General features: G+C 71.2%; 50 protein-coding genes, 2 tRNA genes and 1 riboswitch (2 of these 53 only partly in view). Of the genes, 21 read left to right on the forward strand and 31 right to left on the reverse strand.

The window, feature by feature from the left end:
* Positions 1-1488, reverse strand: partial view of a Na+/H+ antiporter gene (locus ACTWP8_RS25490; RefSeq protein WP_443324459.1) — the 5' portion only. 102 nt of this gene lie to the left of the window's left edge; the window shows 1488 of its 1590 coding nt (coding positions 1-1488); the start codon lies at positions 1486-1488; its stop codon lies beyond the left edge, outside the window.
* 94 nt (positions 1489-1582) lie between these two features.
* Between ACTWP8_RS25490 and ACTWP8_RS25495 the strand changes: the two genes are divergently transcribed.
* The 3 genes from ACTWP8_RS25495 to ACTWP8_RS25505 all read left to right on the forward strand — a co-directional run bounded on the left by ACTWP8_RS25495 (position 1583) and on the right by ACTWP8_RS25505 (position 3457).
* On the forward strand, positions 1583-1843 hold the full coding sequence (locus ACTWP8_RS25495; RefSeq protein ID WP_443324460.1) for a UBP-type zinc finger domain-containing protein: 261 nt from the start codon (positions 1583-1585) through the stop codon (positions 1841-1843).
* Between the two features lie 241 nt (positions 1844-2084).
* Positions 2085-2498, forward strand: coding sequence for a hypothetical protein (locus ACTWP8_RS25500; protein ID WP_055471204.1), 414 nt, complete (start codon positions 2085-2087; stop codon positions 2496-2498).
* Positions 2499-2527: 29 nt separating this feature from the next.
* Positions 2528-3457 carry an RNA polymerase sigma factor SigF gene (locus ACTWP8_RS25505; RefSeq protein ID WP_443318361.1) on the forward strand — a complete coding sequence of 310 codons (930 nt, stop codon included), beginning with the start codon at positions 2528-2530 and terminating at the stop codon, positions 3455-3457.
* Positions 3458-3627: 170 nt separating this feature from the next.
* Here ACTWP8_RS25505 and ACTWP8_RS25510 read toward each other — a convergent pair whose 3' ends face one another.
* Complete coding sequence (locus tag ACTWP8_RS25510; protein WP_443324461.1) at positions 3628-4062, reverse strand: hypothetical protein; 435 nt, start codon at positions 4060-4062, stop codon at positions 3628-3630.
* Positions 4063-4178: 116 nt separating this feature from the next.
* Between ACTWP8_RS25510 and ACTWP8_RS25515 the strand changes: the two genes are divergently transcribed.
* Positions 4179-5147: a diacylglycerol/lipid kinase family protein gene (locus tag ACTWP8_RS25515; protein WP_443324462.1), complete on the forward strand. Its 969-nt coding sequence runs from the start codon at positions 4179-4181 to the stop codon at positions 5145-5147.
* Positions 5148-5466: 319 nt separating this feature from the next.
* Complete coding sequence (locus ACTWP8_RS25520; protein WP_003983230.1) at positions 5467-5724, forward strand: WhiB family transcriptional regulator; 258 nt, start codon at positions 5467-5469, stop codon at positions 5722-5724.
* 169 nt (positions 5725-5893) lie between these two features.
* On the opposite strand, the gene ACTWP8_RS25525 is transcribed toward ACTWP8_RS25520, so the two are convergent.
* The 6 genes from ACTWP8_RS25525 to ACTWP8_RS25550 all read right to left on the reverse strand — a co-directional run bounded on the left by ACTWP8_RS25525 (position 5894) and on the right by ACTWP8_RS25550 (position 13650).
* Positions 5894-7363, reverse strand: coding sequence for a sensor histidine kinase (locus tag ACTWP8_RS25525; protein WP_443324509.1), 1470 nt, complete (start codon positions 7361-7363; stop codon positions 5894-5896).
* A gap of 339 nt (positions 7364-7702) precedes the next feature.
* Positions 7703-8773: an SIS domain-containing protein gene (locus tag ACTWP8_RS25530; RefSeq protein ID WP_443324463.1), complete on the reverse strand. Its 1071-nt coding sequence runs from the start codon at positions 8771-8773 to the stop codon at positions 7703-7705.
* 44 nt (positions 8774-8817) lie between these two features.
* Positions 8818-10353 carry a glycoside hydrolase family 3 protein gene (locus ACTWP8_RS25535; protein WP_443324464.1) on the reverse strand — a complete coding sequence of 512 codons (1536 nt, stop codon included), beginning with the start codon at positions 10351-10353 and terminating at the stop codon, positions 8818-8820.
* Positions 10354-10362: 9 nt separating this feature from the next.
* A complete protein-coding gene (locus tag ACTWP8_RS25540) occupies positions 10363-11229 on the reverse strand; it encodes a carbohydrate ABC transporter permease (RefSeq protein WP_443324465.1) in 867 nt (288 codons plus the stop codon).
* Positions 11226-12242 carry a carbohydrate ABC transporter permease gene (locus ACTWP8_RS25545; protein WP_443324466.1) on the reverse strand — a complete coding sequence of 339 codons (1017 nt, stop codon included), beginning with the start codon at positions 12240-12242 and terminating at the stop codon, positions 11226-11228. The genes ACTWP8_RS25540 and ACTWP8_RS25545 overlap by 4 nt, the downstream gene beginning before the upstream one ends.
* Before the next feature lie 106 nt (positions 12243-12348).
* Entirely contained in the window at positions 12349-13650 is a 1302-nt protein-coding gene (locus ACTWP8_RS25550; RefSeq protein ID WP_443324467.1) for a sugar ABC transporter substrate-binding protein, read from the reverse strand.
* Between the two features lie 311 nt (positions 13651-13961).
* Between ACTWP8_RS25550 and ACTWP8_RS25555 the strand changes: the two genes are divergently transcribed.
* From ACTWP8_RS25555 to ACTWP8_RS25565, 3 genes are all read left to right on the forward strand, one after another.
* Positions 13962-14735: a GntR family transcriptional regulator gene (locus tag ACTWP8_RS25555; protein ID WP_443324510.1), complete on the forward strand. Its 774-nt coding sequence runs from the start codon at positions 13962-13964 to the stop codon at positions 14733-14735.
* Positions 14736-14885: 150 nt separating this feature from the next.
* Positions 14886-17102, forward strand: a complete 2217-nt coding sequence (locus ACTWP8_RS25560; RefSeq protein WP_443324468.1) for a carbon starvation CstA family protein — start codon at positions 14886-14888, stop codon at positions 17100-17102.
* Positions 17099-17305, forward strand: coding sequence for a YbdD/YjiX family protein (locus ACTWP8_RS25565; protein ID WP_443324469.1), 207 nt, complete (start codon positions 17099-17101; stop codon positions 17303-17305). The genes ACTWP8_RS25560 and ACTWP8_RS25565 overlap by 4 nt, the downstream gene beginning before the upstream one ends.
* Positions 17306-17368: 63 nt before the next feature.
* On the opposite strand, the gene ACTWP8_RS25570 is transcribed toward ACTWP8_RS25565, so the two are convergent.
* Positions 17369-17953, reverse strand: a complete 585-nt coding sequence (locus tag ACTWP8_RS25570) for a Uma2 family endonuclease (RefSeq protein ID WP_443324470.1) — start codon at positions 17951-17953, stop codon at positions 17369-17371.
* A gap of 128 nt (positions 17954-18081) precedes the next feature.
* Positions 18082-18212, forward strand: a riboswitch (cobalamin riboswitch).
* Between the two features lie 154 nt (positions 18213-18366).
* Here ACTWP8_RS25570 and ACTWP8_RS25575 point away from each other — a divergent pair.
* Together ACTWP8_RS25575 and ACTWP8_RS25580 are read left to right on the forward strand one after the other, a co-directional pair.
* Positions 18367-20868, forward strand: a complete 2502-nt coding sequence (locus ACTWP8_RS25575) for a ribonucleoside-diphosphate reductase subunit alpha (protein WP_443324471.1) — start codon at positions 18367-18369, stop codon at positions 20866-20868.
* Positions 20869-21936: a ribonucleotide-diphosphate reductase subunit beta gene (locus ACTWP8_RS25580; RefSeq protein ID WP_443324472.1), complete on the forward strand. Its 1068-nt coding sequence runs from the start codon at positions 20869-20871 to the stop codon at positions 21934-21936. It abuts the gene before it with no gap.
* A gap of 112 nt (positions 21937-22048) precedes the next feature.
* On the opposite strand, the gene def is transcribed toward ACTWP8_RS25580, so the two are convergent.
* The 8 genes from def to ACTWP8_RS25620 form a co-directional block, all read right to left on the reverse strand.
* The gene (gene def, locus ACTWP8_RS25585) at positions 22049-22696 is read right to left on the reverse strand and encodes a peptide deformylase (protein WP_443324473.1); all 648 of its coding nucleotides are present in this window, start codon (positions 22694-22696) and stop codon (positions 22049-22051) included.
* Positions 22697-22804: 108 nt separating this feature from the next.
* Complete coding sequence (locus tag ACTWP8_RS25590) at positions 22805-23788, reverse strand: tetratricopeptide repeat protein (RefSeq protein WP_443318375.1); 984 nt, start codon at positions 23786-23788, stop codon at positions 22805-22807.
* Between the two features lie 447 nt (positions 23789-24235).
* On the reverse strand, positions 24236-25465 hold the full coding sequence (locus ACTWP8_RS25595; RefSeq protein ID WP_443324474.1) for an HD domain-containing protein: 1230 nt from the start codon (positions 25463-25465) through the stop codon (positions 24236-24238).
* Between the two features lie 470 nt (positions 25466-25935).
* Positions 25936-27558: an HD domain-containing phosphohydrolase gene (locus ACTWP8_RS25600; protein WP_443324475.1), complete on the reverse strand. Its 1623-nt coding sequence runs from the start codon at positions 27556-27558 to the stop codon at positions 25936-25938.
* Between the two features lie 221 nt (positions 27559-27779).
* Positions 27780-28148: a mycothiol system anti-sigma-R factor gene (gene rsrA, locus ACTWP8_RS25605; RefSeq protein WP_443324476.1), complete on the reverse strand. Its 369-nt coding sequence runs from the start codon at positions 28146-28148 to the stop codon at positions 27780-27782.
* On the reverse strand, positions 28145-28813 hold the full coding sequence (locus ACTWP8_RS25610; protein ID WP_443318392.1) for a sigma-70 family RNA polymerase sigma factor: 669 nt from the start codon (positions 28811-28813) through the stop codon (positions 28145-28147). Before ACTWP8_RS25610 ends, rsrA begins: the two co-directional genes overlap by 4 nt.
* Positions 28814-29085: 272 nt before the next feature.
* Entirely contained in the window at positions 29086-29718 is a 633-nt protein-coding gene (locus tag ACTWP8_RS25615) for an alpha/beta hydrolase family protein (RefSeq protein ID WP_443324511.1), read from the reverse strand.
* Positions 29719-29846: 128 nt separating this feature from the next.
* Positions 29847-30671 (reverse strand): SOS response-associated peptidase, encoded by an 825-nt coding sequence (locus ACTWP8_RS25620; protein WP_443324477.1) that lies wholly within the window; start codon positions 30669-30671, stop codon positions 29847-29849.
* A 76-nt stretch (positions 30672-30747) separates the two neighbouring features.
* On the opposite strand from ACTWP8_RS25620, the gene ACTWP8_RS25625 reads away from it, so the two are divergent.
* The 4 genes from ACTWP8_RS25625 (at position 30748) to ACTWP8_RS25640 (ending at position 34362) form a co-directional block, all read left to right on the forward strand.
* Complete coding sequence (locus ACTWP8_RS25625) at positions 30748-31461, forward strand: M50 family metallopeptidase (RefSeq protein WP_443324478.1); 714 nt, start codon at positions 30748-30750, stop codon at positions 31459-31461.
* 85 nt (positions 31462-31546) lie between these two features.
* Positions 31547-32917 carry a 3-phosphoshikimate 1-carboxyvinyltransferase gene (gene aroA, locus ACTWP8_RS25630; RefSeq protein WP_443324479.1) on the forward strand — a complete coding sequence of 457 codons (1371 nt, stop codon included), beginning with the start codon at positions 31547-31549 and terminating at the stop codon, positions 32915-32917.
* A gap of 13 nt (positions 32918-32930) precedes the next feature.
* Complete coding sequence (rsgA, locus tag ACTWP8_RS25635; protein WP_443318381.1) at positions 32931-33938, forward strand: ribosome small subunit-dependent GTPase A; 1008 nt, start codon at positions 32931-32933, stop codon at positions 33936-33938.
* A 100-nt stretch (positions 33939-34038) separates the two neighbouring features.
* A complete protein-coding gene (locus ACTWP8_RS25640; protein ID WP_443324480.1) occupies positions 34039-34362 on the forward strand; it encodes a DMT family transporter in 324 nt (107 codons plus the stop codon).
* Here ACTWP8_RS25640 and ACTWP8_RS25645 read toward each other — a convergent pair.
* Positions 34356-35075: a TetR/AcrR family transcriptional regulator gene (locus ACTWP8_RS25645; RefSeq protein ID WP_443324481.1), complete on the reverse strand. Its 720-nt coding sequence runs from the start codon at positions 35073-35075 to the stop codon at positions 34356-34358. The two genes, ACTWP8_RS25640 and ACTWP8_RS25645, sit on opposite strands and share 7 nt — an antisense overlap.
* A 154-nt stretch (positions 35076-35229) precedes the next feature.
* On the opposite strand from ACTWP8_RS25645, the gene hisN reads away from it, so the two are divergent.
* Positions 35230-36030, forward strand: coding sequence for a histidinol-phosphatase (hisN, locus tag ACTWP8_RS25650; protein WP_443318384.1), 801 nt, complete (start codon positions 35230-35232; stop codon positions 36028-36030).
* A 180-nt stretch (positions 36031-36210) separates the two neighbouring features.
* A complete protein-coding gene (locus ACTWP8_RS25655; protein ID WP_443318385.1) occupies positions 36211-36612 on the forward strand; it encodes a CBS domain-containing protein in 402 nt (133 codons plus the stop codon).
* A gap of 68 nt (positions 36613-36680) precedes the next feature.
* Here the strand turns inward: ACTWP8_RS25655 and ACTWP8_RS25660 are convergent, their stop codons facing one another.
* Positions 36681-38147 carry a catalase gene (locus ACTWP8_RS25660; RefSeq protein WP_443324482.1) on the reverse strand — a complete coding sequence of 489 codons (1467 nt, stop codon included), beginning with the start codon at positions 38145-38147 and terminating at the stop codon, positions 36681-36683.
* A 134-nt stretch (positions 38148-38281) separates the two neighbouring features.
* On the opposite strand from ACTWP8_RS25660, the gene ACTWP8_RS25665 reads away from it, so the two are divergent.
* Positions 38282-38698, forward strand: a complete 417-nt coding sequence (locus ACTWP8_RS25665; RefSeq protein ID WP_443324483.1) for a Fur family transcriptional regulator — start codon at positions 38282-38284, stop codon at positions 38696-38698.
* Between the two features lie 264 nt (positions 38699-38962).
* Here the strand turns inward: ACTWP8_RS25665 and ACTWP8_RS25670 are convergent.
* The 4 genes from ACTWP8_RS25670 to ACTWP8_RS25685 all read right to left on the reverse strand — a co-directional run bounded on the left by ACTWP8_RS25670 (position 38963) and on the right by ACTWP8_RS25685 (position 44628).
* Positions 38963-39036 (reverse strand) — tRNA-Met (locus ACTWP8_RS25670).
* A gap of 352 nt (positions 39037-39388) precedes the next feature.
* Positions 39389-41425: a tetratricopeptide repeat protein gene (locus ACTWP8_RS25675; protein WP_443324484.1), complete on the reverse strand. Its 2037-nt coding sequence runs from the start codon at positions 41423-41425 to the stop codon at positions 39389-39391.
* 165 nt (positions 41426-41590) lie between these two features.
* A tRNA-Met gene (locus tag ACTWP8_RS25680) sits at positions 41591-41664 on the reverse strand.
* Between the two features lie 42 nt (positions 41665-41706).
* Complete coding sequence (locus tag ACTWP8_RS25685) at positions 41707-44628, reverse strand: UPF0182 family membrane protein (RefSeq protein WP_443324512.1); 2922 nt, start codon at positions 44626-44628, stop codon at positions 41707-41709.
* Positions 44629-44763: 135 nt separating this feature from the next.
* Between ACTWP8_RS25685 and ACTWP8_RS25690 the strand changes: the two genes are divergently transcribed.
* Complete coding sequence (locus ACTWP8_RS25690) at positions 44764-45321, forward strand: PPA1309 family protein (protein WP_443324485.1); 558 nt, start codon at positions 44764-44766, stop codon at positions 45319-45321.
* 56 nt (positions 45322-45377) lie between these two features.
* Here ACTWP8_RS25690 and ACTWP8_RS25695 read toward each other — a convergent pair whose 3' ends face one another.
* The 4 genes from ACTWP8_RS25695 to ACTWP8_RS25710 form a co-directional block, all read right to left on the reverse strand.
* On the reverse strand, positions 45378-46469 hold the full coding sequence (locus tag ACTWP8_RS25695) for a YlbL family protein (RefSeq protein ID WP_443324486.1): 1092 nt from the start codon (positions 46467-46469) through the stop codon (positions 45378-45380).
* Between the two features lie 92 nt (positions 46470-46561).
* Positions 46562-46738, reverse strand: coding sequence for a hypothetical protein (locus ACTWP8_RS25700; protein ID WP_443319605.1), 177 nt, complete (start codon positions 46736-46738; stop codon positions 46562-46564).
* Between the two features lie 159 nt (positions 46739-46897).
* On the reverse strand, positions 46898-47365 hold the full coding sequence (locus ACTWP8_RS25705; protein ID WP_443324513.1) for a molybdenum cofactor biosynthesis protein MoaE: 468 nt from the start codon (positions 47363-47365) through the stop codon (positions 46898-46900).
* Between the two features lie 96 nt (positions 47366-47461).
* Positions 47462-48571 (reverse strand): SDR family oxidoreductase, encoded by a 1110-nt coding sequence (locus ACTWP8_RS25710; RefSeq protein WP_443324487.1) that lies wholly within the window; start codon positions 48569-48571, stop codon positions 47462-47464.
* Between the two features lie 192 nt (positions 48572-48763).
* Here ACTWP8_RS25710 and ACTWP8_RS25715 point away from each other — a divergent pair, with 192 nt between their 5' ends.
* The gene (locus ACTWP8_RS25715; RefSeq protein WP_443324488.1) at positions 48764-50206 is read left to right on the forward strand and encodes a zinc-dependent metalloprotease; all 1443 of its coding nucleotides are present in this window, start codon (positions 48764-48766) and stop codon (positions 50204-50206) included.
* Entirely contained in the window at positions 50203-50736 is a 534-nt protein-coding gene (locus tag ACTWP8_RS25720; protein WP_443324489.1) for an NUDIX hydrolase, read from the forward strand. The genes ACTWP8_RS25715 and ACTWP8_RS25720 overlap by 4 nt, the downstream gene beginning before the upstream one ends.
* Positions 50737-50794: 58 nt before the next feature.
* On the opposite strand, the gene ACTWP8_RS25725 is transcribed toward ACTWP8_RS25720, so the two are convergent.
* From ACTWP8_RS25725 to ACTWP8_RS25740, 4 genes are all read right to left on the reverse strand, one after another.
* Positions 50795-51556 (reverse strand): AIM24 family protein, encoded by a 762-nt coding sequence (locus ACTWP8_RS25725; RefSeq protein ID WP_443324490.1) that lies wholly within the window; start codon positions 51554-51556, stop codon positions 50795-50797.
* Between the two features lie 17 nt (positions 51557-51573).
* A complete protein-coding gene (locus tag ACTWP8_RS25730; RefSeq protein ID WP_443324491.1) occupies positions 51574-52257 on the reverse strand; it encodes an AIM24 family protein in 684 nt (227 codons plus the stop codon).
* A gap of 11 nt (positions 52258-52268) precedes the next feature.
* Complete coding sequence (locus ACTWP8_RS25735; protein WP_443324492.1) at positions 52269-54074, reverse strand: TerD family protein; 1806 nt, start codon at positions 54072-54074, stop codon at positions 52269-52271.
* A gap of 250 nt (positions 54075-54324) precedes the next feature.
* The gene (locus tag ACTWP8_RS25740) at positions 54325-54921 is read right to left on the reverse strand and encodes a M48 metallopeptidase family protein (protein WP_443324493.1); all 597 of its coding nucleotides are present in this window, start codon (positions 54919-54921) and stop codon (positions 54325-54327) included.
* 191 nt (positions 54922-55112) lie between these two features.
* On the opposite strand from ACTWP8_RS25740, the gene ACTWP8_RS25745 reads away from it, so the two are divergent.
* Positions 55113-56245 carry the 5' portion of a ThiF family adenylyltransferase gene (locus tag ACTWP8_RS25745; protein WP_443324494.1) on the forward strand. The gene runs 244 nt beyond the window's last position, so 1133 of the gene's 1377 nt are visible here — the first part of the coding sequence; it begins with the start codon at positions 55113-55115; the stop codon falls past the right edge of the window.

Consider the following 56245-nt stretch of genomic DNA (forward strand, 5'->3'; position numbering starts at 1 on the left):
CAGCCTCACGAACACGTCCCGCTCGGTGGCGATCACCTCCCGCGCCATCCGCCGGTACGTCGCGTCCGCCGATTCCCCCGTCACCTCGCTGACCGTGCCCAGCCGCTCCCAGACCGCGTTCCTGCGCCGCTCCAGCACGGCCCGCAGCCGGTCGGCCAAGGGCTGCGGCAGCGCGTTCCCCGGGTCGGCGAGCAGTTCCTCGAGCCGCTGCTCCGCGGCGCGCGACGCCTCGCTCTGCGCCTGGGCCTCCGCCAGCGTCTCCCGGTACAGGTCGCGCCCCGGCAGGCCCAGCAGCCGGATCAGCGGCGGGAGTGTGAGCCCCTGCACCACCAGCGTTCCGATCACGGTGGTGAAGGTCAGGAACAGCAAGAGGTTCCGCGCCGGGAAGGGATCCCCGCCGTGCACGGTCATCGGGACGGCGAAGGCGATCGCGAGCGAGACCACCCCGCGCATCCCGGCCCAGGACACCACGAAGGTGTACCGCCACGGCGGACGGCTCCCCGGGCTGCGCAGCCCGGGGAGATATGTCGTCGTGTAGACCCAGACGAAGCGCCCGGCCACGACCGCCGCGAACACCACGGTCGCGTACGTCGCCGCCTCCCCCGCCTCGTACTCCCCCAGACCCTGCAGCACGACCCGCAGCTGCAGCCCGATGAGCGCGAAGACCGCCGACTCCAGGATGAAGGCGACCATCCGCCACACCGCCGCCTCCTGGAGCCTTGTCTCGAAGTCGACCTGCCAGGAGCGGTGCCCGAGGTAGAGGCCGACGACCACGACCGCGAGCACGCCGGAGGCGTGCACCGCCTCCGCGGCCGAGTACGCCACGAACGGGACGAGCAGCGACAGCGTGTTCAGCAGCAACGGCTCCCGCAGCCGGGTCCGCAGCCAGTTCAGCGGCCCCATCAGCACCAGGCCGACGCCCACCCCGCCCACGGCCGCGACCGCGAACTCTCCGAGCCCGCCCGCCCAGGTCGCCCCCTCCCCCACCGCCGCGGCCAGCGCGACCTTGTAGGCGGTGATCGCGGTCGCGTCGTTGAACAGCGACTCGCCCTTCAGAATCGTCGTGATCTTGGCGGGCAGCCCGATCCGGCGTGCGACGGCGGTGGCGGCCACCGCGTCCGGCGGGGCGACGACCGCGCCCAGCACCAGCGCGGCGGTCAGCGGGAGGTCCGGCACCACCGCGTACGCGACCCAGCCGACGACGCCCATCGCGAACAGCACGTAGCCGACCGAGAGCAGCAGCACGGGGCGCGCATGGGCCCGCAGCCCGAGATACGAGCTGTCCAGCGCCGCCAGGTGCAGCAGCGGGGGCAGCACCAGAGGCAGCACGACGTCCGGATCGAGGGTGTACTCCGGCACGCCCGGCACGAAGCTCGCGGCGAGACCGGCGGCCACCACCAGCAGCGGGGCGGGCACCAGCGTGCGGCGGGCCGCGCCCGCGACAGCCGCGCTGACCGCGACCATCAGCAGCAGAGGAATCGCGTCCATCTATGCCGTTCCGTCCCCGTCCGTCACTGCCCGCCACCGTCCGCTCTCGCCGGGCCACCGCGTTCCACTCCCGGGCGATCTAACCTTGGCAATCATGAGCGAGTGCACTCATGTTCCCGGACTGCCGCGCCCCGAACCCCCGGCGGTGGGCGACACATGCCTGGGCTGCCAGGCCGCCGGCAGCGCCTACGTTCACCTGCGTCTGTGCCTGCAGTGCGGTCACGTGGGATGCTGTGACTCATCGCCGGAGCGGCACGCTTCGCGGCACTTCGAGGACACTGGACACCCGGTGATGCGTTCGTTCGAGCCGGGCGAGAGCTGGCGCTGGTGCTTCGCGGACCAGACGATTGTCTGATCTCGTCCGCCGCCCCAACCGGGCGCGCATCTCTTCGAATTGGGTCCGCCGACCCCTAGCCACTGTCCGTACCCGCAGACTTACAATGAGTGACGCTCCCCGGTCCGCGGGACCTCTGCCCGCGGATCGCGATAGCGTCGCAGCCGAACCATGTGCCGCGTCGGCCCGCCCCCGCCTCCGAGCGGGGCGCGAGACGGCGTTCATACCAGCTCAACGAGCTTGTGCCACCTTGGAGGTGAGGGTGTCCCAGATCGCAGGCGAGCCCGGGACCCAGGACTTCGTGGAAGTCCGGCTGCCCGCTGCGGGTGCCTACCTTTCGGTGCTGCGTACGGCCACGGCCGGTCTAGCAGCGCGCTTGGACTTCACCCTCGACGAGATCGAGGATCTGCGCATCGCGGTCGACGAGGCGTGCGCGATCCTGCTTCAGCAAGCGGTGCCAGGGTCCGTGCTGAGCTGCGTGTTCCGCCTGGTGGGCGACGCGCTGCGGGTGACCGTTTCGGCGCCGACCACCGACGGCAGGGCGCCCGAGCGTGACACCTTCGCCTGGACGGTGCTCTCGGCACTCGCCGGGGAGGTCGACTCGACGGTCGGGGAGGACCGGACGGTCAGCATCAGCCTGCACAAGAAGCGCGGCGCGGGCCCCGGCCAGCCGTGACGGACGGGACGGACGGGACGGGCAGGCCGATGCAGGACGAGAGGCGCATCTCGCGAGTGGTGCCCAAGACGGCCATTCCCGAGCAGCCGCAGGCAGAGCGGGCGGACCACATGGACCAGCACCAGCGCGAGCAGCGCGAGCACGAGCACCGCCGGCAGGAGCCGGAGCACGCTTACGAGCACGAGCACGGCCAGCTGCCGGATCCGCACGACCGCAGTGGCGCCCGGGCCATGTTCATCGAGCTGCGCAAGCTCCCCGACGGCTCGCCCGAGCGTGCCGAGCTGCGCAACCACCTGGTGCGGATGCACCTGCCGCTGGTGGAGCACCTGGCCCGCCGGTTCCGCAACCGCGGGGAGCCTCTGGACGACTTGACCCAGGTCGCCACGATCGGCCTGATCAAGTCGGTGGACCGGTTCGACCCGGAGCGCGGCGTGGAGTTCTCCACGTACGCGACCCCGACGGTCGTCGGCGAGATCAAGCGGCACTTCCGCGACAAGGGCTGGGCGGTGCGGGTGCCGCGCAGGCTGCAGGAACTGCGGCTCTCGCTGACCACCGCGACCGCCGAACTGTCCCAGCGGCACGGCCGCTCGCCGACGGTCCACGAGCTGGCCGAGCACCTGAGCATCTCCGAAGAGGAGGTGCTCGAGGGCCTGGAGTCCGCCAACGCGTACAGCACGCTCTCGCTCGACGTGCCGGACACGGACGACGAGTCCCCGGCCGTCGCCGACACCCTGGGCGCGGAGGACGACGCGCTGGAGGGCGTGGAGTACCGGGAGTCGCTCAAGCCGCTGCTGGAGGAGCTGCCGCCGCGGGAGAAAAAGATCCTGCTGCTCCGCTTCTTCGGGAACATGACGCAGTCGCAGATCGCGCAGGAGGTCGGCATCTCCCAGATGCACGTCTCCCGCCTCCTGGCCAGGACTCTCGCCCAGCTCCGCGACAGGCTGCTGGTGGAGGAGTAGCCACCGGCCCCGGCCAGAGCGGTAGCCCGCCGTGGCAGCGGCCAAGACTTTCCCGCCGCAACGGCGAGAACCCGTACGGTGCGGACCGGATGGGGGCACCTCCCAGTCCCAGCGGTAGCTGGGGGAGCCGAACCAACCGCAACCCAGCCCCGGAACCTGCCTGGACAGGCTTACGCGCGCGGGGCGATGCCGAGGGCCTCGGTCGCGGTGGGGTTGACGAGCAGGACCAGTACGGCGAGGGCGGCGGCGCCCAGCGCGATCCCGGCGGCGATCATCGCCCCGCCCGTACTGATCAGAGTCCAGGCGACCGGCACGGCCATGATCTGGACGATCAGCGCCGGCCCGCGGCTCCAGCGGCGCCGCAGCAGCAGCCCGCGCGCCGCGGCCAGCGGCAGTACGGCCAGCGCCAGCAGCGTGAGCCCGCCCATCTCGGCCTGCCGCGGGCTGTCCGGGTCGCCGATCAGCCCCATGACGAGCAGGTACGCGCCGAACGCGGCGATCGCCGCACCCTCCACGGCGGCCAGCGCGGCCGCGGCCGTGAGCCGTACCGGGCGGGGTCCGGCCGGCTCGGGGTCTTCGGTGGTCCTGGTCTGCTCGCTGCTCACCCCAGCAGCGTAGCCCGCGGCGGCCGCGATCTTTCCGGGGCCCGACAGGGCTCCGTACCAGCGGTGATCTTTCCCGGGGCTGGGCCGCGTACCGGGGGGTAGGTAGTCTGCTTCGCATGCGCGCGCTCCTTGTGGTCAATCCGGCAGCAACCACCACCAGTGCTCGCACTCGGGATGTCCTCATCCATGCGCTGGCGAGCGATCTGAAGCTGGAGGTCGTGACCACCGAGTACCGCGGTCACGCCCGGAACCTGGCGCGCCAGGCGGCCGAGGGCGGCGAGACCGAACTGGTCGTCGCGCTCGGCGGCGACGGAACCGTCAACGAGGTCGTCAACGGGCTGCTGCACAGCGGCCCCGCCCCCGACGCGCTGCCAGGACTCGGCGTCGTCCCGGGCGGCTCGACCAATGTCTTCGCCCGCGCCCTCGGGCTCCCGAACGACGCGGTCGAGGCGACCGGCGCCCTGCTGGACGCGCTGCACGAGCGCAGCGAGCGAACGATCGGTCTGGGCCTCGCGGCCGGTACGCCGGGCACCGAAGACGAAGGGGTGCCCGCCCGCTGGTTCACCTTCTGCGCCGGCTTCGGCTTCGACGCGGGCGTGGTGGGCCGGGTGGAACAGCAGCGCGAGCGCGGCAAGCGCTCGACCCACGCGCTCTACGTACGGCAGGTGATGCGGCAGTTCCTGGTCGAGCCGCACCGGCGGCAGGGCACGATCACCCTGGAGCGCCCGGGCGAGGACCCGGTCGAGGACTTGGTCCTGTCGATAGTCTGTAACACCGCCCCGTGGACCTACCTGGGCAATCGCCCGGTCTACGCGGCCCCGGCCGCCTCCTTCGACACGGCCCTCGACGTGCTCGGCCTCAGCAAGCTCTCCTCCGCCGCCGTGGCCCGCTATGCCACCCAGCTGCTCACCTCCTCGCCCGAGCGCGGGCCGCGCGGCAAGCACGCCCTGTCGCTGCACGACCTGACGGACTTCACCTTGCATTCCCAGGCGCCGCTCCCGTTTCAGATGGACGGTGACCACCTGGGACTGCGTAGGAGCGTGACGTTCACAGGCGTACGACGTGCACTGCGTGTGATTGTGTGAGCGGAAGAGGCAAAAGTCCTTCTACTCGAACGTTTAGGCCAGCCTCCACCCCCCGGAAGTACGGCTGTGACCGAGGCGACACCAAGGAATCAAAAAAAACTTTCCAGAAGGGGTTGTATCCGCCGCCGAGGTTTGCGAGTCTCTTCATGGCGATCGGGACGGCCCCAGCAACACGGCCCCCTTGAGAGCCTGAATCCCCCTCACTCCCCCTGGGACCGCACCAGGTAACTGGAAGACGGCCCCTTCCCTTGCGAGGGGATTCGTGAAAGCGTTCACATTCACAAGCAATCAGCTGGTAACACAAGGAGATGGAGCAGCCATGGACTGGCGTCACCGCGCCGTTTGCCGCGAGGAAGACCCCGAGCTCTTCTTCCCCATCGGCAACACCGGTCCTGCGCTGCTGCAGATCGAGGAAGCCAAGGCCGTCTGCCGTCGCTGCCCCGTGATGGAGCAGTGCCTGCAGTGGGCGCTGGAGTCCGGTCAGGACTCCGGCGTGTGGGGTGGCCTCAGCGAGGACGAGCGCCGCGCTATGAAGCGCCGCGCCGCTCGCAACCGGGCGCGCAACGCCAGCGCCTGACCCAGCCCCTGTGCCAGGGCGGCGCGTACGGTGTGTGCGCACCTCCCGCCCCCGAGCCGCAGCGCGCAGTACACCAAGAGCGCTCAGCAACAGCAGCCTTGAGCCCCGGACCGACTGGCCCGGGGCTCAAGGCTGTTCAGCGCTGTTGAGTCCTGTTCAGTGCCGCTGTTCAGCTCTTCTCCGCGCGAACCGGCATGTCCAGGACCACGCGGGTGCCGCGCCCGGGTGCGGGCAGCATGTCGAACGTTCCGCCCAACTCGCCCTCCACCAGCGTCCGTACGATCTGCAGGCCCAGGTTGCCCGCCTTCTGCGGGTCGAAGCCCTCCGGCAGCCCCCGTCCGTCGTCCTGCACGGTCACCAGCAGGCGGCCCTCGGTGCGCGTACCGCCGCGTACCGCCGACACCTCCACCGTGCCCGTCTCCCCCGGCCCGAAGCCGTGCTCCAGGGCGTTCTGCAGGATTTCCGTGAGCACCATCGACAGCGGGGTCGCGACCTCGGCGTCGAGGATGCCGAAGCGGCCCGTACGGCGCCCGGTGACCCGGCCGGGCGAGATCTCCGCGACCATGGCGAGCACCCGGTCGGCGATGTCGTCGAACTCCACGCGCTCGTCCAGGTTCTGCGACAGCGTCTCGTGCACGATCGCGATCGAGCCGACCCGGCGCACGGCCTCCTCCAGCGCCTCCCGCCCCTGGTCCGAGTCCATCCGGCGCGCCTGGAGGCGCAGCAGGGCGGCGACGGTCTGGAGGTTGTTCTTCACCCGGTGGTGGATCTCCCGGATGGTGGCGTCCTTGGTTATCAGCTCGCGCTCGCGGCGGCGCAGTTCGGTCACGTCGCGGAGCAGGACGAGCGAACCGATGCGGGTGCCCTTGGGCTTGAGCGGGATGGCGCGCAGCTGGATGACGCCGCCGTTGCCCTCGACCTCGGTCTCGCGGGGTGCCCAGCCGCTGGCGAGCTTGACCAGTGCCTCGTCGACCGGGCCGCGGGACGGGGCGAGTTCGGCGGTGGTCTGGCCGAGGTGACAGCCGACGAGGTCGGCCGCCAGGCCGAGACGGTGGTAGGCGGAGAGGGCGTTGGGGCTGGCGTACTGGACGATGCCGTCGGCGTCGAGCCGGATGAGACCGTCCCCGACACGCGGCGAGGCGTCCATGTCGACCTGCTGGCCGGGGAAGGGGAAGGAGCCCGCGGCGATCATCTGGGCGAGGTCGGAGGCGCTCTGGAGATAGGTGAGTTCGAGCCGGCTGGGGGTCCGTACGGTCAGGAGGTTGGTGTTGCGCGCGATGACGCCGAGGACCCGGCTCTCCCGGCGCACCGGGATGGACTCGACCCGGACCGGCACCTCCTCGCGCCACTCGGGGTCGCCTTCGCGGACGATCCGGCCCTCGTCGAGTGCGGTGTCGAGCATCGGGCGGCGGCCGCGGGGAACGAGATGGCCCACCATGTCGTCCTGATGCGAGGTGGGGCCGGTGTTGGGCCGCATCTGCGCGACGGAGACATACCGGGTGCCGTCGAGGGTAGGGACCCACAGCACGAGGTCGGCGAAGGAGAGGTCGGAGAGCAGCTGCCACTCCGAAACCAGCAGGTGCAGCCACTCGAGGTCGGACTCGGTGAGGGCGGTGTGCTGGCGTACGAGGTCGTTCATGGAGGGCACGTGTGCGAGCCTACCGGGGTGGAGGAGAATGGATTCGGCGCCGATTCCTCGGCGAACGCGTAGACAGACAAGAATGGTCTAGTCCACAATGAAATAGTAAAACGTCCATCCTCCCCGCACAGGAGGATGGAACGGAGATCGCGCCGCTCTCTGCCCTGACTGCGACGTGGCCTCCAGGCCGGCAGAGCCGTCCGCGGGGAACCGCACACCTCGCGGCCGCGTCCCGTCGGCATAAGCTCCGGGCTGCGGTGCCGGACAGGTTGAGGGTCCTGTCCCGGCGCCGCGGCCCGCGGGTGTTTCCGGGCCCTGCAGCCCTTACGGGGCCCTGCCTCAGTGAGTCTCGGTGACCTTGGCGAGGGCGCGCGGGGCGTCCGGGTCCTGGCCGCGGGCGATGGTGACCTCGTACGCCAGCATCTGCAGCGGCAGGATCTCCAGGATCGGCTGGACCTCCTCCGTGACGCCCTCGGTGGGCAGCGCGAAGCCCGCCGAGGCCTTCTCGACCTCCGCGCGGCTGCCGATGACGACCAGGTCGGCGCCCCGGCCGCGGAGCCGGTCGAGGACCGGCTGGAGGGCCTCGCCGCCCTTGCCCTCGGTGACGATGGCGATGACCGGCGAGATGTTGTCGACCATGGCCAGCGGGCCGTGCAGCAGGTCCGCGCCGGAGTACGAGAGCGCCGGGATGTAGCTGGTCTCCATCAGCTTCAGCGCGGCCTCCTTGGCGGTCGGGTAGCCGTAGCCGCGGGAGGTCAGGACCATGCGCTCGGCGAAGCGGTAGCGGCCGGCCAGCGCCTTGACCTCGTCCCTGCGGTCCAGGACCTGCTGGGCCAGCTCCGGGAGCACCTTGGCCGCCGCACCGTCGCCGCCGCGCAGGCCCTCGACGAACAGATAGAGGGCGAGCAGCTCGGCGGTGTAGGTCTTCGTGGCCGGGAGGGCCCTCTCCGGGCCGGCGAGGACGTCGATGTGGAACTCGGACACCGCGGCGAGCGGCGAGTCCGCGTTGTTGGTGACCGCGAGGGTGATCGCACCGGCCTCGCGGGCCGCCTCGGTGGAGGCCACCAGGTCCGGGGAGCCGCCGGACTGGCTGACGGTGATGACCAGCACGTCGGTGAGGTCCGGCTTGGCGCCGTACGCGGTCGTGGTGGACATGGAGGTCAGACCGCACGGCTTGCCCAGCAGCACCTCGAGCAGGTACTTGGCGTACAGCGCCGCGTTGTCGGAAGTGCCGCGCGCGGTGAGCAGGACGAAGCGCGGGTTGCGGGCCGCGATCCGCTCCGCGATCTCCCGGATCCTCGGCGCACCTTCGTCGAGGATCCGCCGCAGCACGGCCGGCTGCTCGGCCATCTCGCCGGACATGATCCGGCCCGGCTGCGAACTCGGCTGGGTCGGCGTCGTGGCGGACATGCTGGGTGCCTCCAGTTGGCTTAAGTGTTCATGCCCCGCGGCCTTCAGCCCCCGGCGCCCTTGCCGGTGATGACCTCCGCGGCGGCCCGTCCGCAGACGCGGGCGGCGCCATGCGTCGCGATGTGCAGTGCTCCGGCCGGCGGCGCCTGCGGGACTCCCATCTCGACCACGGCCGTGTCGGGCCGGGTGGCGATCAGGACCGCCAGTGCATCGGCCATCCAGGGGTGCCGGTGAACGTCGCGGACCACAGCGACGATCCTACGGTCAGCGGCCGCCTCGAGCATATTTGCGATCATTGCAGACAGCCCTCCGGCGGCCCCGTCCGGATTGCCGTACGAGCCGGTGCCGGTGCCCGGCAGCAGCCGCGCGAGCTCGGCGCCGACGCCCCAGGGGGTCTCGTCGCCGACGGCGATGTTGGCGACCGGTGTGAGGGCGGCGACGTAAACGGGCTCGGTGGCGGGCCGGTACGTGCCGGTCACCCGCAGGGCGCGGCGCGCGGCGGTCAGGCCCACCTCGGGCGCGGCCCCTTCGTCCGCGCCCGCCTCAGCGCCCACCCCGAGCGTCCAGCCGGCCAGGGCCCGTACGCGGGCGGCCGCGTCCGCGAGCCGCTCCTCGGCGAGTTCGCCCTCCCGTACGGCCCGTACGAGCGCGTCGCGCAGCCGCAGCACGGTCTCCTCGTCCGCGAGCCCGCCGCCGACGCAGATGGCGTCCGCGCCCGCCGCGATGGCCAGCACGCTGCCGCGCTCGATGCCGTACGCCGCCGAGATCGCCCGCATCTCCATGCCGTCGGTGACGATCAGCCCGTCGAAGCCGAGGCCGCCTTGGTCCGCGGGGGCGCGGAGCAGGCCGTTCAGGGCGGAGGGGCTGAGGGTGGCGGGGCGGTCCGGGTCGAGCGCGGGCAGCAGGATGTGCGCGCTCATCACGGCCCTGGTGCCTGCTTTCACGGCGGCGCGGAAGGGCACGAGTTCGCGGTCGTAGAGGGTGCGGAGGTCGGCGGCGATGCGCGGCAGGTCGTGGTGCGAGTCGACGTCCGTGTCGCCGTGGCCGGGGAAGTGCTTGGCGCAGGCGGCGACGCCCGAGGACTGGAGGCCGTCGATGTACGCGGCGGTGTGGCGGGCCACGAGATCCGGGTCCGCGCCGAAGGAGCGGACGCCGATGACGGGGTTGTCCGGGTTGGAGTTGACGTCCGCGGACGGGGCCCAGTTGAGGTTGACCCCGCACTCGGCGAGCCGGCGGCCCAGCTCGCGGGCGACGGACCGGGTCAGCGCCGTGTCGTCGACGGCGCCGAGCGCGAGGTTGCCGGGGAAGGAGGAGCCGGTGCGGACCTCGAGCCGGGTGACGTCCCCGCCCTCCTCGTCGATCGCGACGAGGACATCGCCGCGCTCGGCGCGCAGCTGGGCGGTGAGCTCGGCGAGTTGCCCGGGTGAGGTGATGTTGCGGCCGAACAGGCCGACGGCGGCGAGGCCTTCGCCGAGCCGGCGCAGCAGCCAGTCGGGGGCGGTGGTTCCGGTGAACCCGGGCTGGAGGACGGCGAGGGCGTCGCGGGTGAGGGTGTCAGTGCCTCGTGCGAGGGTCGTCATGGAGGTGCGTCATCCCTTCACTGCGCCGGAGGTGAGTCCTGCGGCCATCTTCTTCTGGATGATCATGAAGAAGATCACGACGGGGAGGGCGATGAGGACGGAGGCGGCCATGAGCGCGCCGTAGTCGGTGCCGCGCTCGGTGGTGAAGGTCATCAGCCACACGTTGAGGGTGTACTTGTCGTTGTCGTTCATCAGGACGTACGCGAACAGGTACTCATTCCACGCGTTGACCAGGGCGAAGATGGAGGCCGCCGCGAGCCCGGGGGCGAGCAGCGGGAAGACCACCCGCCGGAAGGCCCCCATCCGCGTACAGCCGTCGACCATCGCGGATTCCTCGAGTTCCACCGGGATGTTGACCACGAAGCCGCGGATCATGATGACCGCGAACGGCAGCGTGGAGACCAGATAGACGATGATCACGCCCCAGTACTCGTTGAGCGCGCCCATCGCGTTGAGCTGGATGTAGATGGGGATCAGCATCGCGGTCGGGGGCAGCATCTGGACCATGATCAGCACGATCAGGAACGCCTTGCGGCCGTAGAACCGGAACCGGCCGACGGCGAAGGCCGCGATGGTGGCGATGACCATCGCTCCGATGACCGCGGTGAGGCAGATGATGAGGCTGGACTGGATCGCGGTGGTGAAGTTGGGCTGCCCGGTGGCGCGTACGAAGTTGTCGAAGGTGATCGACGACGGCCACAGCGTCTGCTCGTAGCTGCGGATCTCGTGGTTGGGCCGGAGGGCGCTGATCACCAGCCAGTAGACCGGGAAGGCCACCGCCAGGAACGTGATCAGGCCGAGGACGTCGTAGACCAGCCGGTGCTTCTTGCGATCGGGGCGCAGGGTCTGCGGAGCGGCGGACGCGGAGGCACTCATTCGACCTCTCCTGTCTTCATCAGCTGGCGCAGGTAGTAGACGGCCACGCCGGCCAGCAGCAGCACGGTGACGAGGGCGATCGCGGTGCCCTGGCTGAAGGAGGTGGACTCGAAGGCCTTGCTGAACGAGTAGAGGCCCAGGGTTTCGTACTCGGGCTCGGGCTTGTTGCCGCGCAGCAGGAAGATCTGGCCGAAGACGTTGAAGTCCCAGATCACCGACAGGGTGGCGACCATCTGGAAGACCGGCCTGATGACCGGCCAGGTCACGAAGCGGAACACGCCCAAGGAGCTCGCCCCGTCCAGCTGGGCCGCCTCCTCGAGCTCGCCGGGGACCTGGGTGAGGGCCGCGTAGAGCGTGATCACCACGAACGGGATGGCGCCCCAGACGACCAGGACGACGATGATCGTGAAGCCCTGCCAGGGGTCGAGGAACCAGTTGTGGCCGAGGAATTCGACCCCCGGGAGCTTGTCGATCAGGGTGTTGATCAGGCCGTAGTCGGAGTCGGACAGCCAGCGGAAGATGGAGGTCGCGACCAGCAGCGGCATCGACCAGGCGGCGACCAGCGCGCCGGTCAGCAGCAGCCGCACCCAGGTGGACAGACGCTGCATCAGCAGCGCGATGAGCAGCCCGAGCCCCATGGTCAGCAGCACGCAGACCGCCATGAAGAGCACCGTGCGACCGGTGACCGACCAGAACTCCGCGTCGCCGAGGATGTCGGTGAACTGCTCGAAGCCCACCCACGGCGGGGAGTCCCCGGTCCACAGCTCCCGCCGCCCCATGTCCTGGAAGGACATGACCACGGTCTTGACCAGGGGGAACGCGAACACGGCAGCAATGGCCACGATCGCGGGGGCGATGAGCAGATACGGCAGTGCCGCCCCCGCTCTCCTGCCGCGGCGCGGCGACCCGGCCTTGGAGGCCGGCCGGGGGGCCGGTCCCCCGGGCGCGCGCGGGGCGCGCACCTCGGCCACTCCGGGGGGAGGAGCGGCTGCTCGTGTGTCGGCGGCAGTCACAGTGCTGACCTTCCGTTCGTTCTCGGCACCGGAGGGGGCGGCGGCAGGCAGGGGCCCCGGGTGCGGGCCCCCGCCTGCCGCGCATGGCGCGGTCGGACCGATCGGGTCAAGAGGCCTTGTTGATCAGCTCGTTGATCTTCTCGTCGGCCTTCTTCGTGGCGTCGGTCACCGAGGTGCCCTTGAGGATGTCGAGCAGCATGACCTCGAGGACCTCCTCCTTCTCGATCGCGGTCCAGCCGGGGGCGATCGGGGTGAACCAGGCGTCCGGCACCGCGTTGGCGATCGGAGCGGTGGACTCCTTCTGCTTCAGCGGCTCGAGCTGCTTGGTGTTGTTGGGGAGGATGTCCTTGGAGGCCAGGACCTCCTGGGACTTCTCGCTGGTGAAGAGGGAGATCCACTCCTGGCCCAGGTCCTGGACCTCGGACTTGCTGACCACGGCGAGGTCCGAGCCGCCGATGAAGGAGGGCAGGGCCTTGCCGTTCGGACCCGGCATACCGGCCGTCTTGATCTTGCCCTCGAGCTTCGGGTTGCCGTTGTTCTTGCCGTCGATGACGCTGCCGGCCTCCCAGCCGTTGCCGTAGAGAAGGGCGGCCTTCTCGTTGGCCATCACGTTGGCGTGGTCCTGCTCGTCCTTGGTCTGGTCACCCTTGTTGTACTTCCTGACCAGGTTGACGAAGTGCTCGATGCCCTGCTGCGCCTCGGGGGTGCTGAGGGCGGCCTTCCACTCCCTGGACCCCTCGTCGTACTCGGCGATCCGCCCGCCGTACGCGGCGACGTAGGACATCGCGGCGTACCAGTAGCGGCCGGGCAGGTAGAGCGAGGAGAAGCGCTTGTCCTTCTCGCCGTACTCGGCCTGGACCTTGTCGGCGGCCTTCAGGAGGTCGTCCTCGGTCTCCGGGAGCGTGTCCGAGCCGGTCGCCTTCTTGAACTGCTCCGCGTTGTAGATGGCGACGCGCGCACCGGCGTAGTACGGCACGCAGAACTGCTTGCCCTCGAAGGTGCAGGTGTCCTTGAGGCCCTGGATCCAGGTGTCGGAGTTGTCGTACTTCTTGGGGTCGATCTCGGCGAGCGCCCCGTTGAGGATGTACGTCATGGTCTCGGTGTTGCCGAGCTCGACCACGTCGGGGAACTTGCTGCCGCCGAGTGCGGTGTCCAGCTTCTTGGCCTTGTCCGCCCACTGCTGGTACTGCACCTTGACGGTGACCTTCGGGTACTTCTTCTTGAACTGCGCGTTGACGTCCTTGACCAGCTCGGGCCAGGTGCTCTGCGCATCGACCATCAGCCAGACCGTGAGCGTCTCGTTCCGGTCCTTGGGATCCTTCGACGCCCCCGAGTCTTCCGACCCGCACGCCGCCACTCCAGTGATCATTGCCGCGACGCCGACCGCCGCGATGAGCTTGCGCCTCACGCCACCCTCCTTCAACGGATGCCAGAGAACTCCCCCACCCCCGTCAGGTCGCTTGAGCCCTTGAACCGATTCGTTACGGGCGCGCACTGTGTGTGGCTCGGGGACGTGGTCTTTAATGGTTTAGACCAGTGCTCGGCAGCTTGGCCTAGACCTTTTGGGGTGTCAAGGGTGTATAAGAGTCGCGTCGGCTCCGTTACCGGACCGACACCTGAGCTGGATGGCCGCCAGAGGCCGGGACCGTGCCACGATGTGAGCCGCTGAGGACGGAGGAGCCGGTGACGGCAGCAGGACAGCAGTCGGGAAGGCTGGCCATGGAAACCGAAGGGGACAACGCCGAGGGCAACGGCAACAACGGCACCCTCGCCGCGCGGAGCGCGCGCGTGCCCAAGTACTACCGGCTCAAGCGTCATTTGCTGGAGATGACCGAGACGCTGCCGCCCGGCACGCCCGTACCCCCGGAGCGCACGCTCGCCGCCGAGTTCGACACCTCGCGTACGACCGTGCGCCAGGCCCTGCAGGAGCTGGTGGTCGAGGGGCGGCTCGAGCGGATCCAGGGCAAGGGCACCTTCGTCGCCAAGCCCAAGGTCTCGCAGGCCCTGCAACTGACCTCCTACACCGAGGACATGCGGGCCCAGGGCCTCGAACCGGCCTCCCAGCTCCTGGACATCGGCTATGTCACCGCCGACGACCGGCTCGCGGGGCTGCTCGACATCGCGACCGGGGGGCGGGTGCTGCGCATTGAACGGCTGCGGCTCGCGAGCGGCGAGCCGATGGCGATCGAGACGACACATTTGTCGGCAAAGCGATTCCCCGCGCTGCGCCGGAGCCTGGTCAAGTACACCTCGCTCTACACGGCGCTCGCGGAGGTCTACGACGTCCGGCCGGCAGAGGCCGAGGAGACGATCGAGACCTCGCTGGCCACGCCCCGCGAGGCCGGGCTGCTGGGTACGGACGTGGGGCTGCCGATGCTGATGCTGTCGCGGCACTCGCTGGACGCGGACGGCCGTCCGGTGGAGTGGGTGCGGTCGGTCTACCGCGGCGACCGCTACAAGTTCGTCGCGCGTCTGCAGCGCCCTCAGGGCTGATCAGCGGGAGCTCGGGACACCTCCGTGACCTGGGGGTTTGGCAACCGTTTCCGTACCGGTATGCGGCCGGGTGGTGACGGTTCCCACACCGCTGGCTTAGATTTCCTGCGCGTTACACAGGAGTCGGCCGCAGGGACGGAGTTCGTTGCCATGTCAGAGCCAGCAACACCACCACAGACCCCCACGCGCAACCTGAATCCCAAATCCGTGGCGGTCTGGACGCTCGTCGCCCTGATAGGCGCGGCCGGCTGGGCCGTGCTGGCGCTCTCCCGGGGCGAGGAAGTCTCAGCGGCCTGGATGGTGGCGGCGGCCCTCGGCTCGTACGCCATCGCGTACCGCTTCTACGCGCGCTTCATCACCAACCGGGTCCTGAAGGTCGACAAGTCCCGGGCCACGCCCGCCGAACGGCTCAACAACGGAGTGGACTTCCACCCGACCGACCGGCGGGTGCTGTTCGGCCACCACTTCGCGGCGGTCGCGGGCGCGGGCCCGCTGGTCGGCCCGGTCCTCGCGGCGCAGATGGGCTACCTGCCCGGCACCATCTGGATCATCGTCGGCGTGATCTTCGCCGGCGCAGTGCAGGACATGGTCACGCTGTTCTTCTCGATGCGCCGCAACGGCCGGTCGCTCGGCCAGATGGCGCGGGACGAGATCGGGCCCTTCGGCGGTGCCGCCGCCCTGGTCGCGGTCTTCGCGATCATGATCATTCTGCTTGCGGTGCTGGCGCTGGTCATCGTGAACGCCCTGGCGAACTCGCCGTGGGGCGTCTTCTCCATCGGCATGACCATCCCGATCGCCCTGTTCATGGGCTTCTACCTGCGCGTACTGCGGCCGGGCCGGGTCACCGAGGTCTCCGCCATCGGCGTCGCGCTGCTGCTGCTCGCCATCGTCGCGGGCGGCTGGGTCGCCGAGTCCTCGCTCGCCGACTTCTTCACGCTGTCGCCGGGCGCCCTGGTCATCTGGATGGTCGTCTACGGCTTTGTGGCCTCCGTACTCCCGGTGTGGATGCTGCTGGCGCCGCGCGACTACCTCTCGACCTTCATGAAGGTCGGAACGATCGCACTGCTGGCGCTCGGCGTCGTCATCGCGCTGCCGACGATGAAGATGGACCCGGTGACCAGCTTCGCCTCGAGCGGCAACGGGCCCGTCTTCGCCGGGTCGCTCTTCCCGTTCGTCTTCATCACCATCGCGTGCGGCGCGCTCTCCGGCTTCCACTCCCTGGTCTCCTCGGGCACCACCCCGAAGATGATCCAGAAGGAGACGCAGATCCGGATGGTCGGCTACGGCGCCATGCTGACCGAGTCGTTCGTCGCCGTCATGGCGATGATCACCGCCTGCATCATCGACCCCGGGCTGTACTTCGCGGTCAACTCCCCGGCGGGCGTGATCGGTTCGACGGTCGACTCGGCATCGCAGGCCGTGGCCGGCCTCGGCTTCTCCATCTCGCCCGACCAGCTCGCCGCGGCGGCCAAGTCGGTCGAGGAGCAGAGCCTCCTCTCCCGTACGGGCGGCGCGCCCACCTTCGCCCTCGGCATGTCGGAGATCTTCTCCTCGGTGATCGGCGGCGCCGGGCTGAAGGCGTTCTGGTACCACTTCGCGATCATGTTCGAGGCGCTGTTCATCCTCACCACGGTGGACGCGGGCACCCGGGTCGGGCGCTTCATGCTCCAGGACATGCTCGGCAACGTCTACAAGCCGTTCCGGCAGGTCAGTTGGAAGCCGGGCGTGTGGTTCGCCAGCGCGGTCGTCGTGGGCGGCTGGGGCTACTTCCTGTGGGTCGGCGTACACGACCCACTGGGCGGCATCAACCAGCTCTTCCCGCTCTTCGGCATCGCCAACCAGCTGCTCGCGGCGGTCGCCCTGGCCGTCTGCACCACGCTGCTGGTGAAGTCCGGGCGGCTGAAGTGGGCCTGGGTCACGGCGGTTCCGCTGGCCTGGGACGCGGCGGTCACGCTGACCGCGAGCTGGCAGAAGGTCTTCTCCGACGACCCGCGGGTGGGCTTCTTCAAGCAGCGGGCCCTCAACCAGGAGGCCATCGACGCCGGGAAGGTCCTGCCGCCCGCCAAGAACATGGACGACATGCACACCATCGTCACCAACGCGACGGTGGACGGCGTGCTCGCGGCGCTCTTCGCGCTCCTCATCGTCGTGGTGATCGCCGACGCGGGCCGGGTCTGCTACAAGGCGATCCGCGACCCGCAGAGCGTCACGCTGCACGAGGTGCCGTTCGAGGAGTCGAAGATCGTCGCCCCGGCGGGGCTCTTCCCGACCAAGGAGGAGAAGGCGGAGCTCGTGGCGGCCGGGGTCGGCGCGGACGCCGGTTCCGGGGAGCGGGGCGGAGCCCGCGACCGGGAGCCCCAGCCGTGAAAGGGGCGGCGGGCATCCGCAGGACGGCCTCGAAGATCCGCTGGTTCTGGCGCGAGGCGTCGGGCGAGGCGACGTACGACCGTTACGTCGCCCACGCCCGGGCCCACGACCCGCGGGCGGAGGTGCTGAGCCGACGCGAGTTCGAGCGGCAGCGCATCGATGCGCGGGAAGCCGACCCGCGGGAGGGCTTCCGCTGCTGTTGAACTCGTGGTCGTAGGACGGCCGCCGTATTCCCCGCCACCGGGGATTGCGGCGGCCGTTCGTCGTCAGCGCACCCAGTCCTTGAGAGGCGCGGTCTCCACGGTGATTCCCACGGGATCGGGCAGCTCGACCGCCTTGCCGAACGGAACGGTGTGGGCGTTCTCGTACCGGACGCCGTCCGGCTCGCTGAAGACCGTTACCTCGCAGCTGTCGCGGTCGATCAGGAGATAGACCGGGATGCCGGTCTCGGCATAGGCGCGTGGCTTCTCCGTCCGGTCGCGCCCATCAGTGTCGGAGTCGTACGAGGTGACCTCGACGGCCATCAGCACCGGAGCGGGGTCGGCCCATTCGCCCTGGCCGACGAAGGCGCCGCTGGACGCCAGCGAGCCGTCCGGCCGTGCCCGCCCCTTCCGGTACTCCTGCACCTTCAGGCCCTGGTCGGGGTAGAGCCACAGCTCCGGGCGCGACTGCATGCAGATGCGCGTCAGCCACTCGATAATCCGCCCGTGATCCCCGTCCGGCATGGGCTTGCTCCTGATTTTCCCATCGATGAACTCCAGCCGTGCGCCTTCCTCCATGCGAGCGGCTATCCGAGCGGCCTCTTCAAAGCTCTCGATCGTCATGTGCGGCCGGTCGGCGAGCACGGTCATCGAGCCTCCTCCTGCTGCTTGTCGGACGGAGCAGTCCTACCCGCACGACGATAGCGGAGGGCACCGACAGTCGGCGCCTCATCGCTCGCGACTCACTAGATGTGGGGGTTGGCCCCCGAGGCCACCCCTACATGTATGCTCGTGCTCGCTGCCACCGCAGGGGAATCCGGTGCGAATCCGGAACTGTCCCGCAACGGTGTGGATGTGCGTGTTCGCGCATGTCCCGAGTCCGAGGACCTGCCGGCAGCACCGCCCGGCTCGACCGGACCGGGCGGCGAATCGTCCCGGGTCTCGTGGGTTGGGCCGACGGACGCTGCGCGGTGTGCTGCCGCCCCTTCCCCGGGGTGACGTACGCCCGCACGCGCCCGTGGCGCACCACCCCTCGCGGCCCCAGCCGAGCGAGGGAGAGCCACGTGACCATCGCGCCCGCGGATCCTGCGTCACGCGAGTCCGTATCGGAGCCCGCCACAGCCGCGGTGACCGCCCCAGCAGCCGTGGAGGCGGGCATCGCCGACGGCCCCGGCTCCGCCCTGCTGCGCACCCTGACCGACCTCACCGCCGACCTGCCCGCGACCGACCCGGGCCGGGTCGCCGCGGCCGCGCTCCGCGGCCGCCACGCGGGCTCCGACGAGGCCGAGTTGCGGGAGCTGGCCACAGAGGCGGCGGCCGGGCTCATCTCCGAGGACCCCGAGTACTCGCGGCTCGCCGCGCGCCTGCTCACCCGCGCCATCGCCGAAGAGGCCGCAGGCCAGGGCGCCGTCTCCTTCTCCGCCTCGGTCGCGACCGGCCACCGGGAGGGCTTGATCGCCGACGGCACGGCCGAGTTCGTCCGCGCCCACGCCGCCCGCCTCGACGCGCTCGTCGAGTCCGCCCTCGCCGACGGCGCCGACGACCGGTTCGGCTACTTCGGTCTGCGCACCCTCCACAGCCGCTATCTGCTGCGCCACCCCATCACCCGTCAGGTCATCGAGACCCCGCAGCACTTCATGCTCCGAGTGGCCTGCGGACTCGCGGAGGACGGCTCGGAGCGGGCTGTCGGCGAAGTGGCCGCGCTCTACGGGCTGATGAGCCGCCTCGACTACCTCCCCAGCTCCCCCACCCTCTTCAACTCCGGTACCCGCCACCCGCAGATGTCCTCCTGCTATCTGCTGGACTCCCCGCTGGACGAGCTCGACTCGATCTACGAGCGCTACCACCAGATCGCACGGCTCTCGAAGCACGCGGGCGGCATCGGCCTGCCGTACAGCCGCGTCCGCTCGCGCGGCTCGCTGATCCGCGGCACGAACGGGCACTCCAACGGCATCGTGCCGTTCCTGCGCACCCTCGACGCCTCCGTCGCCGCGGTCAACCAGGGCGGGCGGCGCAAGGGCGCGGCCTGCGTCTACCTCGAGACCTGGCACGCGGACATCGAGGAGTTCCTGGAGCTGCGCGACAACACCGGCGAGGACGCGCGCCGCACCCACAACCTCAACCTCGCGCACTGGATCCCGGACGAGTTCATGCGCAGGGTCGAGGCGGACGGGCCGTGGTCGCTGTTCTCGCCCGCGGACGTACCGGAGCTGGTCGACCTGTGGGGCGCCGAGTTCGACGCCGCGTACCGGAAGGCGGAGGCGGAGGGCCGCTACGTCAAGCAGATCCCGGCCCGCCAGGTCTACTCCCGGATGATGCGCACCCTCGCGCAGACCGGCAACGGCTGGATGACCTTCAAGGACGCCGCGAACCGGACTGCCAACCAGACCGCCGAGCCCGGCAGGGTCGTCCACTCCTCCAACCTCTGCACCGAGATCCTCGAGGTCACGGAGGACGGCGAGACCGCCGTCTGCAACCTCGGCTCGGTCAACCTCGCCGCCCACCTGGGCGAGGACGGCGAGATGGACTGGGAGCGGCTCGACGCCACGGTCCGTACCGCCGTGACCTTCCTCGACCGGGTCGTCGACATCAACTTCTACCCCACGCCGCAGGCCGCGGCCTCCAACGATCGCTGGCGGCCGGTGGGCCTCGGCGTGATGGGCCTCCAGGACGTCTTCTTCCGGCTGAAGCTGGCCTTCGACTCCCCCGAGGCCGCCCGGCTCTCCACGCAGATCGCCGAGCGCATCATGCTGGCGGCGTACGAGGCGTCATGCGCTATCGCCGAGCGGCACGGCCCTCCCCCCGCCTGGTCCGCCACCCGCGCCGCGCGCGGCGTCCTGCACCCCGACCACTACGCCGCGGAGCCGCGCTGGCCCGAGCGGTGGGACGCGCTGCGCGCCCGTATCGCCCGGACCGGCATGCGCAATGCGCTGCTGCTGGCGATTGCGCCGACGGCGACGATCGCCTCCATCGCGGGCGTGTACGAGTGCATCGAGCCGCAGGTGTCCAACCTCTTCAAGCGCGAGACGCTGTCGGGCGAGTTCCTCCAAGTCAACTCCTACCTGGTGGCGGAGCTCAAGCGGCTCGGCGTGTGGGACGCGCAGACCCGGGAGGCGCTGCGCGAGTCCAACGGCTCGGTGCAGGACCTCACCTGGATTCCGGAGGACGTACGGGCGCTGTACCGGACGGCGTGGGAGATCCCGCAGCGGGCGCTGATCGACATGGCCGCGGCCCGTACGCCGTACCTCGACCAGAGCCAGTCGCTGAACCTCTTCATGGCTTCACCGACCATCGGCAAGCTCAGCTCGATGTACGCGTACGCGTGGAAGAAGGGCCTGAAGACCACGTACTACCTGCGGTCGCGCCCGGCGACGCGGATCGCCCAGTCCGCGCGCGCCGCCACCGCGGCGACGGCCGACACCGCCGCCACCCCCGCCACCGCGGCGACCCCGGCGACCCCGGCGACCCCGGCGACCCCGGCGACCATTCCAGTCCAGCAGGCCGCCCCCGACGAGGCGGTCGCCTGCTCCCTTGAGAACCCCGAGTCCTGCGAGGCCTGCCAGTAAATGAGTGCCCACCCGTCACCCGACCACCACCCCTCGAAGACGGCGCTTCGCGCCGGCACCTCTACCTCCAAAAACCTTCTCGACCCGGGCTTCGAGCTGACCCTGCGTCCGATGCGCTACCCGGACTTCTACGAGCGGTACCGCGACGCGATCAAGAACACCTGGACCGTGGAGGAGGTCGACCTCCACTCCGACGTGGCCGACCTCGCCAAACTGTCCGCGGGCGAACAGCACATGATCGGCCGCCTGGTCGCCTTTTTCGCGACCGGCGACTCGATCGTCGCCAACAACCTCGTCCTCACCCTCTACAAGCACATCAACTCCCCCGAGGCGCGGCTCTATCTCTCCCGCCAGCTCTTCGAGGAGGCCGTCCACGTCCAGTTCTACTTGACGCTGCTGGACACCTACCTCCCCGACCCCGACGACCGCACGGCCGCCTTCGCCGCGGTCGAGAACATCCCGTCCATCCGCGAGAAGGCGCAGTTCTGCTTCCGGTGGATGGACTCGGTGGAGGAGATCGACCGGCTGCGCACGGAGGAGGACCGGCGCCGCTTCCTGCTCAATCTGATCTGCTTCGCGGCGTGCATCGAGGGCCTGTTCTTCTACGGTGCCTTCGCCTACGTCTACTGGTTCCGCTCGCGCGGTCTGCTGCACGGCCTGGCGACCGGTACGAACTGGGTGTTCCGTGACGAGTCGATGCACATGGAGTTCGCCTTTTCGGTCGTGGACACTGTCCGCCAGGAAGAGCCGGACCTCTTCGACGAGGAGCTGGGCAAGCAGGTCACGGCGATGCTGGAGGAGGCCGTGGAGGCCGAGCTGCAGTTCGCCCGCGACCTGTGCGGGGACGGCCTGCCCGGGATGAACACCGACTCGATGCGCGAGTATCTGCAGTGCGTCGCGGACCAGCGGCTGCGCCGCCTGGGACTGCCGGCGCGCTACGGCTCGGAGAATCCGTTCTCCTTCATGGAGCTGCAGAACGTCCAGGAGTTGACCAACTTCTTCGAGCGACGGCCGTCCGCGTACCAGGTGGCGGTCGAGGGCTCGGTCGCCTTCGACGACGACTTCTGAACGACCGACTGCCCCAGGCCCGGTGTCGCGGGTCTGCGGCAGTCGCCGAGCATGGCGCACAGGTAAGGGGCGGCCTCAAGAGGGGCCGCCCCTTACGCGAGCACGGAGAAGGTCAGTCGTTCGGGACCGTCTCGTAGCGCGGCGTGCCCTCGGCCATCTGCCGGAGCGCGTCCTTCCGGTCCCGCTTCGACAGCCGGTCGATGTAGAGGTAGCCGTTCAGGTGGTCGGTCTCGTGCTGCAGGCAGCGCGCGAAGTAGCCGGTGCCCTCGACCGCGATCGGATTGCCATGGAGGTCCTGGCCGCGGCAGACCGCGTAGTCGGGGCGGGCCAGCGGGGCATAGGCCGTCGGCACCGACAGGCAGCCCTCGTTGGAGTCGTCCAGGACACGGAGCTCGGCGGGCAGGTCGTCGATCACCGGGTTGCAGATCGCGCCCACGTGTCGCTCACCGTTGTCGTCCGGGCAGTCGTAGACGAAGACCCGCAGGTCGACGCCGATCTGGTTGGCGGCGAGGCCCACGCCCTCGGCGGCCCGCTGGCTGGCAAACATGTCGTCGACGAGCTGCGCGAGCTTGTCGTCGAACTCGGTCACGTCCTTGCAGCGCCGGTGCAGCACCGGGTTGCCGACGACGGTGATCGGGCGGGCGGTGCCGCGCTCGCGGTGCGCCTTCTCCCGCGCCTCGGCGTCCACCGTGTCGTCGATGAACTCCGAGGATTCCGCCTCGGCATCCGCCACCTGCTGCCCGCTCTCCTGCTGCGCCATCTCCGCCGTACGCCTTCCTCATGCCTGATGCGATGCCCGTGACAGGGCTCCGTACAGGGTACGGCCAGTGGCGACGGCGGCGGGCCGGGTCCTCAAGACACTCCGGACTCAGCAGACCTCTTCCAGATCGCGCCACGCGCGCGTGTCCGGGCTGTCGGCGACCCACCCGTCGAGCAGGCCGCGGACGAGCCCCGAGGGCGCCGCGATCCCGCACTCCCGCTCCGGCACCCACAGGTCGCCCGCCGTCCTGTGCCCCAGCGGCCCCGGGTGGCCGGGCTCACTGTGGTCGTGGGGGTCCAGGTGCTGCTCGCCGTCGCCCTCGTCGCTGGGCATCCGGCTCTCCGAGCACGAGCGGCACAGCAGCCGCACCGAGGACGACCAGTCCTCGGCCGCGAAGCCCGCGTCGGCCGCGAGCTGCTCCAGCGCGTCCCGGTCGGACTCCGCTGCGGCCTCGAGCAGCACCACCCAGGTCGGCACCGGCGAGGGCGCCCACAGCTCGATCTCGTCGAAGACGGGGTACGACGGGCCCGCCGAGGTGATCCGCTCGCCGTGCGGGACGCCGTCGTGCAGCACGACCTCGCCCCAGCGCCGCCCGGACGACGGCAGCGGAATCGACAACACCTCGATCCGCGCGGGATCGAGCCTGCGCCCCCAGACGACCTCGGCCTCGCCCTCGGGCGAAAGGCGCACCGCCGCGCTGCCCAGCTCCATACCGACCGGCTCGGTGGCCGGGGCGCCCTCTCCGGGCACCTTCAGCCCGTACGCCTGCCAGGCGCGGCGGGCCAGCGGCCAGTCCTGGAGGGCGGTCGCGGCGATCCCCACGTTCCACCAGTCAGGGGCGCCCGCCTCGCGGTCGAGGAGCGCGACAGCGCGCAGCCCCGCGGCGCGCGCCTGCTCCCAGTCGTGCCGGAACTTGTGCAGCAGGGCGAGGTTGAACCAGGACTCGGAGAGCCAGGGCTCGAGATCGGCGGCCTGCGTGAGCAGGGCCCCGGCGTCCTCGTACCGGCCGTCGCCGATCAGGGTGAAAGCCCGGTCGGTCGCCTGCCGCCACGAGGCGGAGGGCCGATGCCGTACCTTGCCGAAGATCCTCACGATTCCCGCCTGCCGGTTCGCTCCGTGTCCTTTTGCCGTGTTTGGTGTGCGCCCTGTGTGGGTCAGCCGATGACGGCCAGGACGTGCCCCTCCAGTACGACGTACCCCGCGTCGCCCTCCTTGAGGACAACCTGCCACAGATTGCCCGTCATCTCAGCCTGGATCCCCACGCTCACCACTGCTCCTTGCCGCCCGGGCGAACCCCGAATCCCCTTTCCTCGCATCCAACCATGCCCGTCTCGGCGTCCGCTCATTACCCACGGGTTCTGCGGCTTCAGGGACGGCTGTTAAGGCTGGGTGACGCTGGTCGCGGCGCTGCTGCGGCACGTACGGCGCTGCTTGCGGGCGGGCTCGCGGCTCGGTTCACGACCCGCTGCGGGCTCGGTTCACGGCCGGCGCTGCGGGCTGGGTTCACGGCCGGGCTTCGCCGGTGGATTCCCGCCGGATTCACGACGGCGGGCCGCCACCGCGCGCGAGCACACGCGCCAGCGCCTCCACGACCCGCGGCTCGTAGTCCCTGGCGGTGCCGAGCCGGAGCCGCTCGAGCGCACGGAGCGGACCGCCGAGGCCCCCGCCGCAGCCCGCGAGGTCGTCGAAGGCGTTGACGGTGCGGACGATCCGGGCCGAGAGCGGCTGCTCCCGGTACGGGTCGGCCTGCCGCTCGACGACCACGGCGACCTCGGCGGGCACCCCGGTCTGTCGTACGACCGCGCCGCCGAGCAGGGCGATCCGGCGCTGCTCCTCGGCGGGCAGCGGCTCGGTGGCGCCCGCCGGGACCGGGTCGACGAGGGAGAGCTGGCCGATGTCGTGCATCAGCGCCGCGTACTCCAGCACGGTCAGGTCGGGCTCCGACAGGCCCAGCTCGCGGCCGACGGCCCGGCTGAGCGCGGCGACCCGGCGGGCGTGACCCGTGGGCGTGTAGCCGGCGATCTCGGTGGCGCGGGCGAGCGAGGCGATGGTCTGGCGGTAGGTGGCCCGTACGGCGGCGTAGCGGCGAAAGGAGAACTGCGTGAGCAGCAGGGGCACACAGAACACCGGCAGCGCCCAGAGCCCGGCGACGGCCATGGCGAGGGCGATGACCACGCCGGTCGCGCAGATCGCGGACCCGACGCCGAGCAGGGCGCGCAGCTCGTCGCGGAGCAGCGGGCCGTACGGCCAGCCGGTGCGGGCGCGGGCGAGCGCGGCGCCGAGGACGGCGTCGCAGAGGCAGGTGAGGGTGAGGAGCAGGAGCAGCAGGACGGCGTAGTACGGGCCTTGGCCGAGCCACTCGTCCAACGCGCCGGATCCATAGAGGGGTTGGAAGCAGGTGGCCGCGAAGCCGGCCGTCAGCACGCGGCGGGCGAGGTGGTCGAGAATGGGGGCGCGGCCGAAAGCGACGTGCGGGGCTGTGCCGGCCAGGGCGGCGGCGCCGACGACGGTGACGACCTGGGGAACGCCGTGCGTCGCGGGGTGCCCCGCGATCTCCGCGAGCAGCGCGTACGCGAGGGCTCCAGCGGCGGCGAGCGGCGCGGCCTCACGGCCGTCGGGCCCCCCGCGGACGAGCTCGCCGACGGCGATGAGCACCCCGAAGGCGAGCGCGGTCCCCGGCTCGTCGACGCCGTGCCACAGCGTCCACCCGAGACCGGCGCCCCCCACCCCGGCGGCAACGACCCGCACTCCCACCACGACCCAGGGCACGCGCGCGTGTCCCCGCCGCCCGTGCGGAGCCCGATGCCGCCCATGCGCGTGCGTCGCGTGCCCACCGCTGCTGCCGGGCTCCCACCGGGACACCGCCCCGCCACCGGCCGCGCCCTCCGCTGCGGCCTCATGCCCCTCTGCCGGCCCAGACGCGGCCGCCGCCGCGCCAGGGCTTGGCGCGGCTGCCCCGGCCAGGGCGTCCATCGCGGCCATTGCGTCCATGGGTCCGCTGACACCCGCGTCGGCCGGCCCATGGCCCTTTCCCAGCGGGACCCCGACCCCCGCCGGTCCAGGGACACGCCCCTCTGCTCCCGCATCGTCCGCTGCCGACGGGGACCCGCCGGCCGCCGGTCCGGCGGCACGCGCGCGGGCGCCGGGGATGCCGTCAGTGCCGTCCGTAAGTGGGGCAACCCGCGCGTCCTGTGCACCGGGTGGCCTGCGCGGTGGGCGCCCGGAGGTGGAGCCGCTCGTCATGCGGGGCCTCCCCGGTCGGACCGCCCGGCGGCCGAACCGCCGGGAAGCCCCGCGCGCTGCCCCGCCGGGGCATCCGGCTCCGAGCCAGAAGCGGGTATGCCTCCAGGCCCTGCCGAAAGCCGCGCGGGGGACGGGAATCCCGGCCCGCGCCCGCCCGGGTGGCCGGACGCGTGCCCGGCCGGGGGCGTGCCGAGCGCCGGGTCCGGCACGCGCGCGTGGCCGGTGGCTGGTTCCCGCACGGCGGGAGGTGCGTACCCGGCCGGCCCCGGGCGTGGGGCCGCCCCGCGCTCCGGTGGCGGGACGTTTCCGCTGAGGTCGACAGCCTCCGGAGCGTCCGCGGTGACGCCCGGGCGCCAGCCGTGCCGGTCGATCGCGCGGGCCAGCGCCAGCACCATGCGCGGGTCGAACTGCGCCCCCATGCACCGCCGTAGCTCCTCGACGGCCACGGGCACCGGCCGCGCCCGCCGGTACGACCGGGTCGACGTCATCGCGTCGAAGGCGTCGGCGACCGCCACCACGCGCGCGCACTCCGGGATCCGCCCGCCCGACAGCCCGTACGGATAGCCGCGCCCGTCCAGCCGCTCGTGGTGGTGCAGGATCGCCGCCCGCGCCTCCCCCAGGAAGCCGATGCCGCGCACCATCTCGTGCCCGTACTCCGGGTGGAGCTCGATGATCCGCCGCTCCTCCGGGGTGAGCGGCCCGTCCTTGCGCAGCAGCCGCGTCGGGACGCCCAGCTTGCCGACGTCGTGCAGGATGCCCGCGAAGCGCAGCACCTCGATCCGGTCGTCGTCCATGCCGAGTTCGCGGGCGATCATGACCGAGGCGCGCCCTACGCGCTCGCTGTGGCCGCGCGTGTAGCGGTCCTTGATGTCGACGGCCTGGACGAGGGCGCGGATGGTGGCCTGGTGCGCTGCACGCTCGCGGTGGTACAGCGCGAAGATCCAGCAGGAGACGTACATCGGCAGCAGCACCAGCAGCGCGGCGACAGGACCGTACGGACTGCGCCACAGCACCGCCATCATCAGCCCGGCCAGGCCGTGCACGAGGTGCGGCGCGAGCGAGCGCAGCGCCAGTCCGCGCCAGGCGGTACGGGGCGAGCAGCGCTCGGCGGTCACGAGGATCCCGCCGTCGAGGGCGGCGAGGACCAGGCAGAAGGTGACGGCCCCGGCGGCCGCGGGCAGCAGGGCGTACGGGAAGTCGGCGGCGGAGACGGCGTTCCGGCCGCCCTCGGTGAAGCTCCCGCCGCTGAACGCGTGCGCCGCGGCGTACGAGGCGAGCGCGAACCGGGCAGCGTGCCACACCCGCCGCGGCCACGCCGGCTGCTGCTCGACGCGGCCGACGAGGGCGCCGGGCACGGCCACGAGCGCCGCCGCGGCCGGCGGCAGCAGGTAGGCCCCGGCGAGCAGGACGGGGACGAAGGAGCCCATGCCGGTGGGCGCCCGGTGCCCCATGAAGGGGATCCGGGTCAGCTGCTCGCACCCGGCGTACAGCAGGGCGAGCAGAAGGACGGCCCCCCAGGGGGTCCCGGCGCCGGGTCGCAAAGCGGGTCCGGCGCACGCAACGGTGGCGAGCACGGCGCACAGGATGTACGCGCGAGCCCCCGGCGGCACACCTCGCATGGCATGTCCTCCCCCTGCTCGCTGCGCGCTGATCTCTTTATCGACGCACGCGTCAGGAAGGGGAGAATAGGGCCGCGTCCGCGCCGGGGTAGGCCCATCGGCGTATTAAGGGGTCCGACGAGTCCCGATTCGCACCTACGGGTGACATGACAGGAAGAGGGGCCCGGCAGGACTATTGCGCGCCAGGGCCCCTGCGTGCCCTCGGTGAGGGCTGCCCGCGGTCAGGCCGACTCGGCCGTGCGCGTGGCTCGCGCGGACGCGTCGGCGTCCTGCGCCTGCCGGGCCTGCTGGTCGGCCACCGCCTGCTCCATCACGGTCTGTTCGGGCACGGCCTCACCCGACCTGATGAGCTCGATCCTGCCCATCACCTTGGACCGGAGGTCGGTGGGCACGTCATCATGGCCGCAGCAGCGCTTCACGAGCTTCTTCACGGCCTGCTCGAGGCCGTACTTCTCGAGGCACGGCGAGCACTCGTCGAAGTGCTCCTTGAACTTGTCGGCCTCGCCTGCGGGCATCTCACGGTCGAGAAACTCGTAGAGGTGGTCGAGGACCTCCGAGCAGTCCGTCTCGTGCGGATCTCCGCAGCTCATGATCCCGCGCCTTTCCGATCGTGCGACTCGGTCGACGCAGCGCCCGCGCCCGCAGGGACCAGCCCGCGTTCCAGGGCGTAGTCCTCGAGCAGACCGCGCAGTTGGCGGCGACCGCGGTGCAGCCGCGACATCACCGTACCGATGGGTGTACCCATGATGTCCGCGATCTCCTTGTACGCAAAGCCCTCAACGTCCGCGAGGTAGACCGCTATCCGGAACTCCTCGGGGATCGCCTGCAGCGCCGCCTTCACGTCCGAGTCGGGCAGGTGGTCGAGCGCCTGCGACTCGGCGGAGCGCAGCCCGGTCGACATGTGCGACTCGGCGCGCGCGAGCTGCCAGTCCTCGATCTCCTCCGTGGCGCTGCGCTGCGGCTCGCGCTGCTTCTTGCGGTAGGAGTTGATGAAGGTGTTCGTCAGGATCCGGTACAGCCACGCCTTCAGGTTGGTGCCCTCGCGGAACTGGTGGAACGAGCCGTACGCCTTGGCGTACGTCTCCTGCACGAGGTCCTCGGCGTCCGCAGGGTTGCGCGTCATGCGCAGCGCGGCGGAGTACATCTGGTCGAGGAAGCCCAGGGCATCCCGCTCGAAGCGCGCGTTGCGCTCGGCGGCCGTCTCATGCGGCTGGCCGTCGTCGGTCCCTGCCTCGGTACCAGTGACCGGACCCACCTCCTCCAACGCGTCCACGGACCCGAAAGCGGATCCGCTCGAATCGGAGGATAGACGACGATCCACTCCGCCCGCCGCTCCTTCGAGGGCAGGCTGCGCCACCGCCATCTGCGACCACACGACCTGGGCGGTCTGCGGACGGGGCGGGCATTGGATCGAACCCATGCGGGAGACTCCCTCTGCTGTGCCTTGCGGTGCCTACGTACGGACACCCCCCACAACGCCATCGGTCCCCGGCGCATTCCCGACGGTCGGAGCGATCTCGGCGGGCGTCAGACGGAGATCGAGTCCAGCCACTCGGCGACGGCATCGGTGATCACTGCGAGGGCCTCCTCCTGCGTGGGGCCCAAGGCCTTGGGGACGGCGAAACCGTGATCCCCGTACGGCACCTCGACGATCCGGGTGCCTGACGGGAACTCCTCGGGGCGGCCGAAGGGGTCGCGCCCGCCCTGGACGACGAGGGTGGGCACGCCTGTGCCGGTCAGCTCGTCGGCGCGGGACTTCTCGGGCCTGCCCGGGGGGTGCAGCGGGAAGGAGAGCGCGAGCACGGCCTGTGCGCCGAGGTCGCGCGCCGTACGGCAGGCGACGCGCGCGCCCGCGCTGCGGCCGCCCGCGACGACCGGGAGCCCCGGTTTCTCCAGGGCGGGCCAGAGCGCGGTCCAGGCCGCGTCGAGGGCCTTGGGCGCGGGGGCGACCTTCTTGCCCGCGACCCGCCAGGGCTGCTCGACGAGCGCGACGGTCACGCCGTGTGCGGGGAGGGTGGCGGCCAGCGCCTGGAGGTCACGCGCCTCGATGCCGCCGCCGGCGCCGTGGCTCATGGCCAGCACGAGCCGCGCCGTTCTGGCGCCCCGGCACCAGGTGATCCGCGCTTCGCCCGCCGGAGTGGAAACAACCTGGGTCTCGATCACGCCACCATCCTGCCGCGCCGAGGCCCGGCCCGCCGCGCGGGCACGCCCGCGTGGGGGGGCAGGGTCCCGCCCGTCAGGCCTCGGAAGCAGGCGTCGGAAGCGCGCCGAAAGCAGACCCGCGGGCATCAGAAGAGCGTGCCCTCCTCCGGGGCCTCGAGTTCCTTCAGCAGCTCAGGGCCGTTGTTACGGACGTTGCTGACGTCCGTCGAGACGGGATACGCCCGCATCATCCCGGCCGGCGGCGGCGCCAGCAGCGAGCGCAGATCGTCCGGATCCGTCCGCGCCGGGTCGAGCCATGCCGCCCACCGGTCCTCCGGCAGGACCAGCGGCATCCGCGGGTGGATGTCCGCGAGCGCCCGCGGCCCGTCCCCGCCCGCCGCCGGCGCCCCGGCCAGCGGCGTCGTCTCCGCCTCCGTCGTGACGACCGTGCAGGTCACCCACCAGGCCCGGGGGTGCTCCCCCGGGAGCGTCCGGTCCCGCCAGAACTCGTACAGGCCCGCCATGGCCATCACCGAACCGTCGGCCGGCGTCACGAAGTACGGCTGCTTCCGCGCCCGCTTCCGCTTCCCCTGCTCCTCGAGGTCGCGCTCGGACTTCCCGGTGACCCACTCGTAGTAGCCGTCGGCGGGCAGCAGGCAGCGCCGCGCGGCGAACGCCTTCCGGAAGGACGACTTCTCGTGCAGCGACTCGGCCCTGGCATTGATCATCTTCACCCCGACCTCGGGTGACTTGGCCCAGGACGGTACGAGCCCCCACCGCAGCATGCGCAGCTGCCGCACCGGATCCGGGCTGTCCGACTCCCGGTCCGGGCGCTCCAGGACCGCGTACACGTCCTTCGTCGGGGCGACGTTCCAGTCCGGGGCGAGGGTCTCCTCGGGCTCCCATTTCGCCACGTCGAACAGCCCGACCAGATCCTCGGGCCGCCGACTGGCTGAGTATCGACCGCACATGAGTGCAACACTGCCACGACGCCCGTACCGAGCGACACGTCCGCACCCGTACACGTCATGAGGGAGCCGCCCGTCCATGGACAGCACGAGCATCGGCGATCTGTGGGACCGCGTCATAGGCACCCAGCCGGACCCCTCCGTCTGGCTGGTGGCCGTCACAGCGGTCTTCGCGCTCGCGGCCGTCGTGCCGCAGACCGCCTGGCGGCTGAGCCGCAACGCCGTGACGATCGCGCACGAGGGCGGCCACGGCCTCGTCGCCCTGCTCAGCGGCCGCCGCCTGGATGGCATACGGCTGCACTCGGACACCTCGGGACTGACCGTCTCGCGCGGCAAGCCCACCGGCATCGGCATGATCCTCACGGCGGCCGCCGGCTACACCGCGCCCCCGCTGCTCGGGCTCGGCGGCGCCTGGCTGCTGGTCGCCGGGCACATCACCCTGCTCCTCTGGGGCGCGATCCTGCTGCTCATCGCGATGCTGGTGATGATCAGGAACGCGTACGGCGTGCTGACCGTCGTCGTCACCGGCGCCGCCTTCTTCCTCGTCTCCTGGCTGACGGAGCCCGTCATCCAGGCGGCCTTCGCCTACGGCGCGGTGTGGTTCCTGCTCCTCGGCGGAGTGCGGCCGGTCTTCGAGCTGCAGGCCAAGCGCCGCCGCGGAGGGGCGCCGGACTCCGACGCCGACCAGCTCTCGCGGCTCACGAATGTCCCGGCGGCCCTGTGGCTGTTCCTCTTCCACGCCGTCTCGCTGAGCTCTCTCATCGGCGGAGGGCGCTGGCTTCTCGGACTGTGACTCCTCTACCACTGCAGTATTTCGGCGGGGTTTCTCCGCTTTTGATCAAGATCTGTGCCGGGCGTGAACCACTAAAGTGAGGGCCATGACCGGTAACCCCGTGCACTCCGCCCTCTGGCCCGCCCCGCTCGCGTCGGGCCCCATCGACGCGACCGTCACCGTGCCCGGATCGAAGTCGGTCACCAACCGCGGCCTCGTCCTGGCCGCGCTCTCCTCGGAGCCGGGCTGGCTGCGCCGCCCGCTGCGCTCCCGCGACACCCTCCTCATGGCGGAGGGGCTGCGCGCGCTGGGCGTCGGCATCGAGGAGACGGTGTCCAGTACGACCTCGGGCGCGGGCAGCAGCACCGACGGCGGCGAGGCCTGGCGGGTCATCCCCGCCGGACTGCACGGGCCCGCCACCGTCGGCGTCGGCAACGCCGGCACCGTCATGCGCTTCCTGCCGCCCGTCGCCTCCCTGGCCGACGGGCCGGTCCGGTTCGACGGCGACCCCCGCTCGTACGAGCGCCCGCTGCACGGCGTCATCGACGCCCTGCGCGCGCTGGGCGCCCGGATCGACGACGACGGCCGCGGCGCTCTGCCGATGACCGTGTTCGGCGGCGGGGCGCTGGACGGCGGCCCCGTCGAGATCGACGCCTCCTCGTCCTCGCAGTTCGTCAGCGCGCTGCTGCTGTCGGCCCCGCGCTTCAACCAGGGCGTCGAGGTGCGGCACATCGGCAACTCCCTGCCCTCCCTCCCCCACATCCGGATGACCGTGGACATGCTGCGGGTCGCGGGGGCCCAGGTGGACACCCCCGAGGCCGGCGGCGAGCCGAACGTCTGGCGGGTCAAGCCCAGCGCGCTGCTCGGCCGGGACCTGGTTGTCGAACCCGACCTGTCGAACGCCCAGCCCTTCCTGGCCGCGGCCCTGGTCACCGGCGGCCGGGTCACCATCCCCGACTGGCCGGAGCGCACGACTCAGCCCGGTGACGCGCTGCGCGCGATCTTCACCGAAATGGGCGGTTCGTGCGAACTCACCGACGCGGGCCTGACGTTCACCGGCAGCGGCCGCATCCGCGGCATCGACGTCGACCTCGGCGACGCCGGCGAGCTGACCCCGGGCATCGCGGCGGTCGCGGCGCTGGCCGAGTCCGAGTCCGTGCTGCGCGGCGTGGCGCACCTGCGGCTGCACGAGACCGACCGGCTGGCCGCGCTGACCAAGGAGATCAACGAGCTGGGCGGGGACGTCACCGAGACCGCGGACGGGCTGCGCATCCGGCCGCGCCCGCTGCACGGCGGGATCTTCCACACGTACGACGACCACCGGCTGGCCACGGCGGCCGCGGTGATCGGTCTCGCGGTCGAGGGCGTCGAGGTGGAGAACGTCGCCACGACCGCGAAGACCCTGCCGGACTTCCCCGACCTGTGGGCCGCGATGCTCGGTGAGCCGTCCGGGCAGATTCCCGTGCGGAGAGCCTGAGAGCGGCCCCGCAATGCGCCGCTATGGCAAGCACACCGACGAGGACGACGTCAGGGTCCGGCCAGGACGCAGGGGCAGCAGGCCGCGTACGAGCATCCGGCCCAAGCACGAGGACGCGGCCGAGGGCTTCGTCCTGACCGTCGACCGCGGCCGGCTGACCTGCCTCGTCGAAGGCCGCACGATCACCGCGATGAAAGCCCGCGAGCTGGGCCGCAAGGCGGTGGTGGTCGGTGACCGGGTCGGCATTGTCGGTGATCTCTCCGGCGGCAAGGACACCCTCGCCCGGGTCGTCCGGGTCGAGGAGCGGTCGTCGGTGCTGCGGCGGACGGCGGACGACGACGACCCGTACGAACGGGTGGTCGTCGCCAATGCCGACCAGCTCGCCATCGTCACCGCCCTCGCCGACCCGCCGCCCCGGCCCCGCATGATCGACCGCTGTCTGGTCGCCGCCTATGACGCGGGCCTCGAGCCGCTGCTCGTGCTCACCAAGTCGGACCTCGCCCCGGCCCGGCCGCTGTTGGAGACCTACGAGCCGCTGGGCGTGCCGTTTGTGGTGACCAGCCGGGAGGAGCTGGCGGACGGCGCCGCCGCGGAGCTGGTACGGGACCGGCTGACCGACCGGGTCACCGCCTTCGTCGGGCACTCGGGCGTCGGCAAGACGACACTGGTCAACGCCCTGGTCCCGGACCGCCAGCGGGTCACAGCCGTGGTCAATCCGGTCACCGGGCGCGGCCGCCACACCACGACCTCGGCCCTCGCGCTCCCGCTGCCCGACGGGGACGGCTGGGTCATCGACACCCCGGGCGTGCGGTCGTTCGGGCTGAACCACATCGACCCCTCGCGGGTCATCCACGCCTTCCCGGACCTCGAGCCGGGCACCGAGGGCTGCCCGCGCGCGTGCAGCCACGACGAGAAGGACTGCGCGCTGGACCAGTGGGTCGCCGACGGGCACGCGGAGCCGGCCCGGCTCTACTCGCTGCGGCGGCTTCTCGCGACGCGTGAGCGGCGCGAGGGAGACTGATCTCCTGACGTTTGCCCGCCGTTCCGGATGGTAAGGGCATAATCGCGCCAAGGCAGACAAGGGCACCCAGGCAGTCACTGCAGACGGGGAGGCACATCGGATGGCGTGGCTGCTGGTGATCGTCGCCGGGCTGCTGGAGGTCGGTTTCGCGGTCGGGCTCAAGCTCTCGCACGGCTTCACGCGCCTGTGGCCCACGGTCGCGTTCTGCGCCTTCGCGCTCGGCAGCTTCGGACTGCTGACCCTCGCCCTGAAGAGGCTGGACGTGGGTCCTGCGTACGCGGTGTGGACGGGCATCGGCGCCGCCGGAACGGCCCTCTACGGCATGATCTTCCTCGGCGACGTCGTCTCCACGCTGAAGATCATCTCGATCACGCTGGTGATCATGGGCGTCATCGGCCTGCAGCTGTCAGGCGGCATTCACTGACCTCCCGCCAGCACGGCCTGCCGGATCTCCGCGGCCACTGACGCGCCGCCGGGGGTACACGGGGCACCGGGAGCACCGGGAGCACCGGGGACAACACCCCGTACGAGCACGGCGGGATCATCCGCCCCCGCGGGCACGACGACGTACGACAGCGCCAGCCGCACGGCGACCTCGCACGCGCGGGCCAGCCGTTCAGCCTCCTCCTGCGGACGCTCCCGCTCCAGCACCGCCAGGGCGCGGTCACGGACCTGGCGGAGCAGTTCGCCGGGCGAGGGCAGCGCGGCGTCGGCCCGCCGCTGCGCCGGCACGTACGAAGGCGACGGCCCCGCAACCCGTACGGGCACGGGCAGCCGCTCACTCCAGAAACCGGTCAGCACGGCTCTCAGCAGCGGACTCCGCCGGGCGCTGCGCACGGTCCAGTCCGCCACGGCGGCCAGCCGCCCGCTGGGGTCCGCACCGCCGCCCGCGTCCGCGCCGTGGCTCGCCGCGCCCGCGCCGGTGGACAAGGCGCCGTCGACGCCCGCGAGATACGCGTCGGCCTCGCGCCGGACCAGGGCTCTGGCCAGCCCGTCCTTGCTGCCGAACTCGTTGTAGAGCGTCTGTCTGGACACCCCGGCGGCCGCCGCGACGTCGACCATCCGCACTCCGGACCACGGTCGGCCCGCGAGTGCCGCGAACGCGGCGTCCAGCAGGGATTCACGCGCAGTAGGCACCATCGCCTCCCCGGCCATGCGGCTCACATGGCCTGCACTGCGCAAAAAGGATTGACGCGCCACATGGGGGTGTCAATAGCTCTGACGGAGCACGACCACACCCGTACGGACATCCCATGTGTTAGGTCCGAACCTAGCTGGATACTGTTCGCTCATGCCCGACTATCACGATGATCTGCGTCTGGCCCATGTGCTGGCCGACGCCGCGGACGCCGCGACCATGGACCGGTTCAAGGCGCTCGACCTCAAGGTCGAGACCAAACCGGACCTGACGCCGGTGAGTGAGGCCGACAAGGCCGCTGAGGAGTTGATCCGCTCCTCGCTCTCTCGCGCGCGGCCGCGCGACGCGGTACTGGGCGAGGAGTACGGCAGCGAGGGCGCGGGCCCCCGCCGCTGGATCATCGATCCGATCGACGGCACCAAGAACTACGTCCGCGGGGTCCCCGTGTGGGCCACGCTGATCTCGCTGATGGTGCCGGGTGGTGGCGGGTACCAGCCGGTCGTCGGCGTGGTGTCGGCGCCGGCCCTGGGGCGGCGATGGTGGGCCGCGCAGGGGGCGGGCGCGTACACCGGCCGCAGCCTCTCCTCCGCGACCCGGCTGCGGGTCTCCAAGGTCAGCAAGATCGAGGACGCGTCGTTCGCGTACTCGTCGCTGACCGGCTGGGAGGAGCAGGGCCGGCTGGACGGGTTCCTGGATCTGACCCGCGCCTGCTGGCGGACCCGCGGCTACGGCGACTTCTGGCCCTACATGATGGTCGCCGAGGGTTCGGTGGACATCTGCGCGGAACCGGAGTTGTCCCTGTGGGACATGGCGGCGAACGCCGTCATCGTGCAGGAGGCGGGCGGCGAGTTCACCGACCTGGACGGCGTACGCGGTCCTGGCGGCGCGAACGCTGCGGCGTCCAACGGCCTGCTGCACAACGAGCTGCTGGGGTATCTCAACCAGCGGTACTGAGCCTTACGAGCCTCCGCACGCCCTCTTGTTGGCCTCCCGTGCGCATGTGAACATGAGAGTCCCCCAGCTTGTGAACTTGTGAATCTCTTCACGTGGAGATGTGCCACGTGGCTGCGGCACGCATGGTGCGGCACGCGGATTCACGGCTCACCTGGATCACGAGAGAGGTGGCTCCATTCCATGCTCGTCCGTGACGCCATGAGCACGGTGGTCCTCACCATCGGGCCGACGCACACGCTCCGCCAGGCGGCCCGGCTGATGTCCGCGCGGCGGGTCGGCGCGGCGGTCGTCCTCGACACCGACACCAGCGGCCTCGGCATCCTCACCGAGCGCGACATCCTCAACTCCGTGGGCGCGGGCCAGGACCCCGACCGGGAGACCGCCCATGCCCACACCACGACCGACGTCGTCTTCGCCGCCCCGGAGTGGACCCTGGAGGAGGCGGCGGCAGCCATGACGCGCGGCGCATTCCGCCATCTGATCGTCCTCGACGACCGCGAACCGGTCGGGGTCGTCTCGGTCCGCGACATCATCCGCTGCTGGGTCCCGGCCCGGCCGCAGCCGTCCGTACTGGCGGGCTGAGCGCAGCACGAGGGGCCGGACCCCCGACCGGGATCCGGCCCCTCGTCACTCGCTACGACAAGCGTCCGTCAGCCGCGCAGGGCCTGGACCGCGGCCTCGAGCCGCTTGCCGTAGTCCTCGTCCGCCTTGCGGAAGTTGGCGATGGCCCGCTCGGCGATGTCGTCGCGCGAGACCTTGGCGATGAAGCCTGCGAGGTTGTCGATCAGACGCTGCTTCTCGTCCTCGGACATCAGGCGGTAGAGGTTCCCCGCCTGGACGAAGTCGTCGTCCTCGGCGTGCGAGGGCGCCTCGTGGTCACCGGTCCGGCCGGAGACGTCGATCGGCTGCCACAGCGGCCTGCCGGTCTGGGCCGGGCCGCCGAAGCTGTTCGGCTCGTAGTTCTTGGCGCCCGCGTGGCGGCCGTCGTACAGGAGGCCGTCACGGCCGTACGTACGAGCCTCGGTGGCGTGGGGCCGGTTGACCGGGAGGTGGTCGGCGTTGATCCCGACGCGGTAGCGGTGCGCGTCGCCGTACGCGAACAGGCGGCCCTGCAGCATCTTGTCCGGGGACGGGCCGATGCCCGGCACGAAGTGGACCGGCGAGAAGATCGACTGCTCGACCTCGGCGAAGATGTTCTGCGGGTTGCGGTTGAGCTCCAGCTTGCCGATCTCGATCGGCGGGTAGTCCTCGTGCGGCCAGACCTTGGTCAGGTCGAACGGGTTGAAGCGGTAGTCGGCCGCCTCGGCCGCGGGCATGATCTGCACCTGCACGGTCCAGCTCGGGAACTCGCCCCGCTCGATGGCCTCGCGCAGGTCGCGCTGGTGGCTGTCCGGGTCCTCGCCCGCGAGCTTCGCCGCCTCCTCGGAGGTCAGGTTCTTGATGCCCTGGTCGGTCTTGAAGTGGTACTTGACCCAGAAGACCTCGCCCGCCTCGTTGTTCCACTGGAAGGTGTGCGAGCCGTAGCCGTTCAGGTGGCGGTACGAGGCCGGGATGCCGCGGTCACCGAACAACCAGGTCACCTGGTGGGTCGACTCGGGCGAGAGGCCCCAGAAGTCCCAGACGTTGTCCGCTTCCTGGGAGCCGGTGTACGGGTCGCGCTTCTGGGTGTGGATGAAGTCCGGGAACTTGATGGCGTCCTTGATGAAGAACACCGGGGTGTTGTTGCCAACGAGGTCGTAGTTGCCGTCCTCGGTGTAGAACTTCAGCGCGAAGCCGCGCGGGTCGCGCACCGCGTCCGCCGAGCCCAGGTTGCCCGCGACCGTGGAGAAGCGCAGGAAGACCTCGGTCTGCTTGCCGACCCCGGAGAGGAACTTCGCGCGGGTGTACTTGGTCACATCGGCGGTGACCGTGAACGTGCCGTACGCACCGGCACCGCGCGCGTGCACGATCCGCTCCGGAATGCGCTCGCGGTTGAAGTGCGCGAGCTTCTCCAGCAGGTGCTGGTCCTGGACCAGGACCGGGCCGCCGACGCCTGCGGTCTCGCTGTTCTGGTTGTCCGCGACCGGAGCACCGGACTCCGTCGTCAGCGGGCCTGTCGTCTCAGCCTGCACCGTCACGTGCGCCTCCTGCGTATCGTCTGCCCCTTGGCTAATACCGAAACCGATCCTACATTGGACTTAGTCCAAGTCAAGAAACGGACGAAGACCGTACCCGTTCGTGGCATGGGTTCCCCACTGTTAGGCTGAATGTCATGAGTGACCTGCTGGAACGCCTTCGTGAACGCGGCTGGCGGCTCACCGCGCAGCGGCGGGTCGTGGCCGAGGTTCTCGATGGGAACCACGTCCACCTGACCGCCGACGAGGTCCATGCGCGCGCCGCCGAGCGCCTGCCCGAGATCTCGCGCGCGACTGTGTACAACACGCTGGGTGAGCTGGTCTCACTCGGCGAAGTGATCGAGGTCAGCACGGACCGCCGCGCAATGCGGTACGACCCGAACGCGCACCAGCCGCACCACCACCTGGTGTGCGCGAAGTGCGGCACGGTCCGCGACGTCCACCCCGGCGGCAACCCGCTCTCAGACCTGCCCGACGAGGAGCGCTTCGGCTTCACCGTCTCGGACGTCGAGGTCACCTACCGCGGACTCTGCCCGAACTGCGCCTCCGGCTGAGCGGCAGCACGACCCGCACAGCCCGCACGTCACCTTCAGCGCAACCCCTCAGCGTACCTGATGGGTCGTCAGATCGCGTGCGGATGGCAGATCCGCACCAGAAACCGTACCCGGCGGAGATGCGCTCCCGGGCGCTCGACCGGTCCTTCGGGCGCGGGGCGCCGTGCGGTGGGGCGCCATGGCCCGGTTGGTGCCGCCGCTGGTGCCGCCCCCACCACACATGCCGAAGGCCCGGATCCTTGAGGATCCGGGCCTTCGCTCTCGTAGCGGGGACAGGATTTGAACCTGCGACCTCTGGGTTATGAGCCCAGCGAGCTACCGAGCTGCTCCACCCCGCGTCGGTAGTGACAACTGTAGCCGCACGCGATCGACCAGCGCAAATCGTTCAGGAGGCGCCCTCCGCCTGCGAACGGGACAAGCCCTCGGCGGCGCCGCTACGCCGGAATACGGCTTCACACCGACTGCGGCCGTGGCGGTGCGCGCCCACCGCACCCGCCCACCCGCCCTTTAAGGGGCGGGCGGGTGGGAAACCGACGGCGATGCGCCGCGGGAGCCGCGAAAGGCGCCACAGTTCCGCACAGCCGCCCGCCTGAAAGGGCCTGGCCGCCGGCGGCTGGCCGCGGCGGGGGCGCGAGGAGCGGCGGCGAATGGGCCAGGGCGACGGCGCCTCACGGCATAACGCCGGAGACGTTATGCCGTGAGTTCCTGCTGCAGGGCGTCGCGCAGGCGGGCCGCGCGTTCTGCGACCTCCGGCGGGCCATGCTCCACCGCACGGGAGCACCAGTGCTGGGCGTCCGCGAGCTCGCCCCGCCGCGCGGCGAGCAGCGCGAGGCGCAGCGCCGCCCTCCCGTGCCCCGCCGAGGCCGCGCGGGTCCACCACAGCGCGGCCTCCGGCTCGCTGCCCTCCCGCGCGAGGAGTAGCCCGAGGTTGAAGGCCCCGTTGCGGCTGCCCGCCTCCGCGGCCGTGCGGTACCAGCCCGCGGCCCCGACCGCGTCGCCGCGGAACGCCGCGATCATTCCGCAGCGCACCTGCGCCCGCCGGTGGCCCTGCTCGGCCGCCCGCTCGTACCACTCCTCGCACTCGGTGGTCCCGCCGTCCCCCTCCTCCGGGCGCTGCCGCCGCTCGAGCAGCGCGCCGAGCCGGAAGGCGGCCTCCGCGCTGCCGCCGCCCGCCGCGCACCGCAAGTGACGCTCGGCGGCCCGCTCGTCGCCGTCCCTGAGGAGCGCGATGGCGACCTGCAGCGCCGCATCCGTGTGCCCGGCCGAGGCGGCGCGCTCGTACCACTGCCGCGCCGTACGGTCGTCGTCCCGACTGGCGTGCAGAATGCCGAGGTTGAACGCTGCGTCGACGCTGCCCGCCTCCGCGGCCTTGGAGAACCACGGCTCCGCGCCCGCCGCGTCACCGCGCTGCAGCAGCAGTACGGCAAGGGCGTTGGCGGCCTCGCGGTGCCCGGCGTAGGCGGCACGCCGGTACCACTGCTCGGCCTGCGGCGTACGCCCCTGCTCGGAGCACAGCAGGCCGAGGTTGTACGCGCCGTTGACGTCTCCGGCGTCGAGCGCGGCGCGGTACCAGCGCTCGGCGGTCTGCGGCTCACCGCGGTCGGCGTGCAGCGCGCCGAGGGCGTTGGCAGCGTTGCCGTCGCCCTTCTGGGCGGCCCGGCGCCACCAGATGGCGGCGCTGTCGGTGTCGCCCGCGTCGCGCAGCAGGAAGCCGAGCGCGCAAGCGGCGCGCGGCTCACCGTCCTTGGCGGCCGTGAGGTACCAGCGGCCCGCCTCCTGCACCTCGTCCCGCTCTTCAAGGAGCATGCCGAGGTGCAGGGCGGCGCGCCGGTGACCGCGCGCGGCGGCCTGCCGGTACCACTGCTCGGCCTCGGCTGTGGCCGCGCGCTGCTCCGGGTCGTCGGGCGACGGCCCGTCCACGGCCGCGATGCCCCGGCGTACGGCGTCCGGACGTCCGGCGTCCAGACCTCCGTCGTCCCGGCGTACGGCTTCCAGCCCTCCGTCCCGGCGTACGGCGTCCCGGTTCCCGATGTCGCGGTCACCGAGGTCCGGTCCCCCGAGGTCGCGGCCGGCGGCGTCGCGCCCTCCGGCGTCGTGGCCGCGCAGGTCCAGGATGCGGGCGAGGCGGTACGCGGCCTCGCGGTGCCCCTGCTCGGCGGCGGCGCGGAACCAGCGCTCCGAGCCGACGTCGCTGCGGTGATCCAGCAGGTCGGCGAGCGCGTACGCGCCCAGCGCATGGCCCGATTCGGCCGACTGACGCAGCCAGTACTCCGCCGCCGGCTCGTCGCCCCGCTCCCGGTAGTGGCGGCCGAGGGCGTGCGCGGCAGCGGCGGATCCGGCCACGGCGGCGATCCGCCACCAGCCGGCCGCCTCGTCCGGGTAGCCCCTCTGGTGCAGCAGGACGCCCAGGTTGTTGGCGGCGGCGCGCTCACCCGCGCTGGTGGCGGCGCGCAGGTAGGGCTCGGCGCCGTCGAGGTCGCCGCGGCGCAGCAGCAGGGCGCCGAGGACGCTCATCGACTCGGTGTCCCCGGCCTCGGCGGCCTGGCGGTGGCGGGCCTCCTCCTCCGCCTGCGCGGTGAACGTACCGGCCTCGGCGGCGGGATCGGCGGTGGTGGTGTCGTCACAGCTCGCAGCGGATCCGGGCACGGCGGGGGCCCGCTCGTCACCGGGCGGGTCCGCAAACCGACCTGTTTCCAACAGAATTGCCTTGTCCCCCATAAGGGCCATCGTCGCACCACCTGCAACCTGCGTACACCTGGTATACCGCAGCCAGTGAAGTCACTTCGGCGTTTTGTCGACTTCCCGACAGAGCTACTTGCCAAACGCCGTATCCGCGGTGTCCCCCACACAAGCGAAGGACCCGGAGTCTGTTGACTCCGGGTCCTTCTGTAGTAGCGGGGACAGGATTTGAACCTGCGACCTCTGGGTTATGAGCCCAGCGAGCTACCGAGCTGCTCCACCCCGCGTCGTTGTTCGTTCACCGTACCACGACGCGGGATGGCGCCTGCTCAGTTGCCTTGCCCGCCGCCCTTCTCGCCGGCCTGCCCGTCGCCTGACTTCCCGTCACCCTTCTGGTCGGCCTGCGCCTGCGCGTCGGCGGCCCGCTTGAGCGCCGCCTCCAGGTCGTCCTGGGCCTTGCCGTACGCGGTCCAGTCCTGCTCCTGGAGCGCCTTCTGGCCCGCCTCGAACGCCTTCTGCGCGTCGTCGAGCGCCTGCTGCACGGTCGGGTTCTCCGCCGACGGCGGCTGCGTAGTGCCCTCGCCCGGCGGCTGGCCGGTCTCGGCCCCCTCCGCCCCGAAGACCTCGTTCAGCGCCTCGCCCAGCGTGTCCTTGAAGACGGTCTCCTTGCCGTACGAGACCCCCACCTTCTTGAGCAGCGGGTAGTTCGCGTTGCCGCCTCGCACGTACACCGGCTCGATGTAGAGGAACCCTTCGTCGAGCGGCACCGTCAGCAGGTTGCCGTACTCGATGTCCGAGTCGGTGCCTCTGAGGTTTCTGACGAACTCGGCGACATCGGCGTTGCCGTTGAGTTCGCTCTGCACCTGTTGCGGGCCCGGCACGTTGGAGGTCACCTTGAGCAGCCTCATCGTGCCGTAGTCCGGGCTCGTGGCATCGGCGTCGACGGCCATGAACGCTCCGAGGTTGGGGCGCCCGCTGGGGGTGAAGGTCGTCGTCAGCGAGAAGGTCTGTGCCGTCTGCCCCGGCATGGTCATGCTGAGGTAGTACGGCGGGACGGCGCCGGAGTCCTTGTTGGTCGGGTCGTCCGGCACCTGCCACGCGTCACTGCCGCTGTAGAACTGAGCGGCGTCGGTGACGTGGTAGCGGGTGAGCAGTTCACGCTGCACCTTGAACAGGTCCTGCGGGTAACGCAGGTGCTGCATCAGGTCCTGATCGATCGAGCTCTTGGGCTCCACCGTGCCCGGGAACGCCCTCATCCAGGTCTTGAGAACCGGGTCACCGGTGTCCCACTCGTACAGCTTCACGGAGCCGTCGTAGGCATCCACCGTGGCCTTGACCGAGTTGCGAATGTAGTTGACCTGGTTCTGCTGGGCGACCACGGTCCGCTGGCCGGTGGTCAGCGAGTCGGCCGTCGTGTCCCCCAGCGTCGTACGGGAGGAGTACGGGTAGCCGTTGGTGGTGGTGTAAGCGTCGACGATCCACTTGATGCGGCCGTCCACGACCGCCGGATACGCGTCACCGTCGATGGTCAGCCAGGGCGCGACGGACTCGACCCGCTCCTTGGGCGTCCGGTTGTAGAGGATCCGCGAACCCTCTCCGATGGCCCCCGAGTAGAAGATCTGCGGGTCGCTGAAAGCCACGGCGTAGGCGGCGCGGTTGACGGGACTGGAGAGGTCGACCCCGCTCTTGCCGCGGTAGCTGGTGGTCCGCTCGCCGTTCTGCTCGTAGTCGAGCTCCTTCTGGGGCCCGCCGACGATCGAGTACTGCTCGGTCTTCTCGCCGTAGTAGATCCGCTGCTCGTACGTGCGCAGCTGCCCCCTGGTGGGGAGGCCGGACTCGGTGAAGTCCGGGGAGCCCGCGGGGTCCGCGTCCGGGTCCGTGGTCGTGCCCCTGGCGGCGACCATGCCGTAGCCGTGCGTATACGTGAAGTGGTCGTTGATCCAGTTGTGCTTGGGGATGCCCGCGATGTTCAGTTCGCGCAGGCCGACGACCGTGTCCTGCGCCTTGCCGTCGGGGGCCTTGTAACGGTCGACGTCCAGCGTCAGCGGAAACTGGTAGTACTTGCGCTCCTGCTGGAGCTGCTGGAAGGTCGGCGGGACGACGTTCGGGTCGATCAGGCGGTAACTGGCCGTCGTGTCCGCGTCCTTGCGGAGCTTCGCCTGATCGTCCGTGCCTGCCCGGCCCGAGTAGTTCGTCACGCTCGCGTCATTGATGCCGTACGCCTCGCGCGTGGCATCGATGTTCTTCTCGATGTACGCGGACTCCTTGGCCTGCTCGTTCGGCTGGACCTGGAACTTCTGCACGATCGCCGGGTAGAGCCCGCCGATCAGGATCGCCGAGAGCACCATCAAACCGAAGCCGATCACCGGCAGTTGCCAGGTGCGGCGCCAGAGTGTCGCGAAGAACAGCACCGCGCAGATCGCCGCAATACAGAAGAGGATCGTCTTGGCCGGGAGATACGCGTTGGCGTCGACGTAACGCAGACCTGTCCAGTTGCCCGTCGCCTTGAAGTCACTGGACTTCACCGCGAGGCCGTAGCGGTCGAGCCAGTAGGCGACCGCCTTGAGCGAGACGAAGATGCCGAGCAGCACCGACAGATGGCCGGTGGCCGCGGCCGTGGCCCGCGCGCCGGGGCTGGTGATCCGCAGCCCCCCGTACAGGTAGTGCACCAGCGCGGCGGCGATCAGGCTCAGCACCGCGGCCGCGAAGCCGAAGCCCAGCAGGAAGCGGTACCAGGGCAGGTCGAAGGCGTAGAAGGACACGTCCTTGCCGAACTCCGCGTCCTCCCTGCCGAACGACACGCCGTTGACCCACAGCAGCCACGTGCGCCACTGGCCGGAGGCGGAGGCGCCCGCGATCAGCCCTACGAGGGCGGTGACCCCGAGCAGCACCCACTTCTTGTAGGGCGCGATGCCCATCCGGTAGCGGTCCAGGCTCTGCTGCTCGACGGACATCGCGCTCAGCGGCGGGCGGAGCTTGTGCGCCAACCAGATGTTGATGCCGACGGCCGCGGCCATGAGGAGGCCGAAGACGAAGAAAAGGCCGATCTTGGTCCACAGGGTGGTGGTGAAGACCGACGAGAAGCCGACCGAGCGATACCAGAGCCAGTCCGTCCAGAACCCGGCGAACATGACGAAGAGCATCGCCAGCACGGCGAGCACGCCCAAGGTCATGAGCAGGGTCCGGACGCGCCGGGACGGTCGGCCGACTCTGATCCGCGGGCCTGTCGGGCCTCCGCCGCGGTCCGGCATCTGGAAAGCCAAGGTGCGCACCTCGAAGTTCGCTGTCGTATGAGCAGGCCCCGCGATAGTAGGGCCCACCCATGCAACTTACTCAAGCTTTACTCGGTTCCCGATTCCGGTTACGAACAGGGCAAGATACTGACCATGTCCAACCTCTCCTCCGCCTCGGGTGCTCCGATGGCCGCAAGCCCGCTCACCCGCGCCGTACTCGAGATCGACGAGTACGCGGCCGGGCTCGGCTGGGACCAGCCGGCCCGTCTCTTCGCCCTCGTCGACACCGATCAACTGCGCGCCCAGGAACCGGGGCTCGCCGCCCAGCTCGGCATCGACAACGACGCCGAGGCCACCCTGACCCCGGTGGAGCAGGACGAGCTGCCGAGGGGCGCGCCGCTCGACGAGTTCCTCGCCACCATCGCCTGGCCTGACGCGGTGGTCGGCTGCGCCCTGACCGTGGAGCGGCTGATGCTGCCGCCGTCCGCCGAGGCGTCCGTGCCCGAGGGCATGGACGAGGGGCAGCTCACGAAGTGGGTTGCGGAGCACCCGGACCGCCAGGAGGTCAGGATGACCGTGGCGGTGCTGCGGGACGGTGCGCGCGAGACGGCGCTGCGGCTGCGTGAGAAGGACTCGCCGACCGAAGTGCTCACCGGCTCCGACCTCGTACCGGGGCTCGCCGAGGCCCTCGCCGCGACCTTCGCGGAGTAGGCGGTCCGCGACCTTTCGCGGAGCAGGCGGTGCGGCCGGGGCCGGGGTTACCGGGCTCAGCCCTTCGTGCAGCGCTTGACGTCGGCCGTGTCCCCCGCGCGGATCTGCTCCAGGGCCTTCACAGCGTCGTCAATCGTTCCGACCTTCACCAGGGTGAGGCCGGAGGGCTTGTCCTTGGCCGCGGCGGCGCAGTTGTCCTCGGGCGTCAGGAAGTACCGGGCGCCCTTGTCACGGGCCCCGACCGTCTTCATCTGAATGCCGCCGATCGGCCCGACCTTGCCCTCGTCGTCGATCGTCCCGGTGCCCGCGACGAAGTTGTCGCCGGTCAGGTCGCCGGGGGTCAGCTTGTCGACGATGCCGAGGGCGAACATCATCCCGGCGCTCGGGCCGCCCACGTCGGCCAGCTTGATGTCGATCTCGAACGGGAACGTGTGGTCGGTGCCCGCCTGGATGCCGACGATCGCCCGGTCGTCGTCCGGCGCCTTCCGCGTGGTGATGGAGACCGTCTCCCGGGTCCCCGGCTCCGGCTTGCCGGCCTTCTCCGCGGCGGCCGCCGCCTTGGCCGGGACGATGGTGAAGCTGACCTGCTGCCCCGGCTTGTGCTGCGTGACCAGCTTGGCGACATCGCCCGGCTTCGTGACCGGCTTGCCGTCCACGGCCTTGATCACATCCCCGGCGTGCAGCGTGCCCTGGGCGGGGCTGTCCTTGACGACGGATGCCACGACCACGCGCGCGGAGACCGGTATATCCAGCACGTTCATGGCCGCGACCTTGGCGCTCTCCTGGGACTGGCTGAACTCCTCGGCGTTCTCCTGATTGGCCTGCTCCGCGGTCTGGCCGTCCGGGTAGAGCGTGCTGTGCGGGACGACCGCGTCATCGTGGGAGAGCCAGCCGGCGACCGCCTCGACGAGATTCATCCGGTAGTCGGCGCCGGTCACCCGGACCGTCGTCATGTTGAGATGGCCCTTCGCCGGATAGGTCTTGCGCCCGGAGATGTGCAGCACCGGCTCGCCACCATGATCGCCGAGAGTGTTCACCGTCGGACCGGGAGACATCTCCGAATACGGCACGGGAATCAGCACCCCTGCACACAGCAGCGCAATGAGAATCAGGGTGGAGGCGAGCAGCGTCGCGGTGCGGCGTGGCATGAGAACGACAGTACGGGACTGGTCCGACAGTGCACTCCCGGGGCCGGTCCGTACGGGGTCGCCCGGGCCCTCGGGGCCCGGTGCGGGGGCGCTCAGGCCGCCGCGTCGGAGTCGCCGGTGCGGGAACGTTCCATGGCCTCTCGGAACCGCTCGTACCCGGCCAGTTCGGCGACGTCGCCGACCTTGCGGTTACGCGCGGCCCAGCGGGCCCACGCGGCCGCGACGACAGCCGCGACAACCGGAATCAGCAACCAAGCGAGCGCCGCCATACCGGCCTCCCGACCCCATGCGCATCTAGAACTGACAACCGCAACTGACTGATCAGCAGATTAACCATCCGCCCGATCAACGCTCACCGCAGGGTGCCGGTTACGCAACCAGGGAGGGGCTGTTGGTGGGCCATCAGTGATCGCAAGGCCCCGGCGGCGCTACGCGCCGACCCACTCCTCGTCTCCATCCGCGAACTGCTGGTGCTTCCAGATCGGGACCTCGGCCTTGAGGTCGTCGATCAGGCGGCGGCAGGCGGCGAAAGCCTCGGCGCGGTGCGGGCACGAGACGGCCACGACGACGGCCAGGTCGCCCACGGCGAGGTCGCCGACCCGGTGAACGGCGGCCATGGCCCGGACGGGAAAGTCGGCCGCCACCTTCTCCGCGACCCGGCGAAGCTCCGCTTCGGCGGTCGGATGGGCGGAGTAGCCGAGAGCCGCGACATCGGCCCCGCCGTCGTGGTCGCGCACGGTTCCCACGAAGAGGGCGGTGCCGCCCGCGGAGTCGTCCCCGACCGCCGCGAAGACCTCGTCGACGGACAGCGGGGTGTCGCGGATCGCGAGGAGGCGGATCGGGTTGGGGGCCGGCGCCTCGCCGGGGTGGTCGTACGTGCGTGCCATGGCGTCCATCGTGCCGTACCCGTTTCGATTAAGGAATCCCAGACATCCCGCATGGCGGAAGAATTCTTCCGCCATGCGTCGCACCCGCTCCGCGAGTCAGGTGCGTCAGCCCCTGCGGCGGGCCTTGCGAGCCCGCCTGACCAGGGCCGCCGTGCCGACCAGGGCGACGGTCGCCCCCGCCGCCCCGAGCGTCGTCGCGTCCTTGCGGCCGAGGCGGCGGCCCGCGACCGTATGGCGGCCCGCGACCTCCTCCAGCAGCTCCGCGAGGACTTCCTCGTTCGTCCACCCAGGACGCCAGCCGGCGTCGTGCAGCCGGCTGCCGCTGACCACCCAGGGGTGCATGGTGTACGCGAGGTCGCCCGCGGGGGACGGAGTGAGGCCGAGCCGGTGCAGCCTGGAGGCGGCGCCGAGCGCGACGGCGGACGGGAGCTCCATGCGCCGAATGCCGGTCAGCTCCTCGACCTCCTCCTGCTCCAGCCAGCCGTCGCAGCCGACCGCCAGTTCGCCGTCGACCTTCCCGAGCGCCGCGTACTCCAGGGCGCTCGCTAGGTCCTCCACGTGGCAGAACTGCCAGGTCGGACGGGACCCGGCGACGACGAGGAGACGAGGGGACTCGAAGTAGCGGGTGAGGGCGGTGTCAGTACCGCCCACCAGGATGGCGGGCCTTACCACCGTGACATTGAGGCCGGGGTGCGCGCGGGGCGCACGGCGGCCGAGATGCTCGATCTCCAGCAGGTCGCCCACGCCGGTGGCCTCGGCGGTCGCGCGCAGCTCCGCGTCCTCGGCGAGCGGCACATCATTGTCGGGCAGCGCGCCGTAGACCATGGCCGAGGTGCACAGGACGACACGGTGCACCCCGGCGGCCGCGGCCGCGGTCAGCACCGTCTGGGCGCCGCGCACGTTGTAGGCGGTTCGGGCGGCCGGGTCGGCGCCCAGGTTGAGGTCGAGCGCGAGGTGCACGACGACGTCGGTGCCCCGCAGCTTCTCCGCGATGGCCGGATCCCGTACGTCGAGCAGGTGCCACTGGGCCTCGGAGACCTCGCCGCGGCGCTCGTCGATGGCCACGACCTGCTTGATCTCCTCGGAGTCGGCCAGCCGCCGGGTCAGCACGGCGCCGACGCCTGAGGCGGCGCCGGTGACCGCGACGACGGGCCGGCGCGCGGGCGCCGAGGCCTCGTTTCGCGTTGCGCGAACTTCTCGGTCTGGGGAACTCACCGGGCGGCTCCAGCGGTTGTCTTCAGTACGTACGGGCAGTGACGCGTACGTACCAGGTGGCGTCCATCCTGCCGCAGGCTTCCGGGCAGCCAAGCACCGAGCCTAGAGGTGGGCAGGGTGTCTACGCTGGGTTGTGATGTCGGGCAGTCGCCGCCGGCCCCGGGCCGGCGGCCCTAAGAGCCGAGGAAACCCGTGAGTGACACCCCATTCGGATTCGGCCTTCCGCCGGAGGAGCCGGACGACGGCGACGACGGCAAGAAGAAGGGCGGCCAGGGCGGCAATCAGGGCCCCGCGAATCCGTTCGGGTTCGGCGGGGGGAGCGGTGGGGAGAACCCGTTCGCCGCGATGTTCGGTTCGCTGAATCCGAACGACCTGGGAGCGGCCTTCCAGCGCCTCGGGCAGATGCTCTCCTACGAGGGCGGCCCGGTGAACTGGGACATGGCCAAGGACATCGCGCGGCAGACCGTCGCGCAGGGCACCTCCGACGGCACCAAGGACGCGAGCGTCTCGCCGGGCGAGCGCGCGGCCGTCGAGGAGGCGGTGCGGCTGGCGGACCTGTGGCTGGACGGCGTCACCTCGCTGCCGTCCGGTTCGGGTGCGGCGGTCGCGTGGAGCCGCGCCGAGTGGGTCGAGGCGACCCTCCCGGTGTGGAAGGACCTGGTGGACCCGGTCGCCGAGCGCGTGGGCGCGGCCATGGGCGACGTACTGCCCGAGGAGATGCAGGCCATGGCGGGCCCGCTGCTCGGGATGATGCGCTCCATGGGCGGCGCCATGTTCGGCACTCAGATCGGCCAGGCCGTGGGCATGCTGGCGGGCGAAGTGGTCGGCTCGACCGACATCGGGCTGCCGCTCGGGCCCGCGGGCAAGGCAGCGCTGCTGCCGGTGAACATCGAGGCGTTCGGCAAGGATCTCGGCGTCCCACCGGAGGAGGTACGGCTCTATCTCGCGCTCCGCGAGGCGGCCCACCAGCGGCTGTTCGCCCACGTGCCGTGGCTGCGCTCGCACCTCTTCGGCGCGGTCGAGGGCTACGCGCGCGGGATCAAGGTCGACACCGCGAAGCTCGAGGACGTGGTCGGCCAGCTCGATCCGACGCACCCCGAGCAGCTCCAGGAGGCGCTGCAGCAGGGCATGTTCCAGCCGGAGGACACCCCGGAGCAGAAGGCGGCGCTGGCCCGCCTCGAGACGGCGCTGGCGCTCGTGGAGGGCTGGGTCGACGCGGTGGTGCACGCCGCGGCCGCGCCGCACCTGCCGTCCGCCGACCGGCTGCGCGAGACGCTGCGCCGGCGGCGCGCGAGCGGCGGCCCGGCGGAGCAGACCTTCGCCACGCTGATCGGCCTCGAACTGCGGCCGCGGCGGCTGCGGGACGCCTCGCGGCTGTGGGCCTCGCTCACCGACGCGCGCGGGCTTGACGGCCGGGACGCCCTGTGGGCCCATCCGGACATGCTGCCGACGGCCGGGGACCTGGACGACCCGGACGGCTTCGTGCACCGCGAGCAGCTGGACTTCGCCGAGCTGGACAAGATGCTCGGCGAGGCGGCGGGCGGGGACGGAAAGCCGCGGCTCGACAAGGGCGACAAGGCCGAAGGGGACGGCGAGCCCAGGGACAGCGGCGGCGAGGGCGACAGCGAGAAGTGAGCCTGTACGAGGCCGCGGCGCGGGCCCTGAAGGAGTGGCCCGCGCCGGATGCGGATCAGGAGCGGCTGCGCCTCGCGTACGGCGATCACCTCGCTGCGCACCCGGACGGGATGTGGAAGTCCTGCCGGGACGGGCACATCACGGCGAGCGCCCTGGTGGTCGACCCGGCAGGTGGCCGCGTACTGCTGACCCTGCACAAGAAGCTGCGGATGTGGCTGCAGATGGGCGGGCACTGCGAGCCGCAGGACACCACCCTGGCCGGGGCCGCCCTGCGGGAGGCCACCGAGGAGTCCGGGATCGAGGGACTGACGCTGCTGCCCGCCGGCCCGGCGCGCCTGGACCGCCACCGCACGCCGTGCGCCTGGCACCTGGACGTGCAATACGCCGCTCTCGCGCCCGGTGGCGCGGTGACGGCGATCAGCGACGAGTCGCTGGACCTGCGCTGGTTCGCGTACGACGAGGTGGCCGCGGTGGCGGACGAGTCCGTCGTACGGCTGGTGGACCGCACCCGCACGCTGCTGCGAGGCTGACGCGCGCGGGTGCGGTCCGTCCGCACCCGCGCGGGGGCGGTCCGTCCGCTGCCGTCCTCTAGCGGTTGGACCAGATGTTGCCCTGGTTCTGGCCATGGGCGCCCTGCTGGCCCATGCCGTACTGGGCGGCCATCCCCTGGCCGATCACCGCGTTCTGCGGCGGGAGCAGCTCGCTGGGCTGGACCAGGGCGTAACCCTGGCCGAGGAAGCTGAGCTCCCAGCCCTCGCCGGTGTTGCCGCGCCGCCGGTAGACGCTCGAGGACGACGTCTGCGCCTGCATCTGGACCCGCAGCGAGGTGGACCAGGCGATGACGGCGTCGGAGTCGGCGTTGACGTACTTGTCCGGGGTGACCTGGAGCATCAGCGGCTGGCCCGAGGTCATCAGCGCGACCTTGCCCTGGCCGGAGATCTGCAGGTTGTACGCGCCGGACCCGGAGATGCCGAACTGGCTGTCCACCGCGATCGCCTCCCAGTGCAGCGCGGAGTCGAGCGCAAGGACGTAGGCGCTGTCGACGGTCAGCCCGTCCCGGTCCACGTCCACTACGTGGACGTACTGAGCGAGGTTGGCGAGGTAGACGGTGCCCTGGCCCGAGCAGCGCATCAGGTCGAGGCCCTCGCCGGTGTGGGCGCGGGCGCGACGCTGGCCCTGGGTCTGGTACTCGCCGTCGAACTCGAGCAGCCCCTGGTAGGCGACCATCGCGCCCTTACGGGCGAGGACGTCGTCGTGTCCGGTGAGCGCGACGCGCAGCATCTGCGGGTTCTGCAGCGCGTAGCGGTCCTGGGTCTGGTTCTCGGTGTAGCCGAAAAGCGGGCTCTGCATGGTGTGTTCGCTCCCCCTCAGCCCCGGGTCCGGAGCCGGTCAGTGCTGTCCTCACTCGGCTGTACGACGACGAATCCCTGGCCGGAGAAGCCGATCTGGTACGCCTCGCCGCTGCCACGCCCGATCATGGAGGAGGCCTTGAAGCTCCGCTTCCCCTTCATCTTCAGGCCGGTTGACCATGCGACGAGCGCGTCCGGGTCCACGTAGGTCTCATCCTCGCCGCGGCCGCAGTCGACGACGATCGGAGTACCGCGGGAGGTCAGGGCGATCCAACCGGTGCCGGAGAGCCCGACGTTGAAGAGTCCCTGCCCGGCGAACTTGGCCATGCCCTTGACGCGCTGGACGCCCCACTGGAGGTGGGCGTCGAAGGCGAGCAGGTTGGTGCCGTTGACCGAGACGGAGTCGTTGTTGAGGTTGATGCAGACGACGTCCGCACCGTAGTCGGCGAGGTAGAGCAGGCCGTCGCCGCTGCACTTCATCAGCGGGGCGCCCTCGCCGGTGAACCACTGGGAGGCCATCTGGCGTACGGCGGGCGGGTTCGGCTCGTACTGCACGAATCCCTCGTACGCGACCATGGAGCCGGTGCGCGCGAAGAGGTCCTGGCCGCTCTGCATGGCGACCTTGAGCATGCTGCGCCCGTGGTTCTCCATGCGGGCGGCCATCGGGGTCGGGGCGTAGCCCGCGATCAGTGTCTGGTCCATGACGGGCTCCTTCAGACCTCGTAGGGCTGGACGACGATGAAGTTGCCGGGCGCGCCGCGGAACTGGAGGTTCACGGTCTCCCCGCTGTGGCCCGGGTAGGCGTTGCGGCGCAGCCGCACCTGACTGGAGATGATCACCTGCGAGGCGGCGGACCAGGCGACGATGGCGTTGCTGTCCGCGAACGTGGTCGGGGTGACGGGGAGGACGACCGGGACGCCCTGGGTCTTCACGACCACGGTGCCGGTGCCCTGGAACTGCATCGTGAACAGCGCTCCGCCGGGGATACCGTGGCCCTCGATCCGGCGCACCTCATGCTGCAGCGACTCGTCGAAGGCCAGGACGCTCTCGGCGGAGACGCAGATCGCGTCGCCCTGGAGCTCGATCGGGTGGACATGCGAGCCGTCCTCGGCCAGGAAGACCTGGCCGCGGCCGGCGCAGCGCATGAGCTGCATCTCCTGGCCGGTGGCGTTGCCGACGATCCGGCCGCCGAAACCGGCTCCCTTGTAGCTGAAGTCGACCTTGCCCTGATAGAGCACCATGCTGCCCTGGCGGGCGAGGACGGGCTGGCCGTCGGCGCCGAGGTCGATCCGGATGAGTTGTTGGTTCTGCAGGGTCCAGCGCTGACCGGTGGGCGCCTCGCGGTACTTGTCCAGGGCCGCACCGAGCCCGGGCGCGGTGGGCCCACTGGCTGCGGCGGGCGAACCGGCTGCGGTGGGCGCACCGGTCGCGGCGGGCGCACCGGTCGCGGCGGGCTGGCCGTAGGGGGCGGGCTGCTGGCCGTACGGGGCGGGGGCCGGTGCCGCCTGGCCGGGCTGACCGTACGGGCCCTGCTGGCCGGGGAACTGACCCGGCTGGGGCTGGCCTCCATAGGACGGCTGCCCCGGCGCGGCGGGCGGGGCCTGGCTGGGCAGAGGGGCTCCGTAGGGGGCGGGTTGACCCGGCGGCTGGCCGTACTGGGGCTGCTGACCCGGGAATTGGCCCGGCTGACCGGGCTGACCCGGCTGTCCGGGCTGCCCCGGCTGTCCGGGCGGCGGCGGAACCTGACCGCCGGGCGGGGTGTGCTGGTCGGGGACCGGAGACGTGATGGGCGCGGCGATCGTGGGCGCGGTGTGCACCTGCGGGTCGGAGGGAGCGGGTGGAGCGGGCTGCGGTGGTGGTGTCGGGGCGGCCGGGGCGGGCTGCGGGGCGGCCGGGGCAGCGAAGCCCGGCGCGGAAGCGGCCGCCTGGGGCGGTGCGAAACCGGGCGCGGCCTGTTGCGGCTGCTGCGGAGCCGCCCCACCCCCCTCCTCCTCGAGCACCTCACCGCCGAAGTTCTTCAGCAGGGCATCGAGCCCGCCGTCAAACCCCTGCCCGACGGCGGCGAACCGCCACACGTCCTTGAGGTAGAAGTCGCCGAGCATCACCGCTCGTTCGGTGGTGAACTCCCCGCCCGTGAAGGAATAGCGGGCGACTTCCTCGCCGCCCGCCACGATTCGGATGTAGCCGGGCCCGACCTGCGACATCTGGCCCGCACCGTCGATGGTCGCGGTGAAGGAGAGCTTCTGGATGCTCGCCGGGATGCGGTCGAGCGTGACGCGGAACGACTCCGTGTCGCCCGCCTGCGCACCCAGTTGCTGGATCGACTCCTCGGGCGACTTCGGCTGGTTGAAGAAGATGAAGTACCCGTCGTCCGACAGCCGTTCGTCGCGGTCGAGGCCGAAACAACTGATGTCGAAGGACAGTCCGGGCCCGGAGATCTGCACTCCTACGTACAGATCCGTCCCCGCTGTCAGGTCACTGATCTTGGCCTTGTGGCCGCGTTGGAATTCCCTGGCCATACGTAACGACCGTCCCCCATCCGAGCGGTGAATACAGCGGCGATCACAGCGATGATCACTGCGGTGATTACAGCGGTGATTACAGCGGTGAAAGCGTTGCGTCAGGCTAACCGCTGGGGCAGACAGCGGGCGATGCCGGTGCCGGGTTGGTACCGGGCCGATACGGGGCTGGTGCGGGGCCGGTGCTGCGGGGCCGGTGCTGCAGCCGGTGCGCAAGCCGCGCGCGGTCGGCCCGCGTGGCCGATACGGACTACTCGCTCCGGGCCGCGGGCAGATGCGGCAGCCGGTCCGCCGCGACCACGCCTTCGAGGTATCCGCGGGCGCGCTCCGTCCGCGGATACGCCTTCAGCAGCTCCCAGAAGCGCGGTCCGTGGCCCGGCACGAGCAGGTGCGCCAACTCGTGAACCAGCACGTAGTCGATGACGTACTCGGGCATGCCCTGGAGGCGGTGCGACAGGCGGATGCTGCCCTCGGCAGGGGTGCAGGAGCCCCAGCGGGTGTTCTGGTTGGTGACCCAGCGGACGGTGGTCGGGCGGGCCCGTCCGTTGAGGTACTGGTCGGACAGCTGCTCAGCTCGCCTGGCGAGTTCACCGTCGCCCAGCATCCGCTTGCTCTCCTGGGCCGCGAGCTTGTCGAGCATGACGGTCACCCAGCGCTTCTCCTCGGCCTCGGACATGCGGGCCGGGATGAGGACGACGGTGCGGTCGCCCTCGCGGTAGGCGGAGACGGTTCTGCGCCGCCGGGCACTCCTCCTGACCTCGACCGCGCTCGTCCCCGAGCCGCGGGCGGGCTGGCTGGCTGCGCTGCGCTGCGCGCTCCCGGCGCGGTGCAGTGGGTCGGCGGACACGCCCCGACGTTACCTGCTGGGGGCGGGGGAAGTCCCGCCCCTCGATGGGTGTGCGCAATTTGAATGACTAATCCACACCGCCTGTGGACAACTTTCCGCAGCTGAATCGCGGTACGGGCATGCTGGAGGCCGGTCGGATCGATCGACCGGGGCGAACGGGGAGCAACAGGGATCAACGGGGGGGCGGAATCATGCATCCGATGCTCAAGCCCGCGCTGCGGCGCGGCTGGCGTGACCGGCAGAACGTGCAATTCGGCGTGGCAGCGGCGCACGCGGTGGTCGTGGGACCGGTGGACACGGCGACGGGCAGTTTCCTCGGACTGCTCGACGGCACCCGAGGCCTGCCGCTGCTGCGACTGGAAGCCGAGGCGATGGGTCTCGGGGCCGACCGGGTCGACGAGTTGGTGGACCGGCTCGGCGCGGCCGGGCTGCTCGACGACGCTACGGCGGCGGGCGGGCCGCCGGGAATGGTCGACCCGGACCGGGGCGACCGCTGGGTCGCCCAGGACCGGGGCGGCGGCTCGGTCGCGCAGGACCGGGGTAACCGTTCGGTCGCGCAGGACCGGGCCGCGGCCTGGGACCGGCTGAGGCCGGACCTCGCATCGTTGTCCGTGGTGCATCCGGAGCCGGGCGGCGCGGTGCGGCGGATGTCCGCGCGGGCGGCCATACGCGTGCAGGTGCGTGGCGCGGGACGGGTCGGCGCGGCCGTCGCGGCGGCACTGTCGGCCTCGGGGGTCGGCCGGGTCGACGTGATGGACGGCGGATGTGTCGAGCCGTGGGACGTCGCGCCGTCCGGTCTGCCGCCCGAATCCGTAGGCGAGCGGCGGAGCGTGGCCGCACGGAGAGTCGTACGGGCGGCGTCGCCCGGCCGGCGTCCACGGCGCACGGGGCCGGATGCCGCGGCCGCGGCGGCAAGGGCTGCCGGGACGGCCGGGGCCGCCGGACCCTTCGCGGCGTCGGGTACGGCGACGGCTCTGGTGGTGCTCGCACCGCGCGACGGGCTCGCTGCCTACGCACCCGACCCGGTCGTCGCCGACGAGCTGATCGCCTCGGGGGTGCCTCATCTGTATGCGGGCGTGATCGAGGGCACGGGCGTGGTGGGGCCGCTGGTGCTGCCGGGCGGCTCGGCCTGTGCGGGCTGCCTGGCTCTGGAACGGGCCGAACGGGAGCCCGCATGGCCCCGGATGCTGGCCCAGTGGCGGTCGGGGCGCAGCCGCTCGGGGGTGATGGCGTGCGACACCGCACTGGCGACGGTGGTGGCAGGACTCGCCGCCTCGCACGCACTGAGCTTTCTCGACGGGCGGCTTCCGCTCAGCGCCGGGGC

It is taken from the genome of Streptomyces sp. 7N604, assembly GCF_052245475.1.
In the GTDB taxonomy this organism is placed as follows: domain Bacteria; phylum Actinomycetota; class Actinomycetes; order Streptomycetales; family Streptomycetaceae; genus Streptomyces.

Coding starts and splice junctions, on each gene's coding strand:
- ACTWP8_RS25580 (WP_443324472.1), top strand. CDS start 20,869: ATGAGTGCCCACCCGTCACCCGACCACCACCCCTCGAAGACGGCGCTT.
- ACTWP8_RS25640 (WP_443324480.1), top strand. CDS start 34,039: ATGGCGTGGCTGCTGGTGATCGTCGCCGGGCTGCTGGAGGTCGGTTTC.
- ACTWP8_RS25560 (WP_443324468.1), top strand. CDS start 14,886: ATGTCAGAGCCAGCAACACCACCACAGACCCCCACGCGCAACCTGAAT.
- ACTWP8_RS25525 (WP_443324509.1), bottom strand. CDS start 7,363: ATGAACGACCTCGTACGCCAGCACACCGCCCTCACCGAGTCCGACCTC.
- ACTWP8_RS25675 (WP_443324484.1), bottom strand. CDS start 41,425: ATGGCCCTTATGGGGGACAAGGCAATTCTGTTGGAAACAGGTCGGTTT.
- ACTWP8_RS25505 (WP_443318361.1), top strand. CDS start 2,528: ATGCAGGACGAGAGGCGCATCTCGCGAGTGGTGCCCAAGACGGCCATT.
- hisN (WP_443318384.1), top strand. CDS start 35,230: ATGCCCGACTATCACGATGATCTGCGTCTGGCCCATGTGCTGGCCGAC.
- ACTWP8_RS25735 (WP_443324492.1), bottom strand. CDS start 54,074: ATGGCCAGGGAATTCCAACGCGGCCACAAGGCCAAGATCAGTGACCTG.
- rsgA (WP_443318381.1), top strand. CDS start 32,931: ATGCGCCGCTATGGCAAGCACACCGACGAGGACGACGTCAGGGTCCGG.
- ACTWP8_RS25540 (WP_443324465.1), bottom strand. CDS start 11,229: ATGAGTGCCTCCGCGTCCGCCGCTCCGCAGACCCTGCGCCCCGATCGC.
- ACTWP8_RS25725 (WP_443324490.1), bottom strand. CDS start 51,556: ATGCAGAGCCCGCTTTTCGGCTACACCGAGAACCAGACCCAGGACCGC.
- ACTWP8_RS25530 (WP_443324463.1), bottom strand. CDS start 8,773: ATGTCCGCCACGACGCCGACCCAGCCGAGTTCGCAGCCGGGCCGGATC.
- ACTWP8_RS25620 (WP_443324477.1), bottom strand. CDS start 30,671: ATGTGCGGTCGATACTCAGCCAGTCGGCGGCCCGAGGATCTGGTCGGG.
- ACTWP8_RS25570 (WP_443324470.1), bottom strand. CDS start 17,953: ATGACCGTGCTCGCCGACCGGCCGCACATGACGATCGAGAGCTTTGAA.
- aroA (WP_443324479.1), top strand. CDS start 31,547: ATGACCGGTAACCCCGTGCACTCCGCCCTCTGGCCCGCCCCGCTCGCG.
- ACTWP8_RS25515 (WP_443324462.1), top strand. CDS start 4,179: ATGCGCGCGCTCCTTGTGGTCAATCCGGCAGCAACCACCACCAGTGCT.
- ACTWP8_RS25685 (WP_443324512.1), bottom strand. CDS start 44,628: ATGCCGGACCGCGGCGGAGGCCCGACAGGCCCGCGGATCAGAGTCGGC.
- ACTWP8_RS25535 (WP_443324464.1), bottom strand. CDS start 10,353: ATGACGACCCTCGCACGAGGCACTGACACCCTCACCCGCGACGCCCTC.
- ACTWP8_RS25705 (WP_443324513.1), bottom strand. CDS start 47,365: ATGGACGCCATGGCACGCACGTACGACCACCCCGGCGAGGCGCCGGCC.
- ACTWP8_RS25690 (WP_443324485.1), top strand. CDS start 44,764: ATGTCCAACCTCTCCTCCGCCTCGGGTGCTCCGATGGCCGCAAGCCCG.
- ACTWP8_RS25700 (WP_443319605.1), bottom strand. CDS start 46,738: ATGGCGGCGCTCGCTTGGTTGCTGATTCCGGTTGTCGCGGCTGTCGTC.
- ACTWP8_RS25730 (WP_443324491.1), bottom strand. CDS start 52,257: ATGGACCAGACACTGATCGCGGGCTACGCCCCGACCCCGATGGCCGCC.
- def (WP_443324473.1), bottom strand. CDS start 22,696: ATGGCGCAGCAGGAGAGCGGGCAGCAGGTGGCGGATGCCGAGGCGGAA.
- rsrA (WP_443324476.1), bottom strand. CDS start 28,148: ATGAGCTGCGGAGATCCGCACGAGACGGACTGCTCGGAGGTCCTCGAC.
- ACTWP8_RS25625 (WP_443324478.1), top strand. CDS start 30,748: ATGGACAGCACGAGCATCGGCGATCTGTGGGACCGCGTCATAGGCACC.
- ACTWP8_RS25695 (WP_443324486.1), bottom strand. CDS start 46,469: ATGCCACGCCGCACCGCGACGCTGCTCGCCTCCACCCTGATTCTCATT.
- ACTWP8_RS25600 (WP_443324475.1), bottom strand. CDS start 27,558: ATGCGAGGTGTGCCGCCGGGGGCTCGCGCGTACATCCTGTGCGCCGTG.
- ACTWP8_RS25520 (WP_003983230.1), top strand. CDS start 5,467: ATGGACTGGCGTCACCGCGCCGTTTGCCGCGAGGAAGACCCCGAGCTC.
- ACTWP8_RS25665 (WP_443324483.1), top strand. CDS start 38,282: ATGAGTGACCTGCTGGAACGCCTTCGTGAACGCGGCTGGCGGCTCACC.
- ACTWP8_RS25555 (WP_443324510.1), top strand. CDS start 13,962: ATGGAAACCGAAGGGGACAACGCCGAGGGCAACGGCAACAACGGCACC.
- ACTWP8_RS25655 (WP_443318385.1), top strand. CDS start 36,211: ATGCTCGTCCGTGACGCCATGAGCACGGTGGTCCTCACCATCGGGCCG.
- ACTWP8_RS25495 (WP_443324460.1), top strand. CDS start 1,583: ATGAGCGAGTGCACTCATGTTCCCGGACTGCCGCGCCCCGAACCCCCG.